Annotated in this window: 44 protein-coding genes and 3 tRNA genes (1 of these 47 running past the window's edge); 8 read left to right on the forward strand and 39 right to left on the reverse strand. The window is 71.4% G+C overall.

Annotated elements, in window-relative coordinates:
* From BXA03_RS20855 to BXA03_RS20870, 4 genes are all read right to left on the reverse strand, one after another.
* Positions 1-122: GTP-binding protein (locus BXA03_RS20855; RefSeq protein WP_229827326.1), on the reverse strand; the 122-nt coding region annotated here is incomplete at its 3' end.
* A 78-nt stretch (positions 123-200) separates the two neighbouring features.
* Positions 201-275: transfer RNA gene (locus BXA03_RS20860), tRNA-Thr, on the reverse strand.
* Positions 276-312: 37 nt separating this feature from the next.
* Positions 313-386 (reverse strand) — tRNA-Gly (locus BXA03_RS20865).
* 74 nt (positions 387-460) lie between these two features.
* Positions 461-546 (reverse strand) — tRNA-Tyr (locus BXA03_RS20870).
* A 140-nt stretch (positions 547-686) separates the two neighbouring features.
* Between BXA03_RS20870 and BXA03_RS20875 the strand changes: the two genes are divergently transcribed.
* The gene (locus BXA03_RS20875) at positions 687-1805 is read left to right on the forward strand and encodes a patatin-like phospholipase family protein (RefSeq protein WP_083716221.1); all 1119 of its coding nucleotides are present in this window, start codon (positions 687-689) and stop codon (positions 1803-1805) included.
* A gap of 21 nt (positions 1806-1826) precedes the next feature.
* On the opposite strand, the gene BXA03_RS20880 is transcribed toward BXA03_RS20875, so the two are convergent.
* The 9 genes from BXA03_RS20880 to BXA03_RS20920 all read right to left on the reverse strand — a co-directional run bounded on the left by BXA03_RS20880 (position 1827) and on the right by BXA03_RS20920 (position 9982).
* Positions 1827-2570, reverse strand: a complete 744-nt coding sequence (locus BXA03_RS20880; protein WP_369822458.1) for a uracil-DNA glycosylase — start codon at positions 2568-2570, stop codon at positions 1827-1829.
* On the reverse strand, positions 2567-3373 hold the full coding sequence (gene trpC / locus BXA03_RS20885) for an indole-3-glycerol phosphate synthase TrpC (protein ID WP_076511131.1): 807 nt from the start codon (positions 3371-3373) through the stop codon (positions 2567-2569). The genes BXA03_RS20880 and trpC overlap by 4 nt, the downstream gene beginning before the upstream one ends.
* Before the next feature lie 26 nt (positions 3374-3399).
* Positions 3400-4434 (reverse strand): anthranilate phosphoribosyltransferase, encoded by a 1035-nt coding sequence (trpD, locus tag BXA03_RS20890; RefSeq protein ID WP_076511132.1) that lies wholly within the window; start codon positions 4432-4434, stop codon positions 3400-3402.
* Positions 4435-4487: 53 nt separating this feature from the next.
* Positions 4488-5135 (reverse strand): LysE family translocator, encoded by a 648-nt coding sequence (locus tag BXA03_RS20895; protein WP_076511133.1) that lies wholly within the window; start codon positions 5133-5135, stop codon positions 4488-4490.
* Positions 5128-6180 (reverse strand): low-specificity L-threonine aldolase, encoded by a 1053-nt coding sequence (gene ltaE / locus BXA03_RS20900; RefSeq protein ID WP_076511134.1) that lies wholly within the window; start codon positions 6178-6180, stop codon positions 5128-5130. Before ltaE ends, BXA03_RS20895 begins: the two co-directional genes overlap by 8 nt.
* Positions 6180-6770: an anthranilate synthase component II gene (locus tag BXA03_RS20905; RefSeq protein ID WP_017760478.1), complete on the reverse strand. Its 591-nt coding sequence runs from the start codon at positions 6768-6770 to the stop codon at positions 6180-6182. Before BXA03_RS20905 ends, ltaE begins: the two co-directional genes overlap by 1 nt.
* A gap of 5 nt (positions 6771-6775) precedes the next feature.
* Complete coding sequence (locus tag BXA03_RS20910; RefSeq protein ID WP_017760477.1) at positions 6776-8287, reverse strand: anthranilate synthase component I family protein; 1512 nt, start codon at positions 8285-8287, stop codon at positions 6776-6778.
* Positions 8288-8549: 262 nt separating this feature from the next.
* Entirely contained in the window at positions 8550-9245 is a 696-nt protein-coding gene (gene gph, locus BXA03_RS20915; protein WP_076511135.1) for a phosphoglycolate phosphatase, read from the reverse strand.
* 62 nt (positions 9246-9307) lie between these two features.
* Positions 9308-9982 (reverse strand): LuxR C-terminal-related transcriptional regulator, encoded by a 675-nt coding sequence (locus tag BXA03_RS20920; protein ID WP_076511241.1) that lies wholly within the window; start codon positions 9980-9982, stop codon positions 9308-9310.
* A gap of 244 nt (positions 9983-10226) precedes the next feature.
* Here BXA03_RS20920 and BXA03_RS20925 point away from each other — a divergent pair, with 244 nt between their 5' ends.
* Both BXA03_RS20925 and BXA03_RS20930 read left to right on the forward strand, forming a co-directional pair.
* Positions 10227-10847 (forward strand): DotU family type IV/VI secretion system protein, encoded by a 621-nt coding sequence (locus BXA03_RS20925; RefSeq protein WP_076511136.1) that lies wholly within the window; start codon positions 10227-10229, stop codon positions 10845-10847.
* A 2-nt stretch (positions 10848-10849) separates the two neighbouring features.
* On the forward strand, positions 10850-11845 hold the full coding sequence (locus tag BXA03_RS20930; RefSeq protein ID WP_076511137.1) for a type VI secretion system protein: 996 nt from the start codon (positions 10850-10852) through the stop codon (positions 11843-11845).
* A gap of 30 nt (positions 11846-11875) precedes the next feature.
* On the opposite strand, the gene tssJ is transcribed toward BXA03_RS20930, so the two are convergent.
* Positions 11876-12409, reverse strand: coding sequence for a type VI secretion system lipoprotein TssJ (gene tssJ / locus BXA03_RS20935; protein ID WP_076511138.1), 534 nt, complete (start codon positions 12407-12409; stop codon positions 11876-11878).
* 71 nt (positions 12410-12480) lie between these two features.
* On the opposite strand from tssJ, the gene tssA reads away from it, so the two are divergent.
* The 4 genes from tssA (at position 12481) to BXA03_RS20955 (ending at position 16225) form a co-directional block, all read left to right on the forward strand.
* A complete protein-coding gene (gene tssA / locus BXA03_RS20940) occupies positions 12481-13530 on the forward strand; it encodes a type VI secretion system protein TssA (protein ID WP_076511242.1) in 1050 nt (349 codons plus the stop codon).
* Positions 13531-13579: 49 nt separating this feature from the next.
* The gene (gene tssB / locus BXA03_RS20945; RefSeq protein ID WP_076511139.1) at positions 13580-14092 is read left to right on the forward strand and encodes a type VI secretion system contractile sheath small subunit; all 513 of its coding nucleotides are present in this window, start codon (positions 13580-13582) and stop codon (positions 14090-14092) included.
* A 32-nt stretch (positions 14093-14124) separates the two neighbouring features.
* Positions 14125-15615 carry a type VI secretion system contractile sheath large subunit gene (gene tssC / locus BXA03_RS20950; protein ID WP_076511140.1) on the forward strand — a complete coding sequence of 497 codons (1491 nt, stop codon included), beginning with the start codon at positions 14125-14127 and terminating at the stop codon, positions 15613-15615.
* 118 nt (positions 15616-15733) lie between these two features.
* Positions 15734-16225 (forward strand): Hcp family type VI secretion system effector, encoded by a 492-nt coding sequence (locus BXA03_RS20955; protein WP_076511141.1) that lies wholly within the window; start codon positions 15734-15736, stop codon positions 16223-16225.
* Positions 16226-16330: 105 nt separating this feature from the next.
* On the opposite strand, the gene BXA03_RS20960 is transcribed toward BXA03_RS20955, so the two are convergent.
* On the reverse strand, positions 16331-17110 hold the full coding sequence (locus tag BXA03_RS20960) for a PP2C family protein-serine/threonine phosphatase (protein ID WP_076511142.1): 780 nt from the start codon (positions 17108-17110) through the stop codon (positions 16331-16333).
* A 40-nt stretch (positions 17111-17150) separates the two neighbouring features.
* A complete protein-coding gene (tagH, locus tag BXA03_RS20965; RefSeq protein ID WP_076511143.1) occupies positions 17151-19106 on the reverse strand; it encodes a type VI secretion system-associated FHA domain protein TagH in 1956 nt (651 codons plus the stop codon).
* Between the two features lie 194 nt (positions 19107-19300).
* Here tagH and BXA03_RS20970 point away from each other — a divergent pair, with 194 nt between their 5' ends.
* Positions 19301-19867 (forward strand): hypothetical protein, encoded by a 567-nt coding sequence (locus BXA03_RS20970; protein WP_076511144.1) that lies wholly within the window; start codon positions 19301-19303, stop codon positions 19865-19867.
* A gap of 25 nt (positions 19868-19892) precedes the next feature.
* Here the strand turns inward: BXA03_RS20970 and BXA03_RS20975 are convergent, their stop codons facing one another.
* From BXA03_RS20975 to BXA03_RS21085, 23 genes are all read right to left on the reverse strand, one after another.
* A complete protein-coding gene (locus BXA03_RS20975; RefSeq protein ID WP_076511145.1) occupies positions 19893-20288 on the reverse strand; it encodes a DUF4150 domain-containing protein in 396 nt (131 codons plus the stop codon).
* A 27-nt stretch (positions 20289-20315) separates the two neighbouring features.
* Positions 20316-20987, reverse strand: coding sequence for a DUF3540 domain-containing protein (locus BXA03_RS20980; RefSeq protein ID WP_076511146.1), 672 nt, complete (start codon positions 20985-20987; stop codon positions 20316-20318).
* A gap of 52 nt (positions 20988-21039) precedes the next feature.
* Positions 21040-22116, reverse strand: coding sequence for a pentapeptide repeat-containing protein (locus tag BXA03_RS20985; protein ID WP_234983783.1), 1077 nt, complete (start codon positions 22114-22116; stop codon positions 21040-21042).
* Positions 22113-24713, reverse strand: coding sequence for a DUF2169 family type VI secretion system accessory protein (locus BXA03_RS20990; protein ID WP_076511147.1), 2601 nt, complete (start codon positions 24711-24713; stop codon positions 22113-22115). The genes BXA03_RS20985 and BXA03_RS20990 overlap by 4 nt, the downstream gene beginning before the upstream one ends.
* Before the next feature lie 6 nt (positions 24714-24719).
* Positions 24720-27599 carry a type VI secretion system Vgr family protein gene (locus BXA03_RS27520; protein WP_076511148.1) on the reverse strand — a complete coding sequence of 960 codons (2880 nt, stop codon included), beginning with the start codon at positions 27597-27599 and terminating at the stop codon, positions 24720-24722.
* A 19-nt stretch (positions 27600-27618) separates the two neighbouring features.
* Positions 27619-29034 carry a tetratricopeptide repeat protein gene (locus tag BXA03_RS21000; protein WP_083716223.1) on the reverse strand — a complete coding sequence of 472 codons (1416 nt, stop codon included), beginning with the start codon at positions 29032-29034 and terminating at the stop codon, positions 27619-27621.
* An 88-nt stretch (positions 29035-29122) separates the two neighbouring features.
* Positions 29123-30184: a PI-PLC domain-containing protein gene (locus tag BXA03_RS21005; protein ID WP_076511149.1), complete on the reverse strand. Its 1062-nt coding sequence runs from the start codon at positions 30182-30184 to the stop codon at positions 29123-29125.
* 33 nt (positions 30185-30217) lie between these two features.
* Positions 30218-32929 carry a type VI secretion system ATPase TssH gene (tssH, locus tag BXA03_RS21010; protein ID WP_076511150.1) on the reverse strand — a complete coding sequence of 904 codons (2712 nt, stop codon included), beginning with the start codon at positions 32927-32929 and terminating at the stop codon, positions 30218-30220.
* Between the two features lie 42 nt (positions 32930-32971).
* The gene (gene tssG / locus BXA03_RS21015) at positions 32972-34102 is read right to left on the reverse strand and encodes a type VI secretion system baseplate subunit TssG (protein ID WP_234983784.1); all 1131 of its coding nucleotides are present in this window, start codon (positions 34100-34102) and stop codon (positions 32972-32974) included.
* Positions 34099-35997 (reverse strand): type VI secretion system baseplate subunit TssF, encoded by a 1899-nt coding sequence (tssF, locus tag BXA03_RS21020; protein ID WP_076511151.1) that lies wholly within the window; start codon positions 35995-35997, stop codon positions 34099-34101. The genes tssG and tssF overlap by 4 nt, the downstream gene beginning before the upstream one ends.
* 9 nt (positions 35998-36006) lie before the next feature.
* A complete protein-coding gene (gene tssE / locus BXA03_RS21025; protein WP_234983785.1) occupies positions 36007-36531 on the reverse strand; it encodes a type VI secretion system baseplate subunit TssE in 525 nt (174 codons plus the stop codon).
* Positions 36524-37390: a type VI secretion system accessory protein TagJ gene (locus tag BXA03_RS21030; protein WP_076511152.1), complete on the reverse strand. Its 867-nt coding sequence runs from the start codon at positions 37388-37390 to the stop codon at positions 36524-36526. The genes tssE and BXA03_RS21030 overlap by 8 nt, the downstream gene beginning before the upstream one ends.
* A 239-nt stretch (positions 37391-37629) precedes the next feature.
* Entirely contained in the window at positions 37630-38184 is a 555-nt protein-coding gene (locus tag BXA03_RS21035) for a type VI secretion system tube protein Hcp (RefSeq protein ID WP_076511153.1), read from the reverse strand.
* 35 nt (positions 38185-38219) lie between these two features.
* Positions 38220-40187, reverse strand: a complete 1968-nt coding sequence (locus BXA03_RS21040) for a caspase family protein (protein ID WP_076511154.1) — start codon at positions 40185-40187, stop codon at positions 38220-38222.
* Positions 40188-40205: 18 nt separating this feature from the next.
* Entirely contained in the window at positions 40206-41384 is a 1179-nt protein-coding gene (locus tag BXA03_RS21045) for a hypothetical protein (protein WP_076511155.1), read from the reverse strand.
* A 26-nt stretch (positions 41385-41410) separates the two neighbouring features.
* The gene (locus BXA03_RS21050; RefSeq protein WP_076511156.1) at positions 41411-42187 is read right to left on the reverse strand and encodes a hypothetical protein; all 777 of its coding nucleotides are present in this window, start codon (positions 42185-42187) and stop codon (positions 41411-41413) included.
* 3 nt (positions 42188-42190) lie between these two features.
* Positions 42191-43849 carry a murein transglycosylase A gene (locus tag BXA03_RS21055; protein WP_083716224.1) on the reverse strand — a complete coding sequence of 553 codons (1659 nt, stop codon included), beginning with the start codon at positions 43847-43849 and terminating at the stop codon, positions 42191-42193.
* A gap of 44 nt (positions 43850-43893) precedes the next feature.
* Positions 43894-45861 (reverse strand): serine/threonine protein kinase, encoded by a 1968-nt coding sequence (locus BXA03_RS21060; RefSeq protein ID WP_083716225.1) that lies wholly within the window; start codon positions 45859-45861, stop codon positions 43894-43896.
* The gene (tagF, locus tag BXA03_RS21065) at positions 45858-46508 is read right to left on the reverse strand and encodes a type VI secretion system-associated protein TagF (protein WP_076511157.1); all 651 of its coding nucleotides are present in this window, start codon (positions 46506-46508) and stop codon (positions 45858-45860) included. Before tagF ends, BXA03_RS21060 begins: the two co-directional genes overlap by 4 nt.
* On the reverse strand, positions 46508-50116 hold the full coding sequence (gene tssM / locus BXA03_RS21070; RefSeq protein ID WP_076511158.1) for a type VI secretion system membrane subunit TssM: 3609 nt from the start codon (positions 50114-50116) through the stop codon (positions 46508-46510). Before tssM ends, tagF begins: the two co-directional genes overlap by 1 nt.
* Before the next feature lie 189 nt (positions 50117-50305).
* Positions 50306-51628, reverse strand: a complete 1323-nt coding sequence (locus BXA03_RS21075; RefSeq protein ID WP_076511159.1) for a DotU family type VI secretion system protein — start codon at positions 51626-51628, stop codon at positions 50306-50308.
* Between the two features lie 54 nt (positions 51629-51682).
* A complete protein-coding gene (gene tssK / locus BXA03_RS21080) occupies positions 51683-53017 on the reverse strand; it encodes a type VI secretion system baseplate subunit TssK (RefSeq protein WP_076511160.1) in 1335 nt (444 codons plus the stop codon).
* Between the two features lie 655 nt (positions 53018-53672).
* On the reverse strand, positions 53673-57671 hold the 3' portion of the coding sequence (locus BXA03_RS21085) for a two-partner secretion domain-containing protein (RefSeq protein ID WP_076511161.1). 1626 nt of this gene lie beyond the right edge of the window; 3999 of the gene's 5625 nt are visible here — the last part of the coding sequence; its start codon lies off the right edge, out of view; the stop codon is at positions 53673-53675.

Raw genomic sequence — 57671 nt, forward strand, 5'->3', positions numbered from 1 at the left:
CCAAACTTGGCCGACAGCACCGTGGCGATGGCCGCCGTCAGGGTCGTCTTGCCATGGTCCACGTGACCGATGGTGCCCACGTTCACGTGCGGCTTGGTGCGTTCAAACTTGCCTTTTGCCATTGTCTGGACTCCGAATACAACTTAGACCACATGTACATGGGCTTGTGCAGCCGGCTGCCGCACCATCCCTGCAATCGATGGTGCCCTTGGCGGGAATCGGACCCGCGACCTCTCCCTTACCAAGGGAGTGCTCTACCACTGAGCCACAAGGGCAACTTGAAAACCGTCGCTAACGTTTGATGAAGCCGCGTGGAGCGGGAGACGGGAATCGAACCCGCGTCATCAGCTTGGAAGGCTGGGGTTCTACCATTGAACTACTCCCGCATCGTGACACTTGGCACCACCACTTGGCGGCACCGGCCTCGCACGAAAATCGCTCGGCAACGTTCATCATTCGCTGGTGGAGAGGGCTGGATTCGAACCAGCGTAGGTATAAACCGGCAGATTTACAGTCTGCTGCCATTAACCACTCGGCCACCTCTCCGGCGAACCACAGACTATAGCACCATCCATCGCAGGTGGCGAGTTCGTGCGAAAAAAATTTCGGTGGTACAGCGTCTCGGACGACAGCGCACCCCGCCAGATTCGCTCAGCAGGGTTTTTGCTGCACTGCACAATGACTTCATGACTGCAGCCGCCCTTTCCCTTCCTTCCCGTCGCCCCAGGGTCAACCTTGCCTTGCAGGGCGGAGGCTCGCACGGGGCCTTCACCTGGGGCGTTCTGGACGCGCTGCTCGAGGACGGCCGGCTCGGTCTGGAAGGTATCAGCGGGGCGAGCGCCGGCGCCGTCAATGCCGTTGCACTGGCGCACGGCTTCGCAACAGCGGACGACGCCGCGGATCCGACGCGGGCCGCCGCTCGGCAGGCGGCCCGTGAGACGCTGGAGCGGGTCTGGCGGCGCGTATCGAGCGCCGGCGCACCGGGTGCGCTGGCCTCGCAGTTCATGCGCATGCTGTTCGGGCAGACACCGGCGTTTCCCCCGCTGACGACCGATCCGTGGGCGTCGCCCTACCAGTTCAACCCGCTTGGCATCAATCCGCTGCGCACCCTGCTCGACCAGGAAATCGACTTCGACGCAGTGGCCGCCCTGGACACTCCACGCGTGTTCGTCTCGGCCACCCAGGTACGCACGGGGCGCGCCCAGATCTTCCACGGCGCGCAGCTCACGCTGTCGGCCGTGATGGCGTCGGCCTGCCTGCCGACCATGTTCCAGGCGGTGGAGATCGACGGCGAGCCCTATTGGGACGGCGGCTACTCGGCCAATCCGGCCCTGTTGCCGCTCATCGAGAACTGCGAGAGCGCCGACATCGTCCTCGTGCAGCTCAACCCGTTGCGCCGGGCCGAGACCCCGCGCACGCCGCACGAGATCGCCCAGCGCGTGGACGAACTGGCCTTCAACGCCAGCCTGATCTCGCAGATGCGCAGCATCGACTTCATGCAGCAGCTGCTGGCCGATGGCCGACTGCAGGAAGGCCGGCAGTTCCGCCAGTTGCGTCTGCACCGCATCGACATCGACAGCGCGCTGGAAGATCCCCTGCCCTCCTCGACCAAGCTGTCCACCGACATCGCCATGATCGAGCTGCTTTTCGAGCGGGGCCGACGCGCAGCGCTCGATTGGCTCGACCGTCACCTCGACGACGTCGGCCGCCGCACCACCATCGACATCCAGGCCGACTACGTGGCCGGTGCGCCCCTGCCCACCGAGCCAGTGGCCGATACGCTGCCGCAGTTGCGCAGCGCCTGAGCGCCGGCTACCGCAAAGCGCTCAGTCGCCCGCGGGCGGCGCCGCATGCTGCGTGTCGCGCCATGCCCGCGCCTGACCGAAATGCCCGCAGCCGATGAAAGGCACAGGCGGCCGCAGCGCGGAAAGCGGCGAGGGATGGTTGGCCATCAACAGCTTGTGCCGCTTGGCGTCGATGAAGCTGCGTTTGCTCTGGGCATGCGACCCCCACAGCATGAACACCACCGGCCGCTCGCCGTCGGCGACGTGGCGGATCACCGCATCGGTCAGCACCTCCCAGCCGCGGCCGGCATGGCTGGCGGGCTGGCCTTCCTCCACCGTGAGGCAGGTGTTGAGCAGCAGCACGCCCTGCTGCGCCCAGCGCACCAGGCTGCCGCCGGGATTCGGAAACTTTGGCGGCGGCGTGCCCAGATCGCGCTGAAGCTCCTGGAAGATGTTGCGCAGCGAAGGCGGCAGACGCACGCCCGGTGCGACGGAGAAGGCCAGGCCCTCGGCCTGCCCGCGGCCGTGGTACGGGTCCTGGCCCAGGATGACCACGCGAACCGCCTCGGGCGGCGTGAGCTCCAGCGCCCGCAAGGGCTGCGGCGGGAAGATCACCGCGCCGGCATCCAGCCGCTGCTGCAGAAAGCCAAGCAGGCCCTGCCCCTTGTCGCTGGCGAAGAACCGTTCGACCAGTGGCCGCCAGCCCCCGGCCACGGGCCAATCGGCCGGATCGGCGGACTGCAGTTGCGTGGCCGCGCCGGGCTGAGCCATGCCGTCCCGGATCATGCGGCGAACAGCTCGGCCAGCGCCTCGCCCGGCTCCGGCGCGCGCATGAAGCGCTCGCCGACGAGGAAGGCGTTCACGCCGCCTTCGCGCAGTTGCTGCACGTCCTCGCGCGTCGCGATGCCCGATTCGGTGACCAGCAGGCGCTCTGCCGGCACCATGGCCTTCAGGTCCAGCGTGGTCTGGATCGACACCTCGAAGCTGCGCAGGTTGCGGTTGTTGACGCCCACCAGCGGCGTGCGCAGCTTCAGCGCCCGCTCCATCTCGGCGGCGTCGTGCACCTCGACCAGCACCGCCATGTCCAGACCCAGGGCGATGGCCTCGAAGTCGCGCATCTGCGCGTCGTCCAGGCAGGCGGCGATAAGCAGGATGCAGTCGGCGCCCATCGCGCGCGACTCGTAGATCTGCCAGGCATCGACCATGAAGTCCTTGCGCAGCACCGGCAGGTCGCAGGAGGCACGGGCCTGGCGCAGGTAGTCGGAGCTGCCCTGGAAGAACTGGCGGTCGGTCAGCACCGACAGGCAGGCCGCGGCCATCTCGCCGTCGCCCAGGGCATAGCTCTGGGCCAGGTCGGCGGGAATGAACTCGCCCTCGCGGATCACGCCCTTGCTGGGGCTGGCCTTCTTGATCTCGGCGATCACGCCCGCCTGGCCGGCGGCGATGCGGCGGCGCAGTGCGCCCACGAAGTCGCGCGTCAGCACGCGGCTCTCGGCGTCGGCGCGGATGGCCTCCAGCGGCACGCGCTTGCGGGCGGCCGCCACTTCCTCGTGCTTGACGGCCACGATCTTGTTGAGGATGTCGGACATGGGTGCGGGCTCTCTTGGATTCGGTTTCAGGCCGTGGCGGCGGCCGTGGTGAACTGGACCATCTGCGCCAGGCGCGCCTTGGCTGCGCCGTTGTCGATGGCCTCGCGCGCGCGCTCGATGCCCGCGCCGATGGATTCACAGACATCGGCCGCATAGAGCGCCGCGCCTGCGTTGAGCAGCACGATGTCGCGCGCCGCACCGTGCACGCCTTCGAGCACGCCCATCAGCACCGATTTCGATTCCTCGGGCGTCTGCACACGCAGGGAGCGAAGACTCGCCATGCGCAGGCCGAAGTCCTCGGGATGCACCTCGTACTCGCGGATCTCGCCGTTGCGGAGTTCGCCCACCATGGTGGCGGCACCGAGCGATATCTCGTCCAGCCCGTCGCGGCCGTAGACCACCAGCGCGTGCTCCGCGCCCAGGCGCTGCAGCGCCCGCACCTGGATGCCTACGAGGTCCGGGTGGAAAACGCCCATCAGGATGTTGGTGGCGCCCGCCGGGTTGGTCAGCGGGCCGAGGATGTTGAAGATGGTCTTGATGCCCAGCTCGCGACGCACCGGCGCCACGTTCTTCATCGCGGGGTGGTGGTTGGGCGCGAACATGAAACCGATGCCCACCGTCTCGATGCTGCGCGCGATCTGCTCGGGGCCCAGGTTGATGTGCACGCCCAGCGACTCCAACACATCGGCGCTGCCGGACTTGCTGCTCACGCTGCGCCCGCCATGCTTGCTCACCTTGGCGCCCGCTGCCGCGGCCACGAACATGGAACAGGTCGAGATGTTGAAGGTGTGCGCGCCGTCGCCGCCGGTGCCCACGATGTCGACGAGGTGGGTGCGGTTCTTCACCGGCACATGCAGCGCCACCTCGCGCATCACCTGCGCGGCGGCGGTGATCTCGCCGATGGTTTCCTTCTTGACGCGCAGGCCGGTGATGAGCGCCGCCGTCATCACGGGCGAGGCCTCGCCGCGCATGATCATGCGCATGATGTGGAGCATCTCGTCGTGGAAGATCTCCCGATGCTCGATGGTGCGCTGCACGGCTTCCTGGAGCGTGATGGGCATGGCGGTGTCTGCTTTCTCGAAGTCGGAAGGAAGAAGAAGGAAAAGGTGAAGGTTCAGCGCGAAGGCGCGTCGCTGAAGGCAAGCCTGAGCCCGAAGCCCAGCACCATGAGGCCGGCGGCGCGCTCGGCCCAGCGCAGCATGGCACCGGCGCGCTCCAGGCGACGCGCCAGCCAGGCCGCGAGCGCCGCCCAGCCGATGCACACCCACAGCGCATTGAAGTTGAAGAGCAGGCCCAGCAGCAGGAACACCCCGCCCGGATGCGCCGCCGCCGGATCGACGAACTGCGGCACGAAGGCTAGGAAGAAGAGCGCCACCTTCGGGTTGAGCACGTTGTTCAGGAAGCCGCCGCGGAAGATGCGCGCCAGCGGCTCGGCCTGCGGGCTTTGCTGCGCGGCCAGTCCGGCCTGCAGGGCGCCCGGCCGGCGCAACATCTGCACGCCGATCCACACGAGGTAGGCCGCGCCCACCCACTTGAGCACCGTGAAGGCGGTGGCCGAGGTCGCCACGATGGCGCTCACGCCCACGGCCGCGGCGACGATGTGCACGCAGCACCCGGCCGTGATGCCCAGCGCCGCCACCACACCCGCGCGCCAGCCCTGCCGCAGCGCATGGCCCACGATGTAGAACACGTCCACGCCCGGCGTGAGGTTCAGCAGCAGGCCGGCCAGCACGAAGGCCAGCAGGTGCGGCAGGTCAGGCATGGAAGTAGTCCTTCATGGCCGCGACGGCCTGGTCCACGCCCTCGGCATACACGTCCAGGTGGGTGGCGAAGCGCAGCCGGTAGAGGCCCGTCGCCAGCACGCCGCGCGACTTGAGGAAGTCCATCAGTCCCGCGCCGCGCTCGCGTGCCGGCCCTTCGAGGTCGACGAACACCAGGTTGGTGTGCGGCGCCTCGACCTTCAGGCCGGCAATGCCGGCGAGGCCGTTGGCGAAGCGCTTTGCGAGCGCATGGTCGTCGGCCAGGCGCTCGATGTGGTGGTCCAGCGCATGCAGGGCTGCCGCGGCCAGCATGCCGGCCTGGCGCATGCCGCCGCCGGCCATCTTGCGCACGCGATGGGCGCGGGCGATGAACTCGCGCGAGCCGCACAGCGCCGAGCCCACCGGCGCGCCCAGGCCCTTGCTGAAGCACACCGAGACGCTGTCGAAGCACTGCGCGATGCGCCGCGCCTCGGTGCGTGCGTCGCCGCCCGTCGCCTGGGCCTGCGCGACGGCGGCGTTGAAGAGACGGGCACCGTCGAGGTGGCGCGACAGGCCGCGCGATTGCGCCAGTGCGGTGGCCTGCTGCACATAGTCGAAGGGCAGCAGCCGGCCGCCCAGCGTGTTCTCCAGCGCCAGCAGCCGGGTGCGCGCGAAGTGCGCATCGTCCGGCTTGATCGCTGCCTCGATGTCGGCCAGCGCCAGCGTGCCGTCGGGCTGGTGCTCCAGCGGCTGCGGCTGGATGCTGCCGAAAACCGCAGCGCCGCCGCCTTCCCAGCGGTAGCAATGCTGCATCTGGCCCACGATGTACTCGTCGCCGCGCTGGCAATGCGCCAGCAGCGCGCACAGGTTGCTCTGCGTGCCGGTGGGCACGAACAGCGCGGCCTCGAAGCCGAGCAGCTCCGCGATGCGGGCCTGCAGCGCGTTGACCGTCGGGTCGTCGGCGAAGACGTCGTCGCCCACGGGCGCCGCCACCATGGCCTGGCGCATCGCTGCCGTGGGTCGGGTGACGGTGTCGCTGCGCAGGTCGATGGGGGCGGTGCGGGTCATCAGGCAGGCTCCAGGAAGTTCTTCAGCATGGCATGGCCATGCTCGGTCAGGATCGACTCGGGATGGAACTGCACGCCCTCCATCCTCACCGCCTGCGGCAGTTCAGTGTGGCGCACGCCCATGATCTCGCCGTCGTCGGTGCGCGCCGTGACGGCCAGCACCGCCGGGCAGCTGTCGGCCTCGATGGCCAGCGAGTGGTAGCGGTTGACGGTGAAACGCTCGGGCAGGCCGGCAAACACGCCCTCGCGCGTGGTCGTGATCTCGCTGACCTTGCCGTGCATCAGCTGGCGCGCCCGCACGATCCTGCCGCCGAAGGCCGCACCGATGCTCTGGTGGCCCAGGCACACGCCCAGGATGGGCAGCTTGCCGGCAAAGGCCTGGATGGCCGGCACCGATACGCCCGCCTCGGCCGGCGAACAGGGCCCGGGCGAGATCACCAGCCTGCTCACACCGGCGGCGATGCGCTCGCCGATGCCTTCCAGCGTGATCTCGTCGTTGCGCACCGTCTCCACCTCGGCCCCCAGCTCGCCAAAGTACTGCACCAGGTTGTAGGTGAAGGAGTCGTAGTTGTCGATCATCAGCAGCTTCATGGTGCTCACTCCAGGCCTTCTTCCACCAGCTCCGCCGCACGCAGCAGCGCGCGGGCCTTGGCCTCGGTTTCCTTCCATTCCAGCTCGGGCACCGAATCGGCCACCACGCCGGCCGCGGCCTGCACGTGCAGCACCTGGTCCTTGATGACGCCGGTGCGGATGGCGATGGCCAGGTCCATGTCGCCGGCATAGCTGATGTAGCCGCAGGCGCCGCCGTACAGGCCGCGCTTGGTGGGCTCCAGCTGGTCGATCAGCTCCATGGCATGCACCTTGGGCGCGCCGGTCAGCGTGCCGGCCGGGAAGGTGGCCTTGAACACGTCGATGGCGCCCATGCCATCCAGCAGCGTGCCCTCGACATTGCTCACGATGTGCATCACGTGGCTGTAGCGCTCGACCGCGAAGGCCTCGGTCACCTTGACACTGCCGGTCTTGGCGATGCGGCCGATGTCGTTGCGCGCCAGGTCGATCAGCATGACGTGCTCCGCGCGTTCCTTGGGATCGTTGACCAGCTCGACCTCGGCCGCCTTGTCCAGTTCCAGCGAGGCGCCGCGCGGCCGGGTGCCGGCCAGGGGGCGGATGGTGATCTTCTGTTCTCCCTCGCCCCCGTGCTCCTGGCGCACCAGGATCTCCGGCGAGGCCCCCACGACATGGAAGTCGCCGAAGTCGTAGAAGTACATGTAGGGACTGGGGTTGAGCGAACGCAGCGCGCGGTACAGCGAGAGTGGCGACTCGGTGTAGCGCTTGCTGATGCGCTGGCCCACCTGCACCTGCATGAAGTCGCCGGCGGCGATCAGTTCCTTGGCGCGCTCCACCGCCGCCAGGTAATCGGCCTTGGCGAAGGGCCGCTCGGCCGGATGCGCCTGCGTGGGCTTGACCTGCGGCGCGGCCACCGAATAGCGCAGCAACTCCTTGAGCTCGCGCAGCCGGCGCTTGCCGCGGGCATAGGCCTCGGGCTGCGACGGGTCGGCGTAGACGATCAGGTAGAGCTTGCCCGACAGGTTGTCGATGACGGCCAGCTCCTCGCACTGCAGCAGGAGGATGTCGGGGCAGCCGATGGTGTCCGGCGGGCAGGTCTTCTCGAGCTTCTTCTCGATGTAGCGCACCGCGTCGTAGCCGAAGTAGCCGGCCAGGCCGCCGCAGAAGCGCGGCAGACCGGGCCGCAGCGCCACCTTGAAGCGCTTCTGGTAGGCCGCGATGAAGTCCAGCGGGTTGCCGCTGGCGGTCTCCACCACCTGGCCGTCGGTGACGACCTCGGTGCGGGCTTCGTCGCCGAAGCCACTGGCGCGCAGCAGCGTGCGCGCGGGCAGGCCGATGAAGCTGTAGCGGCCGAAGCGCTCGCCGCCGACGACGGATTCGAGCAGGAAGCTGTGGCGCCCGCCGCCGGCGGCGCCATGGCCATGGGCCAGCTTGAGGTAGAGGGAGAGCGGGGTTTCGAGGTCCGCGAAGGCCTCGGTCATCAGCGGGATGCGGTTGAAGCCCTGGCTGCTGAGGCTCTTGAACTCAAGTTCGGTGATCACGGGGTTTCTCCTGGCCGGCGGGCGCTCCTGTGGCCCACGCGGCGGTTCATTCGATCTGGAAGTGCCCGCCGATGAAAGCATCGGCCGGGCCAGGCGTGCGCAGCCGCGAGGGCCGCGCGATCAGGCGGTCAACGTCTTTGGCTTGCGCCAGGGCCAGGCTCCCCGGCAGCCTTGCCCCGTCTGGATGACGTGATGAATGAACATGAGAGGGCGCGAGTGTAGCCGAGGGCCTGCGGACAGCGACCGTTGGCGGATGCGCCTGTCAGTGGGCTGCGGCGCCGGTGCCGAAGCGCAGGTCCGCCAGCGAATCCAGATACGCATCGGCCGGCACATCGCGCACGGGTCGGCCGTGGTTGTAGCCATAGCTCACCAGCACCACGCGGCAGCCGGCCGCGCGGGCGGCCTGCGCGTCGTTGCTGGAATCGCCGATGGCCAGCGTGCGGCCCGGCGCGCTGCCCAGGGCCTCGCAGGTGCCCAACAGCGGCAGCGGGTCGGGCTTCTTGCGCGCGAAGCTGTCACCGCCGAAGACATGGTCGAAGAAGCCATCCAGCCCCTTGGCCGCCAGCAGCGGGCGCGCAAAGGCCAGCGGCTTGTTGGTGAGGCAGGCCAGGCGAAGGCCCTGCGCGCGCAGCGCCGCCAGGCCCTCGATCACACCGGGGTAGACCGTCGAATGCTGGCCGTTGATGGCGAGGTAATGGTGCTGGTAGCGCGCCCAGGCATGGTCGTACAGCGCCTCGGGCGACGGCGCACCCACCTGCTGCAACACGGCGCGGATCAGGTGCTCGGAGCCCTTGCCCACCAGCGTGCCGATGACGCTCGCGTCGATGTTCGGCAGCGACAGGTCCTGCAGCATGCCGCCCAGCGCGGCGGCGAAGTCGCCCAGGGTGTCCACCATCGTGCCGTCGAGGTCCACGATGGCGGCGTCGAGGGAGGTGCGGTCGAAGAAGGCGGCAGTCACGGCGGCAGGCGGGGTCGGTGTCGGGGCTGCGACTGTAGCGCCCGGCCCGGCCGCCCCGGCCCTCACGCTTCGGTGAGGGACTGCGCCGCCACCACCGCCTCGGTGCGGTTGCGCACGTTCAGCGCGCGGAAGATGGCCGCCAGGTGGATCTTCACGGTGCCTTCGCTGATGCCCAGGCTGCGGCCGATGAGCTTGTTGGGCTTGCCCTGCGACAGCAGTTGCAACACCTCGACCTGCCGCTCGGTCAGCACGTTGCGCAGATGCTCGAGCGTCGGCGCCGACGAGGGCGCCTGCGCCGCGCGCGCCAGCGGCTCGGTGCCCGCATGCGGGGCCAGGCCGCCAGGCAGGGCCGACAGCATCATGGGCGGCACGTACACACCACCGGCCAGCACCAGGCGCACCGCGGACAGCATCACATCGGGCGAATAGGCCTTGGGAATGAAGCCCAGCGCGCCCCGGTCGAGCACGGCGCGCATCATGGCCGGGTCCTCGTAGCCCGACACCACGATCACCGGCACCGCGGGATGGCGCCGCCGCAGGGTGTCGATGTGGGCGTACTGCTCGGCACCGGGAATGTTCAGGTCGATCAGCGCCAGGTCGATGTCGTCGCTGGACAGCGAGTACAGCTCGGCCGCCGTCGTGGCCACCACGAAGGCGACGCCTTCTTGCAGTTCGGCCAGCTTGGCCTTCATGGCCTCGATGACCAGTCGGTGGTCTTCGGCGATCAGGATTCTCATGGCGTGCTCGATGGAGATGTGCGCGCGCGCCGCATTCGCCAAGGCCTGCGCCCACGATGCACTGCGCCGCCGCTGCCCGCCCTCGCAGGCGCGAAAAGAAAGAGCGTAGCGCCTAAGCACCCCGCCAGCAAGGCGCCGCCCCTGCCCGAAAGGCATAGCTCCGTCGCCCTATGGTCGCGCGGCGGGCACCTCGCCAAGATGGTCCGCACATGCGATCCGGACCACGGGTTGTGCAAGAAGGCCCATGCCGCGCCTGTTCGACTTCTATGCGCCGCTCTTCTCGCTCGGGCTCGCCCTGCAGGCGCAGGACGCGGCCGCGCCCGCCCCTGCGCAGGCCGCCCGCCTGGCCCAGCAGCAGCTGATGCACGCCCGTACGCAGGCGCTGGAGGCCGGCCACCTGCTGGCGCATGTCGAATCGGCCGCCTTCGCAGTCGTCGCCTGGCTCGACGAGGTGCTGGCGGGGCTTCCGGATGCGCCGGGCGATCCGTTGCAGCTGATGCTCTTCAACTCCACCACGGCGGCCACCGAGTTCTTCCATCACCTGTCGGCCCTCGGCCCGCACGAGTCGCAGGTGCGCGAGGTCTACTGGTACGCGCTGGCGATGGGCTTCCACGGCCAGTACCACTTCGAGCGCGACCACGACGCGGGCATGCTGGCACGGCTGAAGGCCCTGCATGCGGCCCAGTTGCCGCTGGCCCCCATCCGGCCCTCCGCATGGGGCGCCTGGGCCACGGTGCCGGGCACGCCCGCCGTTGCGCCACGTCGATCCCGGGAACCGCGACCCTGGCGCTTCGCAGTCTTCGCGGCAGCCATGGCGGCGCTGGCCCTGGCATGCGCCGTGATGCGTCCCGGCATGGACGGCTGACCATGCCGGCCTGCCTGGGCTTCGGGGTGCTGGCGCTGTGCGCGCTGCTGCTGTTGGCGCCATGGTGGCGGCGCGAGGGGCGCCATCAATGGCAGCGCAGCCGAAGGCTGGCGCACTGGATCCGCCACCTGCCCGCCCGCGAGCAACCGGGCCGCGACGAGGTACGCGCCCTCCAACTCGCCCTGCCCGGTCGCCGCGCCGCAAGCCCGCTGCTGGGCATCGGCGATGCGCACGCGGCGCCCCGCGCACTGGCGGCCCTCCCGCCGGACGGGGACGCTTCGGCCGCCGCATTCTGGGAAGCACGGCAGGTCGGCGGCCTCGTCCTGCTCAGTCTCACGCTGCCTCCGATCGACGGCCTCGACGGCGGTGCGCGACGCCTGGGCCTGTGGCCCCATGCCCTGCGGGCCCTGGCGCGCCACCATCCTTCGCAGCCGCTGCAAGGGCTGGTGCTGTGCATCGCCGCCGCCGATCTGCTGCGCGACACCGCGGGTCGCACCATCCAGCTGGGCCGCCTCACCCGCCTGGCCCATCAGGCCTGCGGCGGCCTGGGCACCGCGTTGCCGGTGCACCTGGTCGTCACCCAACTGCAGACGCTGCGGGGCTATGCCAGCTTCGAGGCGATGCTGCCGCCGGAGGCCTTCGGTCAGCCCTGGGGCATGCGCCATCCCGGTGGCAGCCGCGCGCTGCGTCCGGAGGACCTGCTGGCACCGGTGTTCGAGCCGCTGATGGAGCGGCTGCATGGACTGCGGCTGGGCATGCTGCTCGACGCGCCGCCCTTGCCGATGCGGCGTGACCTGCATGAGTTCGTCGAACAGGTGCGCGGCCTGCGCACTGGCCTGTGCCAGTGGCTCGACATGCTGGCCGACGGCCCGCCGCCATCGCCGCTGCCCCACTGGCAGGGCCTGTTCTTCACGGCGTCGCGGCCAGAGGCCGCATTCACCACCGGCCTGCTGGCGCGGATGGCCGGCCTGCCGCCATCGCCGCGGCCCGCGCCCTGAGCGTCTCGCGCGGCCCGCGCCCTTCTGGATTCAGGGCGCCGAGGGCTCGATGCGGATCTGGCGCGCGCCGAAGGTCACGTCGAGCTTCACCGGCTTGCCCGGCTCCACCGGCCGCACCTCGCGCCAGCGCGCGCGGTCCAGGTCGCGATAGGCGGCCATGAAGGCCAACGCCTTGGCATCGGCCGGCAGCGTCATCTCGATGCGGCGGCTGTCGCCGGGGCGCAGCAGCACTTCCTCCCTCTGCACCAGATCGGCCGCCATGATGGCCTGGTCCTTCTCGAACAGGGTGAAGAAGTCGGCCGCCTCGAAGGCCTGCGAATTCTTCAGCGCATACACGCGCACGGTGACCGGCGAGGCCCGGCCTCGTGCATCCGGATTGACGTCGGCCCCACCCTTGAGGCTCAGCACCACCGGGGTGACGATGGGCTTGGGAGGCGGCGGAGGCGGCGCCGCACAGCCCGCCAGCAGAAGCGGGCCGAGCCCCGCACCGAGAAGAAGACCGAGCCCCAGCGAGCGCCGCGCAAGACGGCCATAGGACGAACGGTGGGGGGATGGCGCCTGCATGCTATTTCCTTCGTTGCATTGACCCTGGGGTGGGCATCTTCGATTATCCCCAGCACTTTTTCACAGGCAACATGCTCACCTCGGACATCGTCGACGCACTGCTGGAGCCCATCGGCGAGGCATCGCCCTGCGGCGACGACCTGGAATACGACCCCGACTTCATCGCGCTGGAGACCTCGGCCCAGGGCAAACCCGAGCAGCAGTTCGGCGACACCGTCATCCCCGCCGTCGAGCCCGAATGGCCGCAGGTGGCCGAGGCGGCCCAGGCGCTGCTCAAGCGGACCAAGGACGTGCGCGTGGCGGTGCACCTGCTGCGCGCCAGCACCCGGCTGCAGGGGCTCGAGGGCTTCCTGTCGGGCATGCGGCTGCTCACCGGCCTGCTCGACACGCAGTGGCAGCACGTCCATCCGATGCTGGACGCGGACGACAACGACGACCCCACGATGCGGCTGAACGCGCTCGCGCCGCTGGCCGACGATGCGCTGGTGGTGCGCGACCTGTACGACGCCTGGGTGGGCACGGCGCGCAGCCTGGGACGCATCCGCGTGCGCGACATCGCCATCGCCCGCGGCGTGCTGGAGCCCGTGGGCGGCGACGCCGGCTATTCCGCGCCGCAGGTCCAGGGCGGCCTCGAGGAGATCGTGCAGGCGCAGCCCGAGGTGGCCGAGCGCATGGCTGGCGCCGCGCCCGCCATCAACGGACTGCGGCAGGTGCTCAACGACCGCAGCGGCCTGGGCGAGGCGGTGGACATGTCGCGCCTGCGCGCCATCGGCCACATGCTGGGCCAGACCGCGCAGAGCCTGGCCCCCGATGCCCCCGCAGTCGCCGACGGCGAGGCCACGGCCGAACGCAGCGACGCGGGCGATGGCGACGGCCGGGCCGCAGGCCCCGCTCCGATCCGCGGCGAGATCCAGTCGCGTGCCGATGCCGTGCTGATGCTCGACAAGGTCATCGCCTACCTGCAGCGCACCGAGCCGGGCAACCCCGCACCGCTGCTCATCGAACGCGCCAAGAAGCTCATCGGCGTGAGCTTCCTGGACATCATCGCCAACCTCGCCCCCGACGCCATCAGCACCATCGAGCACGTGACCGGCGCGCGCGCCGCCAGCGACGACGAATAAGCGCGCCACGGCTCCCACTCTTCACCCCTCTCCTTCAAGGAGCTTTCGCATGTCCTCCAAGAGCAGTCAGAAATTCATTGCCCGCAACCGCGCGCCGCGCGTGCAGATCGAGTACGACGTCGAGTTGTACGGCGCCGAGAAGAAGGTGCAGCTGCCCTTCGTGATGGGCGTGCTGGCCGACCTGTCGGGCAAGCCCGCCGACCCGCTGGCACCGGTGGGCGAGCGCAAGTTCCTGGAGTTCGACGTCGACAACTTCGACGCTCGCATGAAGGCCATGAAGCCGCGCACCGCCTTCGCGGTCGAGAACACGCTGACCGGCGAGGGCGAACTCAAGGTGGAGCTGACCTTCGAGAACATGGACGACTTCTCGCCCGGCGCCATCGCGCGCAAGGTCGACTCGCTCAACAAGCTGCTCGAAGCACGCAACCAGCTGTCCAACCTGGTCACCTACATGGACGGCAAGGGCGGCGCCGAGGATCTGCTCGCCAAGGTGCTGGAAGACCCCGCCCTGCTGCAGTCGCTGGCCTCTGCCAAGAAGCCGGCCGAAGACAGCGCCGCCTGACACCCCCACCGCCCCGGATCGAGGAGAACCCCATGGCAGATGCACTTCAGCAGAATGCGCTGAAAGAGGTCGAGTACGCAGGCAGCGATTTCGCGTCGCTGCTGCAGAAGGAATTCAAGCCCCGCAGCGACGAGGCCAAGAGCGCGGTCGAGACCGCCGTGCTCACGCTGGCGCAGCAGGCGCTGTCCAACACTGCGCTGATCGGCAAGGACGTCACGCAGTCGATCCAGGCCATGATCGCGGCCATCGACGCCAAGCTGACCGAGCAGATCAACAAGATCATCCACCACCCCGACTATCAGAAGCTCGAGAGTGCATGGCGCGGCCTGCACTACATGGTCAACAACACCGAGACCGACGAGAACCTGAAGATCCGGGTGATGGACGTCTCCAAGCAGGACCTGGCCAAGACGCTGAAGAAGTTCAAGGGCGCGGCCTGGGACCAGAGCCCGATGTTCAAGAAGGTCTACGAAGAAGAGTACGGCCAGTTCGGCGGCGAGCCCTTCGGCGCCATCGTGGGCGACTACCACTTCGACCACACGCCGCCCGACGTCGAGCTGCTGGGCGAGATGGCCAAGATCGCGGCCGCCGCCCATGCGCCCTTCATCACCGGCGCCAACCCCAGCCTGATGCAGATGGGCAGCTGGCAGGAGCTGGCCAACCCGCGCGACCTGACCAAGATCTTCAGCACGCCCGAGTACGCCGGCTGGCGCACGCTGCGCGAATCGGACGACTCGCGCTACCTGGGCCTGTGCATGCCGCGCTTCCTGGCGCGCACGCCCTACGGCGCCAACAGCAACCCGGTCGAGGAATTCGACTTCGAGGAAGACACGGCCGGCGCCGACCACAACAAGTACGCCTGGGCCAACGCGGCCTATGCGATGGCCACCAACATCAACCGCTCGTACAAGGAATACGGCTGGGGCTCGCGCATCCGCGGCATCGAGTCGGGCGGCGCGGTGGAGAACCTGCCGCTGCACACCTTCCCGAGCGACGACGGCGGCGTGGACCAGAAGTGCCCCACCGAGATCGCGATCAGCGACCGCCGCGAGGCCGAACTCTCGAAGGCCGGCCTGCTGTCGATGATCCACCGCAAGAACTCGGACTTCGCGGCCTTCATCGGCGCGCAGTCGCTGCACAAGCCGGCCGAGTACGACGACCCGGACGCCTCGGCCAATGCCAACCTGGCGGCCCGCCTGCCCTACCTCTTCGCCTGCAACCGCTTCGCGCACTACCTCAAGTGCATCGTGCGCGACAAGATCGGCGGCTTCCGCGAGAAGGACGACATGCAGCGCTGGCTGAACAACTGGATCACCAACTACGTGGACGGCGACCCGGCCAATTCCTCGGAGTCGACCAAGGCGCGCAAGCCGCTGGCCGCCGCCGAGGTGATCGTGGAAGAGGTCGAGGGCAACCCCGGCTACTACACCTCCAAGTTCTTCCTGCGTCCGCACTACCAGCTCGAAGGCCTGACCGTCTCGCTGCGGCTGGTGTCGAAGCTGCCGTCGGCCAAGGGGGCCTGACATCCACGCGCGCCAACTTCATTTTGAAAAGGCGCGCCTTCCCTCGTTCTCCAGACAGCCTTGCTCGTCCCGCAGAGAAGGCCCTCCCACTCCACTCACACACTGAAAGGCACGAATCATGGCAGTTGACATGTTCATCAAGATCAAGGGCATCGAAGGTGAATCGACCGACAAGAAGCACCCGAAGGAAATCGACGTCCTGGCCTGGAGCTGGGGCATGTCGCAATCCGGCACGACCCACATGGGCGGCGGCGGCGGCTCCGGCAAGGTCAGCGTCCAGGACCTGAGCTTCACCAAGTACGTCGATGCCTCCAGCCATGCGCTGATGGGTGCCTGCTGTGTCGGCAAGCACCACGACGACGCCATCCTGTACGTTCGCAAGGCGTCCGGGAAGGGCGGCGATCCCATCGAGTACATCAAGATCACCATGAACGAGGTGATGGTCACGAGCGTGTCGACCGGCGGCAGCGGCGGCGAGGACCGCCTGACCGAGAACATCACGCTGAACTTCGCCAAGGTGAAGTTCGAATACACGCCGCAGAAGGCCGACGGCACCAAGGACACCACCAAGGAAACGACCTGGGACATCGCGGCGAACGCGAACGACTGATCGCGCGGGTTCCGCGCCATCGACAACGCCGGCAGCTGCCGGCGTTTTTTTTGGAGGGGGGCGGCGGGGGTCTGGGCAGCCTGCGGCCCAAGGGGCCCGCGCTGCTCAGTCGGGAGCGGGCATCAGCCGCGTGGCGTCGTCATGCCCGTCGGGCATCACCCACAGCGCGATGGCCGTGTAGTTGTCCTGCCCCGGCTTGCCGCGGGCAATGATCTGGGCGTCGATCTGGTCGGCCCATTGGCGTGGCGTGCGCGAGGCCTGCAGGCCGGCCATGAGGCCTTCGTCGCCCAGCACCTCCCATACGCCGTCCGAACACAGCAGCAGCGCATCGCCCGGTTCGAGCCGCATGCGCTGCGACACGTCGACCTGCGGCGGCTCGGTGAGCGACCCCAGGGCCGACAGCAGCACGTTGCGCTGCGGATGCAGCCGGGCGCCCTCGTCGTCGAGCATGCCGCCGGCCACCATCTGCTGCACCAGGCTGTGGTCGGTGGTGCGCGCCACGACGGCGCCGCCGCGGAACAGGTAGGCCCGGCTGTCGCCGCTGTGGGCCCAGACCATGGCCTGCTCCTCCAGGTCGATGGCGGCCATCACCAGCGTCGTGCGCATGGCCGCGAGCTTGCCGCCTTCGGCCTGCCGTTCGACGATGGCTTCGTTGGCATGGGCCACCAGCTGACGCAGCACACCGGCATCGAGGCCGGGCTGCGTGGCGAAGCCCGCCAGAAGGCTGGCCCGTGCCGTGGCCGAGGCCACGTCGCCGCCGCCATGCCCACCGGCGCCGTCGGCCACCAGGCACAGCACATGGCGGTCGTCGTACCAGTGGCCATAGACGTCTTCGTTGTAGTCACGCCCGCCGGGCCGCGTCAGGGTGACGATCTCAATTTCCACGCGCGCTCCTCGTCGCAGTTGTCATCGGTCGCCGCGGCCCTCACGGCTGCGCGCCACCCTCGCCCGCCTGCTGCTTGAGCCGGGCCATCTGGGCCTCGTAGGCCTCCAGGAAGGCCTTGCCGAACAGGCTGTGGAAGTCGTCCTCGGCCTCGGCGGCGATGGCGCCGTACAGGGCCGTGAACTGGTCCCACAGCTTGGCCTTGCGGTTGGCCGCGAACAGGCTGTCCAGTGCCGAACGGGCGGCGATCTTCTTCTCCAGCTCCTCGGGGCCGAAGCGGGCGATGAGCGCGGCCAGCGCCGCGCGCAGGCCGACCATCACGCCGAACTGGTGGGCCCGCAGGTCGTCGTAGGCATCGCGCATGGCGGCATCGGCCGGCATGAAGCCGCGCAGCTGCGGGCCCAGCAGATGGCCCAGCGCCACCTCGACGGTGGGCGAGAACTTGAGCGGGTTGTTGGCCTGCGCCGCGATCATGGTGACCTCGGCCCGCACCTCGCGCTTGAGCTCCTGGCGGGTGAGCAGCAGCTGCAGCGTGCCCTCCGTGGCGCTGCGCAGCATGACGCCGATGCGCTCCATGAGCGCGGGCGTGAGCTGCGTGGGCGGCTGGTGCATGCCGCCCAGGCCGTGCAGGAAGGCGGCGAGCAGCTCGCCGGCATCGCCGCCTGCGGCCGCCATGGGCGTGGGCGCCATGGCGGGCGCGGCCGGATGGGACGCGAACGCGGCGGCGGGCGGCGCGGACCACGCCGATGCGGGCGCAGGGGCTGGGGCTGGGAACGGTGCCGGTGCGGGTAGCGGCACGGCCGCGGATGCCACGGCAGGTGCGGGCGCCGGCGCGAGCAGGTCGTCCAAGCCGCCGCCGGTGGCCGCGGCAGAACCGAAGGGCTCGTCGCCCAGCAGGTCCGCAAACGGATCAGGCACACCGGCTGCCCCAGCTGCGGGTGGGGTGGGCGCCATCGCAGGCGGCGGCGCGAAGGCCGCAACCGCGGGCGCGGCGTCGGGCGGCAGCGCCGGGCGCGGGGCCGTGGCGCGGCCGATGCGGATTGGCTCGCCCGCCGCGTCGGGAAAGGCCTGCCCCCCCGGGACCGGCGGTGTTGCCGGTGACGCCGGCATGGCAGGCGCCATGGCCGCGCGCGGCGGCGTGAAGCCGAACTGGCCGATGGGCGCATGGTCGCTGCGCGGCGCTTGGCTGGCCGGTGCCCCCTGCTGGAAGGCCGCCAGCGGATCGGCCGCACTGCCGGCGGTGTTGGGCTGCAGCAGCGGATCGGCCAGCGGCGACAGCGCCAGCGGATCACCGCCGGTGCTTGCCGGTCCCAGGCCGAACAGGTCGTCGATGCGCTGCGAATTGGCCGTGGGGTTGGACGCCGCGGGCAGGCCGAGGTCGGAGAAATCGTCCAGCGGCGCAGCGCCTGCAGGCGCCGCACCGAGCAGGCCGGCGAAGGGGTCGTCGGCCGATGGCGTGCCGGCGCGCGGCGACAGGCCCATGGGGTCGGCGAAGGCGGCAGGCAGGGCTGCGGCGGGCGCTGCCGGCGGTGTGGGAGCAGCCGGCCGCGCCGGCGGCGGCGAGGCCGGGCCCAGGCCGGCCAGCAGGTCGGCAAAAGGATCGTCGTCGGGAAGCGCCGGTGCGGCTGCAGGCGGCGCCCCGAAGCCGGTGGGCAGATCGGCCGTGGCGGCCAGCGGTGCGGCAGCCTGCAGGCGCTGCACGGCCAGCTCGAAGCTGCCGATCACCAGGCGCTCGCCTCCCTGCAGCGCGGCTTCGTTGCCGGCGCCCAGCGGCACGCCATTGCATTGCATGGGGTTGCTGCCGCGGTCCACGATGACGTACTGGCCATTGCGGCACAGCACCTGCGCATGCACGCGCGAGACGGTGCGGTCGGGGTCGTCCAGCACCAGGGTGTTGGTGTCCGAGCGGCCGATGGTGCCGCCCTGCGGGCCGAAGCGCGCCGCCAGGGGGCGGCCCATCGGGGCGCCTTGACGGCCGACGACGACGATTTCGATCATGAGGAGGCTCCCGCGGGGCGCGGCGCCGCCCTTGCGGGCCGTTCGCCGATGCTGGGAAAAGTATTCATGCCAGCGACGGTCGCCACAAGCTCACCGGAAGAGGTATGCCTTCGGCCCGCGCCGCCGCACCCCGGCCGCGGCCTCTTCGATCGTCTAATCGGCGCATGCCGCGCCCTCGTCTTCGGAGACCCGCCATGGCCCTGTTCGCCGCCTTGTCCGCCCTGATGGCCGCATGCACGGGCGGCACGCCCGAGACACCTGGCGACCAGCCCAATGCGGTGCTCGCCCAGGTGCTGCAGAAGGCGCTCGACGACGAGATCGCGCGGCTGGACCCGTCCTGGTCGCCGGGCCTGCTGCCGGCGGCACCCGCGCTTGCCCGCGAATGGCTCACCCAGATCGACGAGGTCGTCGCGCGCTGCCGCTACGGGCCGCGCAGCCAGTCCAAGCACAACCTGCTGGAGTTCGACCTGCGGCTGCACAGTGGCGAGACGATCGAAGCGCTCTACACCGGGCAGCGCTGCACCTACGGCATCGCGCCGCCGCTGATCATGCGGGTGCGCATGCGCGACGGTCGTGTGGCAGAGGCGCTGACCGACGGGCGCGAGCGCAGGCGTCCGGTCGATGCGGTGGCGCCCGAGGCCCACGCCTTCGCCACCGCAGTCATCACGGCCGACCTGCGCCGCCGGGCCGCGCGCTACTTCGTGCCCTCGGCCAGCCCGCAGGACATCCAGCGCCAGTGGGACGCCGGCGCCAGGCCCTGAACGTCCCGGCACGCCCACATCCGCATCAGGGCGCCAGCAGCAGCACCACGGTCTGGCTGGGAGCCACGCGCACGCCAGGACAGTTGGTGCTGTTCTGCAGCGAGACGCTGGTCAGGCGGCTGGCGGGCATGCCCTGCAGCAGCACGGTGAAGGCGCCGGTCAGGTGCCGGCTGGGGCCCATCACCGTGCCTGACGCCACACCGAGCAGCACGCCCGCGTTGTCGCCATTCGTCATGGGGATCGTCGTGCCCAGGTTGTGGGCCGGCGCGCACATGAAGAGGATCGTCGGGCAGTTGGGAATCGCCATGGGGCCCATGGCGATGTTGGGATAGGGCACCGGGATCGGCGACGGCACCGCGGGGGTGAGGCACACGTCGGGGAATCCCATGTCGGTGCCCATCAGCTGGCAATTGGCGAACATGCCCGGCTCCTTCTGCAGCGGTGAGCGTCAGCCGAAATGGATCTGGGCGCCGCGCGCCTTGACCAGCTTCTCGCCGTTGACCAGGGCATGCTCGCCCGACAGGCGCAGCAGCTGCTCGGCCTCGCAGTCCAGGTGCGTGGCATGGACGCGGTCCAGCCCTTCCGTGCGGCGCAGGTGGTGGCGGCTGAAGTGCTGGGCACGGTCCACCACCGTCGACAGCAGGCTGCCCACCAGCTTCATCACCCCGGCGCTCATGCGCCATTGGCGGGCCACGGCTTCGCCGCTGTCCACGGTCAGCCGCGCATCGTGCGCCTGCACACTGAGGCCCTGGTCGGCCCGAAGCGCCAGGTCGGTGGCCTGCAAGGAAAGTCGTCCACGCCCCACGGACAGCTCGGTGTCGCCGGGAAGGCTGAGCCGGTGCGGCCCGTCCGTCTCGTTAGCGGGCTCGCGCGTCAGCACGGCCATGACCCATCCCTCGCCGCCGGCCTCGGTGTGCAGGCAGGCCACCGTGTCGCCGGGGCGAGGCTCCAGCAGGCAGCCCACGGCGCGCTGCAGCTGAAGGGCCTGCGCCCCGCTGACCACGGCGAAGCGCTCGCCCTGCCGCGCGGTGACGACCCCCACGCACCAGTGGGCGGCCGGCGTGGCAGGCGGCGCGGCGCGGCGGCGCCGGGTGGCGGGGGCGGCGAGGGTGTCGTGCATGGGAAGTCCTTGGTGGTGAGGGCGGGCGGCTGCGGCGCAGGCGCACGGACGCTCAGGTGGGGCGCCAGCGCTCGGCCTCGGCCAGCGCGGGATCGGTTTCGAGGGCGCGCGCGCGATCGCTGAAGACCGCGTCGTCGGTCCGCGCACCGTGCAGCACGGTGCGCAGCAGCGTGGCGCCGTCCAGGCGCGCGCCGCCGAGGTCCGCATGCCGCAGGTCGGCATGGGTCAGCTGGGCGCCCTGGAAGTCGGCACCGGGAAGCTGGGCGCCGGCCATGTGGGCCTGGCGCAGGTCGGCCTGCGCGAAGCGGGCCTGGGGCAGGCGGGCCCGGGTGAACAGCGACTGTGGCAGCGACGCGCCAGCGAAGTCCACCGCCACGCCGGCCGCATCGCAGAACAGCGCATGCGCCCCGCGCGCCTGCGCGAAGCTGGCGCCATCGAGCCGGGACTGCTGGAAGTTGCACCGTTCGATGGCCGCGCCGCGAAAGCTGGCGCGGCGCAGGTCGGCCCCCAGGAACTGGCAGGCCTGCAGATCGAGCCCGCCGAAGTCACGGCCTGCCAGCGGCGTGGCCACGAAGACCGCACGCAGCATCTGCACGCCGGTCCAGCTCATCTGCTCGACGCGGCACTCGATGAAGGTGGTCTGGCGCCACAGGGCGCCATCGGCCGCGGCGTCCAGCAGCGAGCAGCCGCTGAAGGTGGTCGCGTCCAGGTTGGCCGACCGCAGTCCCGCGTGGTCGAGCTGGCAGCCGGTCAGTACCGCCATGGCCAGCCGGGCCTCGCCCAGCTGCAGATGCGGCGCCTGGCACTCGGTCACCAGGGCACCGTGCAGGTTGGCCGCGCGCAGGTCGGCATGGTCCATCACGCAGCGGTTGAACACCGCCTTGTTCAGGAAGGCGCCGCCCAGCAGGGCGCCGCGCAGGTCGCACTGGTCGAACACGCATTCGCGCAGGTCGGCCTCGCGCAGGTCGGCCTCGGCAAAGCGACAGCGTATGAAGGTGCCACCGGCCAGCGCGGCGCGCGCATACGCGCCGCGGCTGAACTCCACGCCTTCGAGCATCTCGCCCAGCGACGCGGCGAGCGCCAGCGTCGTGCGGCTCATGGGCGAAGGAGCAGCGGCCGTGCTGCTCATGCCTTTTCCTGCTCTTCGCGGCTGAGCCGCGGCCAGGTGCGCGCACGGGTCAGCAGCGCCTCCTCCAGGCGCACGTCGCCATCGAGGCGCACGCGCGACAGGTCGGCCGCGAACAGGTTGCTGCGCCTCAGATCGGCGCCACGCAGATCGGCATGCTGGAGCACGGCGTCCTTGAGCAGCACGCCCGCCAGGTTGGCCTGGCGCAGGCGCGTGCGGCGCATCAACGCGCCCTCGGCGCGGGCCAGTCGCAGGTCGGCCTGCTCCAGCACCGCCGAGGACAGCAGGGCGCCATCGAGGTTGGCCTGCATCAGCCGTGCACCCCGCAGGTCGCAGCCTGCCAGGTTGGCGCCGGCCAGGCGTGCCGAGCGCAGGTCCGCCTGCGCCAGGCTGCAGCCCTGCACGAAGGAGGCGCCGTCGAGCACTGCGCCCGCGAGCCGCACGCCGTCGAGCCGGCAGCCGACGAAGCTGGCCTGCGCCAGGGTCGCGCCTTGCAGGTCGACGCCCTGCAGTCCGCATTCGAAGAACACCGCCCGCGACAGGTCGGCCTCGGCCAGCACCATGCCCTCGAGCGCCACACGGTGGAACACCTGGCCCGGCGCCTGCACGCCGCTCCAGTCGGCCTCGCCCCAGCGGCTCTCGATCCACTGGGCGCGGGCCAGGCGGGCGCGGCGCAGCTGCGTCTTGCGGAAGTCGCTGTGCATCAGCATGGCGCCTTCCAGGCAGGCCTCGTCCAGCACCGCGCCGGCCAGACGGGCGCGGCCGAGGTTGGCCTGCGTGAAGTCGGTGCCCACGGCCATCGCGCCCTGCAGGTCGGCGTGGGCCAGCACGGCCCGCACGAAGCGGGCGCCCGACACGTTGGCGCCGGCCAGCGTCGCGCTCTCCAGCCAGGCCCCGCCGAAATCGCAGCCACGCAGATCCAGGCCCGACAGGTCGGCACCGGTGAGGTCCATCTCGGCGAAGCGGCGCAGGCCGGCGGCCACGGCCCGCTCGATCTCGCCGCGCAGTGCGCGCGCCGGTGCCGGTGCCATGCGGTCGGCCGGCATCTGCGCATGGGCTGACTGCAGGTAACCGTCGCGCTCCGCAGCCTCCTGGCGGATCAAGTGCGGGTACGGCCCCGACGGATCGAGCGGGCGCCCCAGCGCCGCCGCCTGGGCCGTCATCTCGTCCAACCTTGTCTCGGCGCTGAAGCGCGGCGGGCCGCGGTGCGTCGCGGCCTGCACCGCCTTGGCCCCATGGGTCTTGACCATCTCCAGCGCCTGCTCGACCTGCTTGAGCACGTCGTCCACCACCGCCCAGTGCTGGTGCTGCGCCAGCTCGTGCTGTTCGAGCAGATGTGCCGCCAGCGCGCCCGGCTCGCTTGGCGTGGCGGTCGCGGGCGGCAGGCGGATGCCGAGGGCGTCCGGGTCCTGGCCCAGGTCCCGCGCCTGCTGGCGCGCCATGGCCACTTCCCATTCGGCACGGTGGCGCTGCACTTCGGCCTGCTTGCCCGGGCTCGCAAAGGCCTCGCGGGCCACCTCCGCGGCCGGGTCGCGCGTGTCGAGCCCCTCGGGCAGCAGGTCCGCATCGTTGAGCGCATGGATGCCGCCCACGCGGGGGTCGGCCCGTCGCTCCAGTACCTCGGTGTAGTGCGCATCGGCCCGCGCCTGACCCACGCGCTCCACCGCGCCGAGCAGGCCGACGATGTCGCTGCCGTCGTCGGTGCCGATCTCGGCCAGGCCCTGGAAGATGAGCACACAGCGCATCGCATGCGGAAAGAACCAGGCCGTGGTCAGCCGCAGCGGGACTTCGCGCAGCACGGGCGGGCCTTCGGCCTGCGCATAGCTTGCAAAGCTGCGCGCCCGCAGACCCGGCAGGCGCCCCTGCACCTGCGCCTGCGCCGGGTGCATGTGGTCGAAGGCGAAGGGCTCGTCGCCGACCAGCGGCTGCGCGAACCACTGGTCGGGCGACGCGAGATTGAAGTAGCGCCAGTCGAGATCGGGGGCGAAGCCGGGTGCGTGCTCGCGCAGGTAGTCCTCGCCGTAGGTGCCGCGGTACTGCGCGCGCCATGGGTGCAGCGGCTCCAGCGCACCGAAGCCCGCAGGGTTGGCGGCCTGGTCCGGCCGCAGCAGCCGCTCCTGCGGCGCCTCGATGTTGGGCAGCCATTGGATGCCGTCGGCCGCCGCGCGCCCACGGCCGCCCGGGTTGAGCGCGAAGTCCGGCCCGCCATAGGCACGCGCCCAGTCCAGGGGCATGCCAGCGAAGGGTGCGGGCGCGGTCGGACGGTCGCCGTTCCAGCTGCGGTCGCCGAAGACCAGCAGCGTCTTCTCGGCCGGCCCCACGCGCGCGCGCACAGCGCAGGCGCCAGGCTGATGCGGCGGCGGCCAGGCCCGGCCATGCACCAGGAATTCGGCGGTGAGCTTGGCCACGCCTTCGTCGATGACCGGCACGGCCATCTCGGCCGCCAGGAAGTCCCACATCGACTGCTCGCCCCACAGCGTGCCGCCCTCGGCCTGCTCGAAGGGCACATGCAAACTGGCCGAGATGCACAGGCCGTAGCGGCGCCGGTACTCGATGGGGCGCGTCGACAGTCCCAGGCAGGACGGCTTGTGGATCTGCATCGCTTCTCAGTGCTGGCCCGGCGGGCGGTAGGGCGGCGGCATCTGGGGCATGGCCGGTACGGTGGGAGCCTCGGGCGCGGTGGCGGAGGCCGGCCGGCCGCGCCCGGCGGAATCCTGGCTTTCTTCGCCCAGCGTCTTGGAGGCCGACGAGGCATAGGTGCCGCCCGTGGCCTCGGCGCCGATCTCGCCCAGCAGCCAGATGGGCCCGCCCACCGCCAGGGCGGTGCCCTCGCGCCGGCGTCGGTTGACGAGCCGCGCCATGCGATCGAGCCGGCCGGCCAGATTGCTCAGCCCCATGCGGGCAGCCTCGATGGCGGCCTGGTCGAGGTCCTTCTCGGCCTGTTCGTACTGATTCAGCGTCTGATTCACGTCGTAGACGCCGAAGGCGGCCCCCACCACGCCCACGGCCACGCCGGCCAGCACGCCCGTGACGGACGACGGCGCCGCACCGGCACCGCCGCCCGCGCCGCCCGTGATCGTCTTCATGGTGGTCATGTCGAAGTCGACGCCGGCCTGGCTGATGTAGGCCGCCGCCACGTTGGACAGCCGGATCGCGGCCGTGTTCTCGATCTGCGCGCCGACGAAGTTGGAGATGTCCACCGCCAGGGCGTTGTTCATGCTCAGGCCCATGAACGTCGAGCGGGCGATGCCGAGGTTGGCCTCGCTGTTGACGCCGATGTAGCCGCTCGAATTGGAGCCCAGCACCGTGGTGTTGGAACCGATGGACGTGGCATTGATGTTGCCCACCGCCATCATCTCGATGGTGGCGTTGGCCACCATCTTGATCTGGTTGGACATGATGGCGTGCTTGGCCGTGGTGATGTCGTTGCGCTCGCCGGTCGTCTGGATCTTGGTGTTGGCCATGCCATTGATCGTGAGGTTGCCGCCCACCGTGGTGGTCTGCGCGCCGGTCACGCTGATCTTCTGCTCGCCACCCACGGCGGTCTTCTGCTCGCCCCCGACGGCCACGCTCTGCTTGGCCGTGACCACCAGCGTCTGATCGCCGACCACCGAGGTCTTTTGGCTGGCGTGGAAGACGTTCTCCTGGAAGCCCCCCACCTGCGTCAGCTGGCCGCCCGAACCGATGCTGTTGATCTGCCTGATGCCGACGGTGTTCTCCTGCTTCTCCGCCACCGTGTTCTTCTCGTTGCGCCCCACCGTCGTCGTGTGGTCGCGGCCCACGCCCTCGACCTGGTCCTGCCCCACGCTCAGCGAATCGTCCACCTCCACCGAGGTCGACATGTTGCGCTCGGCATGGATGCTCACCAGCTCGGCGCCCTTCTTGTCCTCGAACATCAGCTCGTTGTAGTTCGAGGGCCCGCCGCCGGGTGTGGAGCGCGTCTTGAAGCCGCTCTGCGTGGCGCTGGGATAGGGGATGGGCTGGTCGTCGTCGTAGACGCGGCCCATCACCAGGGGACGGTCGGGATCGCCGTTGAGGAAGTCGACCACCACCTCCTGGCCGATGCGCGGCGCGAAATAGCCGCCCCAGCCCTTGCCGGCCCAGGGCTGCGACACGCGGATCCAGCAGGTGGACTTCTCGTCGCTCTGGTCGTAGCGGTCCCAATGGAAGTGCACCTTGATGCGGCCGAAGGGGTCGACGTCGTGCTCCTTGCCGGCGGCGCCCACCACGATGGCCGACTGCGGACCGGGCATGCGCACGCGCGGCGTCAGGCGCGGCGGCTTGAAGGTGGTCGACGCTGGCAGGGCCGTCAGCAGGAACAGGCCCGCGCCGCGGCGGCCCGTGTGCAGCAGCGGCTCTTCCGCGATCAGGCGCGCCAGCGGGTCGAGCACCTGCGCGTTGACGGCGTCGTCCGCCAGCAGCGCCGCGAGCAGCCGACCGGCCGCGCCCTCGCGCGGCTCCATGTCCATGCCCTCGTAGCCGGGGTGCATCAGCACCATCGTGCAGCCGGCGATCAGGTAGGCGCCGTCGCGGGTGCCGTCGGGGTCGCCGCTGAAGTCGAAGCAGCGGCCCACCGCCACGTCGGGCCAGGCCGTCAGCGCCCAGTGCTGCCGGCGCTCGGACACCATCTGGTCGATGCGCGCGCCCAGCTTGAGGTTGAGCGCGCCGTTCTCGAAGTAGCCGCCCGGAAACTCGAACACCTCCAGGTCGCTCATCTCGTGCTCGCCCGAGGCATCGGCGTCGGACTTGAGCACGGTGCGGATCTTCTTGAAATCGCTGTCGCGCGAGGCATAGCGGCCGCTGGTCAGCGATCGCGCGTCGCACCAGCGCAGGATCTCGTCGAAACGCTCCTCGCCGCCGCCGGTGGCCATGGGCAACTCGGCCACCACGGGCAGCTTGTCGTGCGCATCGCCGGCGCCGTCGGCCAGCAGCATGGTGCCGGGCGCGTCGTGCGCGTCGAACCAGTAGTAGATGCCCTCGTCCTCCAGCAGGCGGGAGACGAAGGCGTAGTCGCTCTCCTCGAACTGCACGCAGTAGGTGCGCGGCTTGTGCTCGCCCACCACGCCGCTGGGCTTGGTCTTCTTGAAGCGCTTGATGGCGCTGTCCTCGAAGGTGGCGTCCATCACCTCCAGCACGCTCCTGTCCTGGTGGATGCGGGCGTTGATGCGCTTGGTCAGCAGCCAGAACCAGGAACGCAGGGTGATGCGGTACTCGAAGTAACGGCCGACGGCGCCCATGCGCGCGAAGCGCACCGCGTGGCCCTGGCAATGGCGCTCATGCAGGTTGCCGCCCGGGTCCACGAACTCGACCACCACGTCGAAGGCATGGCCCAGCACGTCGCCCGCATCCAGGTCGCTGGCCTTGGAGAGCACCGACAGCTCGTAGGCCGCAGGCCGGCTCAGGCCCTCGTGGCCGACGATGCCCCAGAACATCAGCTCGTCGTTGACGGGCGAGTCGCTTTGGATGCGGAATTCCTGTGTGGCCATGAGGGGAGACTCGAATGGGTCAATGGCGGCGCGCGGCGACGAGCCAGCCCAGCACCGGCCGGGCGTTCTCTTCGCGCAGGTGCACGGAGTCGAAGGTCACGGGCTCCAGGCCTGCCCCCTCCAGATCCCGGCGTACGGCGGCACCATCGTGGCTGTACCGCCCGTGGGGATTGAGGACGAAGCCCTCGGGCCCGGCACCCTGCGCATGCAGGGCCGGATCGACGGCCTCGAGCGTGAAGATCAGCCAGCCGCCCGGGCGGAGCGTGGCCTGTGCCGCCGCGAACACCGGTGCCAGCCGGCCGAAGTAGCACAGGGTGTCGGCCGAAACGATCAGGTCACGACTGGCCGGCTCGCTCTCCTGCAGGAAGGCGGTCAGCTCGGCCTTGACCAGCCGGTGATAGACCTGCCGCGGCTCGGCCTTGGCCAGCATGCCTGCCGACAGGTCCACACCCTCGAGATGACGCGCGTAGGGCGCGAGCAGGGGGCCGCACAGGCCGGTGCCGCAGCCGGCATCCAGGATGTCGAGTGCCGCGCGGGGCTCGCCCAGGCACGCGGCCACCTGGCCGGCCACCAGTTCGGGCGCACGGTAGTGCAGCAGGGCCAGCTTGGCGTCGAAGCTGTTGGCAAAGCCATCGAACACCTCTTCGACATAGCCGTCGGCCGCCCGCTCGGGTACCTCGGCGCCGCCGCAGGCCGCCAGGTGATGGCGCGCCTGCACGTTGCCCGGCTCGTCCTCGAGCCACTGTCGGTAGACGGCGGCGGCCTCCTCCAGCCGGCCCAGGTTGAACAGCGCCAGCCCCAGCAGGCGGCGGCTGCGCGAATGCCGCGGCGAATGCAGCAGGGCCTGCCAGAACATGCGCAGGCTGTCCTCCCCGCGGCCCAGGGCCTGGTAGAGCGAGGCGCAGTTCGAATAGGCATCCGAATAGTCGGGTGCCAGTTCCACCGCGCGCAGGTAGGCGCGTTCGGCTTCCTCCGGCCGGTTCTGCTCGCGCAGCAGCACCCCCAGGTTGTTGTGGAAGGCGGGATGGTCGGGGCGCAGTGCCAGCGCCTGCCGGTAGGCCGCGGCGGCCGCGTCCAGTTGCCCCGTCTCGAGCAGCACGTTGCCGATGTTGCTGTGCCAGTCGGCCACGGTCGGATCGAGCGCGAGGGAGTCGCGCATCAAGGCCAGCGCTTCGCGGGCACGTCCGCGCTGGTGTGTGAGCACACCCAGGAAATGCAGGACGTTGGCGTCCCGCAGACCATGGTCGAGCAGGTTGCGATAGATCGCTTCGGCCGCGTCCAGGCGCCCCTCCCGGTGCCAGGCCAGCGCGATGCCCATCGCCTGCGCGGGATCGGCTTCCACGCCGCCACCGGGGCGTCGGGTCACGATGCTGCTTGCGGCCGGCGTCATGCGCTGGCGGTGCACAGCGTGATCGCCACGGGCAGGTTTCATCATCGAAGGCTCCGCGGACCGGGTGGAAGGACGAAGTGGGAAGGCGTGTCGCGGCCAGCCCAGCGACACGAGGCGCCAGCCACTGTGGGCATCAGGCCCGACGCCGGATGTACTGGCGCGTGCCAGGATCGTTGATCAGCACGATCTCCTCGCTCGTCTTCGCGTTGATGAAGTCGTAGCTGATGACGTTCGGCAGGCACATGCGGTCTCCTCGCGTGGTGACCACGCTCTGCCACAGGGCCGGGTCCATGTCCTTGGGCCGGTACGCAGCGTTCAGGGCGGACTTCTGCTGCATCAGCTTGATCATGCCCGGCGTATTGGCATGGGTGCCGCCGGTGAGCTTGGGCTGCCCTTTGACGGTCTTGATGCCGATGCTTGCCTGCTTCGTGTTCGCCTCCACGTTGCCGTAGGTCTGCTGCCAGTACATGAAGAACAGGTGGTCGTCGGCATGGCAGGCGTGCTCTTCTGCGCCCTGGACCGCATTGCCCAGCACCTCGTTGATCGATGAGCTGCCCTTGAAGCATCCACAGACGCCCAGGCCGTCGTGATAGGTGGCGCCGGCGCTGTACTTGTGGAAGGCATGGATGCCGTTGGCCTGGCTGAGCTGGCTGGCCTTGTCCTTCATGAGCCTGTTCTTCTTGAAGCCGAACTTCTTGGCATCGAAGATGCAGATCGCCTTGCCGCGCAGATCGCCGATCCTCGCGTTGGCGACGTTGCCCGTGCCCTTGTAGAGCCGGTTGGCGATGCGGTGGTTGAGCACATGGTTGACGATGTCGGTGTCGCGTGAGGTGTGCGAGATACGCAGGATGACGAACTCGCTGGCACGCCCGCGCAGGAAGTCGTCGACATCGTCCAGGATCTTGTCTGCGCTCGCGCCCACACCCCCCTGCCCTGCCGTCTGGTGGTACCCGCGCACGACGCCGTCCGCAAGCTTCAGGCGCACGTCGAAGAAGCGCGAGCCCAGCTGGCACTGATGGGCGATGGAGCCGCTCTGCGTGATCGACTTGTTTCTCGACACCATGTACTTCGTGATGCCGGTCTTCGTGAAGTCGGCACCGTCGTAGATGGTGGCGTCATGGCTGCCCGGCATGGTGATCTGCTTGAGCAGCAGGTCGTTGTTCAGTACCGAAGACCAGAGTGACAGATCGATCATGTTGTTTCCTTGCAGTGGGTGACTGTCGCGCGCTCAGGCGAAGCTGTAGCTGAAGCCGCCGTCGGCCACGCCCACCGTCACGCCCTCGATCGGCTTGCCTTCCATCATCCGCGTGAGGAACTCGCGGCTGATGTCCGGCAGCATGGTGTTGGTGAGGATGGCGTCGATCATCCGGCCGCCCGATTCGCTCTCGGTGCAGCGGCTGACAACCAGCTTGACCACGTCGTCGCCCACCTCGAACGGAATCTTGTAGCGGGCCTCGACGCGCTTCTTGATACGGCCCAGCTGCAGCCGCACGATGCTGGCGAGCATCTCGTCCGACAGCGGGTAGTAGGGAATGGTCACCAGCCGACCCAGCAGCGCCGGCGGGAAGACCTTGAGCAGCGGCTCGCGCAGGGCCTTGGCCATCGACTCGGGGTCGGGCATCAGCTCGGGGTCCCGGCACATGCTGGCGATCAGGTCGGTGCCGGCGTTGGTGGTCAGCAGGATCAGCGTGTTCTTGAAGTCGATGGTGCGGCCTTCGCCGTCCTCCATGAAGCCCTTGTCGAAGACCTGGAAGAACAGCTCGTGCACGTCGCTGTGCGCCTTCTCCACCTCGTCGAGCAGCACCACGCTGTAGGGCTTGCGGCGCACGGCCTCGGTCAGCACGCCGCCTTCGCCGTAGCCCACGTAGCCGGGAGGCGCGCCCTTGAGCGAGCTGACGGTGTGCGCCTCCTGGTACTCGCTCATGTTGATGACGATCAGGTTCTGCTCGCCGCCGTACAGCGCCTCGGCCAGGGCCAGGGCGGTCTCGGTCTTGCCCACGCCCGAGGTGCCGGCCAGCATGAACACGCCGATGGGCTTGCTGGGGTTGTCCAGGCCCGCGCGGCTGGTCTGGATGCGCTTGGCGATCATCTCCATCGCATGGTCCTGGCCGATCACGCGCTGGCCCAGCAGCAGCGGCAGCTTGAGCACGGTGTCGATCTCGTTGCGCTGCATGCGGCCGACGGGGATGCCCGTCCAGTCGCCCACCACGGCGGCGACGGCCTGGTAGTCCACCGTGGGCAGGATCAGCGGCGACTCGCCCTGCAGCGTGGTGAGCTCGGCCTGCAGCGCGCGCAGGCGCACCAGCATGGCCTCGCGGTCGTCGCCGCCGCCCTCGGCGGAGGCCGGGGCGTTGGCGCCCTCCGCAGCGGGCGGCACGTCCACCGGCTGCCCGCCGCTGCGCAGCTTGGCGCGCAGGGCCAGCAGCTCGTCCACCAGCGCCTTCTCCTGCCCCCAGCGGCCTTCGAGATCGCCCAGGCGGTCGCGCTCGGCGGCCAGTTCGGCATTGACGGCCTGCTCGCGCTCGGCCACCTCGATGCCGATGGCCTTCTCGCGGCCGATGATCTGCAGCTCGGTCTCCAGCGACTCGATGCGCTTGCGGCTGTCGTCCACCTCGGCCGGCGTGGCATGCAGGCTCACGGCCACGCGGGCGCAGGCGGTGTCCAGCAGGCTCACGCTCTTGTCGGGCAGCTGGCGCGCCGGGATGTAGCGGTGGCTCAGCTTGACGGCGGCTTCCAGCGCCTCGTCCAGGATCTGCACCTGGTGGTGCTTCTCCATGGTGCTGGCCACGCCGCGCATCATCAGGATGGCCTTGCGCTCGTCGGGCTCGTCCACCTGCACGTTCTGGAAGCGGCGTGTGAGCGCCGGGTCCTTCTCGATGTACTTCTTGTACTCGGCCCAGGTGGTGGCACCCACCGTGCGCAGCGTGCCGCGCGCCAGCGCCGGCTTGAGCAGGTTGGCCGCATCGCCGGTGCCGGCCGCGCCGCCCGCGCCCACCAGCGTGTGGGTCTCGTCGACGAACAGGATGATGGGCTGCTCGCTGGCCTGCACCTCTTCGATGACCGAGCGCAGGCGCTGCTCGAACTCGCCCTTCATGCTGGCGCCGGCCTGCAGCAGGCCCACGTCCAGGGCCAGCAGCTTCACATCCTTGAGGGCCGGCGGCACATCGCCGCGGGCGATGCGCTGGGCAAAGCCCTCGACGACGGCCGTCTTGCCCACGCCGGCTTCGCCCACCAGGATGGGGTTGTTCTGGCGTCGGCGCATCAGGATGTCGACCACCTGGCGGATCTCGTCGTCGCGGCCGACGATGGGGTCCATCTTGCCGCCGCGGGCCTGCTCGGTGAGGTCGGTGGTGAACTTCTTGAGCGCGTCGCCCTTGCCCATGGCGGCGGGCGCGATGGCGCCGCTGTCCTCGCCCGGCGCGCCGCTTCCCATGCCGGTGCCGTCCTGCGCACGCATCCGGCCTTCGGCCGAGGCGTCGCAGATCTTGGCGAAGTTGGCGGCCAGGTCCTCGACCTTGATCTTCTCGAACTGCTTGGACAGTTGCAGCAGCGGGTTGCGCAGGCTCTGCGTCTTGAGCATGCCCACCACGATGTAGCCCGTGCGCACCTGCGCTTCGCCGAACTGCAGGGTGGCATAGGTCCACGCGCGCTCGATGGCGTTCTCGATGTGCGGCGAGAAGTCGCTGATGGCGGTGGCGCCGCGCGGCAGGCGGTCCAGCGCGGCCGTCACGTCCTTGGCCAGCAGCGAGATGTCCAGCCCGTAGTGCTGCACGATGCGGTGCAGGTCGCTCTCCTGGTTCTGCAGCAACTGGGCGAACCAGTGCTCCAGCTCCACATAGGGATTGCCGCGCATCTTGCAGAAGACCGTCGCGCCTTCGATGGCCTTGTAGGCCAGGGGATTCAGCTTGCCGAAAAGAGCGCTGCGGCTGATTTCACTCATGGGTTTCTCCAGTAGAGACAGAACGAACGGCGGCCGCTGTTTTCACAAGGCCATGTGGGCAGGGGCCGCCGCGGGCGCAGCGACGATGGAGGACAGGTGCGAAGGTCCGGCGATGCGCACGTCCACGGCATGGTTCGCACGCGGCCGGTTGCCGACCCAGCTGGTCCAGCCCAGGCGCGCGCCGCCGCCCAGCCTGGTGGGTGGCACTTCGGCGCGCTGCAGCAGCAGGCGCGCGTCCCAGTCCAGCTCGCCGCCCAGCAGTTGCTGCACCCAGCGCACCAGCGGGCCGCGCGCGCTGCCGTCGGGCAGGAAGCGGCGGTACTGATCCAGCGTGAGCGGGCCCAGGTGCAGGCAGACTTTGTGCTGCCGGTCCCACACGCGTCGGCCCAGCACGGCGCCCAGGCCCAGCGTGCGCGAGGCGGTGTTGGGGTTGCTCGCGCCCAGGCGCGTCAGCTCGTCCTCGGGCAGGGTCATCCAGTGGCCCACCCAGCGCTCAAGCTGCACGGGCACTTCGAAGAAGCCGGACAGGACCCGCTCCACGCTTTCGGCGCTGTGCACGCGCCGCGCGAGCCAGCCCGAGAAGTGCAGGCGCGCGTCGTCCGGCACGTCGTCGCGCTGCTGCCGCGCGGCACCGCCGATGCCCACCAGCGCGCCCACGCGGTGGCGGAAGGGGTCCTCGCCCGGCCGGTCCATGCCCGGTGCGGGCCGGGCCTGCGACCAGGCCCGGTAGAACTGCAGCGCGAAGCGATGCAGGAAGGTGTCGAGGAAGGCCAGCCAGGTGCGGTCGCCATGGTTGAGCGCCCGCTCGCGGATGAAGTCCGACAGGTGCACCGGCAGCGGGCCGTTGGGGCCCACGTAGGCGAAGAAGTGCTGGCGGATCAGCGGCGGCCGGCCGTCGCCCTGAGGCAGCTCGAAGCGGCTGAGCCCCGCGGGCGCGAAGGCCAGCGAGGGCTCCTGCCCCACGCGCACCGGCTCGGCCGAGGGCCGCAGCGCATGGCCCCAGCGCGGGGCCGAGAGGTCGGTCGCCTCCAGCCGGCGCATCAGCGCGAAGTAGTCGTAGGCCCAGGCCTGCTCGGCACGCTCGGCCAGCAGCCGCGCCGCGCCTGCACGCGCTGGCGCCGGTTCGGGCGTGGCCGCAGCGGGGGCTGCCGCGGGTGCGCCGCCCGTGCTCACAGGATCGCCCGGGTCCCGCACTGCGGCCTCCAGCGCATCAGCTCGCCGCGGCCGGCGGCGTGCAGCACGGTCTCGACGAAATGGTTGACCTCGACATGCCGCGCCAGCCAGCGCGACATGACGGCGCCGAACAGGAACACGCTGCCGCCATGGAAGGCCGTGGGCTCCACCTCCAGCGCCACCTCCAGGCCGCGCCCGAAGGCGATCGGCCCGGGCAGCGGCAGGCGGCGCACCAGCGCGCGCGTGCGCACCGACAGCAGCCCGCGCACCTGCGCCTGGCGCGACTCGTCGGCATGCGAGGCGTAGAGCTGCAGCATCTCGCGCAGCGCCGCCGCGCCCTGCTGGGGCGAGCTGTCGGCCAGCGACAGGTAGTTGAGCGCCAGATGGTCGATCACCTTCCAGCCCAGGCCCTCCTGCACCACCGGCGAGACCGGCCGCGACGGCGCCCGCAGCATGCGCACGCGCTGCACGGGGAAGGCATCGACGCATTCGAAGTCGTTGTCGCGACCCTGAGGCAGCAGCAGCGGCAGGTCGCGGTTGGTGACCAGCGCCGACACCGCCAGCTGCCGCAGCTGCGTCGGGAAGGGCGCCTCCTGCGGATCGACGATCTGCAGGTACACCTCCGAGCCGATGTGGCTGCTGCGGTGGCCTTCGCTGCGCTGGCGCGCCGACAGCAGGCGCGGCTCGCGCGTGGTGGTGTAGTAGGCCGGGTGCACGTGGCGGCTGCCATGGAAGGCCGCATAGAAGGGCAGGAAGCGCTGCTCCTGCACGCCCTCGCCCTGCACCGTGCCGCTGTGGCCGATCACCTCGGTCACCGAATGCACCTCGAAGTCCTGCGGCCGGGTGCGGTCGGGCAGCAGGTGGAACTGGCTCACGCCCTCGCCCACCTGCACGCGGTCCAGCCGTTTGGGAAAGAGGTTGATGGCCGGCACGCAGTTCAGCCGCACGTTGTCGGGGCCGACCAGCTTCTCCAGCGCCGCATCGCCGCGCGAGAAGAGGATCACCACCTCCACCTCGCCGACCGGCATCGTGGCCAGCAGCGGCGCAAGGCTGGTGAGTCGCGCGAAGCGGAAGCGCTCGGGGCAGGCGAAGTACTCCTGCACCAGCCGGAAGCCCGAGAAGCCGGTGTTCGTCACCGGCAGCAGCGCCTCGTCGTCGGCGAAGCCGCTGTCCTGCACCGTGCTGCCGGGCAGCTCGCGCAGACCGGCCGTCGAGGCGCCGCCCGCGGCCGTGCCCAGCGGCCGCAGCCACACGGCCACCGGCCGGTTGAGCACGCATTCGTGCAACTGCCAGGCCACGTCGTCCGCGCCGCCGAAGTGCAGCAGCAAATCGTCCATGGGAATCTGGGCGAAGTTCAGGCCGGCCGTGGCCTGCAGCGTGAAGCGCAGGCCGCCGCGGATCTCGCGCGAGCGCGGATGCCGCGCCAGCGGCAGGTCGGGCGCATAGCTGAAGTACTGGGCCTGCGTGAGTGCCACTGGCCACACGCGCAGGTCCTGCCCCGTGCGGAACTCACAGTGCGTGTTCTGACCGCTGGCGACGCGCGCGCGCAGCCCGCTGCCACGCGGCAGCACCGGCCCCCGCACGAGGTTGGCGTCCTGCAGGTCCATGTCGAAGGCGCACACCGTCATGGCCGGCGTGGGCGCCAGGAAGTGCGGATGGACGATGTCCAGCAGGTGGCCGGTGAAGCGCGGGTAGTCGGCGTCGAGCTTGAGATTGACGCGCGCGGCCAGGAAGGCCGTGGCCTCGATCAGCCGCTCCACGTAGGGGTCGGCCACTTCCTGGCCTTCGAGGCCGAGGCGATGCGCGATCTTGGGGAAGGTGCGTGCGAACTCCGACGTGCTCTCGCGGAAGTAGCGCAGCTCCTGCTCGTACAGGTTCAGCAGCCGGGGGTCCATGGTGTGCCCTCAGCGCAGTGGCGTGGCCTGCTCGATGTCGACGCGCCCTTCTTCGAGGTCGATGCGGCTTCGCATCAGGAACTCCAGCGGCACCGGCTGCGCCCACAGCATGCCGCGGATCTGCAGACCGACGCGGTTGTGGGAGTCCAGGGCGGAGCCTTCCATGACGAGTTCAACTTCCAGGGTGCGGGGCAGGATGCGGGGCTCGAACTGCAGGATCGCGTTCTTGAGCGCCTGTTCCATGCTGACACGCTGGATCGACGAGGTGAACTGGCCGGACAGCATAGGCAATCCGTAGTTCAGCACCGAGCGGGCGGCATGCGGATGGCGCCGCTCGTCGAGGCCCCGCAGCTCGCCCGTGGCGTTGAAGAGCCACACCAGGTCACGCAGCACCGCGGCACGCAGCGCCTGCCGCGTGAGCGTGCGCTGGTCGTCGCCCTCGCGCTCGCGGCCGGGCTCCAGGTCCACCAGCCGGTCGAGCAGCGAGGGCTGCAGGCGCTCCTGCGCGCTCGCGATGTCGCGCGGCTCAGCCACCGGCGGCGCTGTCCTGGGCGAGGTCCACGGCGTCGTCCTGCCCGCTCTCGGCCGCGCCGTCGTCCAGCGCCACGTCGAACACGATCTCGCGCACGTCCATCAGCGCATGCTCGCCCGCGTCGCTGCTGAAGCTGCGCTGGCCGAGGCCCGTCCACACCTCGGGCGCGCGTTCCTGCCATTCGGTCTTGCGCGCCAGCTGCAGCGCGCCATCGCCGCTGGCCTGGCTGCCGTCGTAGCGCGTGGGGATCAGCGCCAGCTGTTCGCCGCCGTTGGCGAAGGTGAGGTGCGCGGGCATCCACACCGCGTCGCGCAGGTCCTCGGGCGCCTCGATCTTCACGGCCGCCAGGCGCGAGAAGGGCACCCAGTAGTAGCGCCCGTTGACGAAGGCCTCCAGCACCGGGCCCAGCCGCATGTCGCCATCGGCCAGCCATTCGAAGCGCTGGCCGTCGAGCGTGCCCGAAGTGGCGGGGGCCGCATCGAAGGCGCGCTCGCGCAGCTGCTCGCCGGCCGCGGCGTCGCCTGCGCCGATGCGCAGCAGCGACTCCACCAGCAGCGCCAGCCATTCGTCGGGCTGGCCGAAGATCATGGGCGTGCGCTTGCCGGCGAACACATCGGCACGCAGGCCTTCGCAGCGGATGGCCTCGCCATACATCTGCTTCATGGGGATGGCGGCGGCGTCCATCTCGGCGGCGACGCTGAGCTGGTTCAGTGCCCGCTCCCACTGGCCCAGCACGCACAGCAGCTGGGCCAGGAAGACGCGCAGCTTCATGTCGGCCGGCTTGGCACGGACCTGCGCAGTGAGGGCGGCCAGGGCGCCGGCCGGGTCGTTCGCGGCCAGCAGTTCTTCGGGGGTGCTCATGGGGGCTCCTTGGTGGACGGAAAGAGGTCGGGGATCGGCGCGGGCCATGTCAGTTGTCCATGGCGCTGACGCGCCACCTGCACGACATGAAACCGGCGCCATCCTCCTGATCGAAGGGCCGCGGAGCAGGCCATGCCAATGCACCCGCGGAACGGGCTTTGCCCGGCCGCCGGGTGCGCCCCTTGAGGGGGATGGGACTTCCACACGCAGTGAGGAAGTCCAAACGGGGTGGTTTCATTTCAGCCCAGCTCGGCGCCACGCACGGCGCCACGCCGGCCGTCCTTGAGCTGTGGCGCCGAGGCGATGACCATGCGGCGGTAGGCGAAGGCCAGGATCTCGCAGGGCACGCCCACGCTGCCGCCGGTCACCAGCGCGTAGTTGGACAGGCGCGCTTCCTCGAGCGCGATCTCCAGCGTCGACTCCTGGCCGGGCGACGAGTCGCCCGAGGCCTTGAAGCAGGACAGCAGCACGCTCACGTCGCTGGCCTGCGACTTGATCAGGTTGGCGATGGAGGCCGTGGCCGCGTCGCAGCGGCGCACGATCAGCATCGCGTTGAGCGTGAGCTTGGACTTGGTGCCGCCCGGCGCCGCATCGGCACGGACGGCCGCGAAGTAGCCCAGCACCGCCATGCGCTTCTTGCCGTCGGAGAAGGCCCGGGGGGATTCGCCTTCGATCTGGTTGCCCTTGCTCTCGATGCTCATCACCACGTCGATGTTGTCGGCACGGTTGAGCGAGAGTTCGAGCATGCGCAGCGCCTCGTCGGCATCGATCTGCTGGTCCTGGTTGAATGACATGGTGGTCCTCGTCTTGGGGATGGGGAGATGGGCGTTCAGGGCGCGCCGGCGGGGCCCCAGCGCACGGCCAGCGCCAGCACCTGGCGCTCGCGGTCGGGCCGGGCCTGGCCGCGCACCCGCAGGTCCGCCAGGGGCGCGGCCCCCGACAGGCCGAACAGCCGCGGTGCGCTCTGCGGCAGCGCCGGGCTGGCCACCACCAGCAGCCGCCCGGCGGTGCCCTCGGGCAGGTCGAAGCGCTTCATGGCGGGCGACTGCGGCTGGCCGCGCTCGAAGCGGTTGGCCTCGCCGGCCTCGCCGGGGTAGACGGACCACAGCCCGCCGCGCAGGTCCATGGCCAGCACGGCCAGGTCCAGCGAATGGCCGCTGGCATTGCGCACCAGCAGGCGCAGGCGCTGGCCAGGCAGGGGCGCGGCCACGCTGTCCGCGGGCAGCGCCCGGCTGGCGACCAGGCGCTCGCCCTCCCATGTCTCCACGGCCAGTTCCAGCCCGTCCACGCGGCGGCCCTCGGCCAGCTGCTGCAGCCGCTCGAACCACTTGAGCTGGGCCATCAGTTCCAGCTGCCGCCGCACGGCGGCGTCGCTGGTCAGCGGGGGCGGCGCAGGCACGGCGCCGCTCCATCGGGCCGCATCGGCCGACAGCGCCGACAGCCGTTGCCCCGCGCGGCCGGCCGGGGCCCACAGCAGGTCGGCCTCGCCATCGACCGGCTCGACGGCGGCGGGGTAGTCCAGGCTGATGCCGGCGGGCAGGGCCCGGTCGGTGCGCACGCGCAGCACCAGCGAGGGCGGCGGCTCCACCGGCGCCACGCTCCAGAGGGCGCCACCGGCGGCGTCCTGCAATGCCGCGGGCAGGGCCAGGCGCGACTGCGACAGCGTGGCCTCCTGCAGCCGCGCGGTGGCGCTACGGGCGCTGCCGTCGGGCAGCACGGCGCTCACCGTCACCGGCTGCTGCGCCTCCAGGCCGTCGAGCTGGCCCGCGTCCAGCGACAGGCTGGCACCGGCGCGCTGCGCCGGCCAGGCCGGCTGCGTGCTGCGCGGGCGGGTGCTGTTGTCGAAGAGGGGCAGGTCCAGGCTGCCCTCGGCCACCGGCGAGGGCAGCTCGCGCTGCGGAAAGCGCTGCTCCAGCTCGTCGATGACCGGCGGGTAGGCCGCCAGCGCATCGTTGAAGAGCGCGCGCCAGGTGGCGGGACGGCGCTGCAGACCCTGGGCCAGGGCCCAGGTGAGCAGTCCGTGCGGACGGGCCTGCCGATCGCCGCGCGGCAGGCGCAGCTCGGGCGTGACCTGGTGGCTCTCCGAAGCGAAGAAGGCCACGTATCGGGCACGCGGCACGGCGGCGGTAGCCGGCGCGGCGGGCAGAGGGGGGACCGCGGCGCCATCGCCACCGGTCAGCTGTTCGGGTCGCACGCCGCGCCAGCGCACCTCGTCGTCCGGCGGGCCGGGGTCGGGGGCGTCGATGGCACGGGTGCTGCGGGTCATGGAGGCGGCCGAACAGGTGTCGAACACCGCCCACACGAAGACGCCACGCGAGAGGAAGGCCTGGATCCAGCCGTCCACGTCGACGTCGCGCACGCCGCCGCTCAGAGCGCGGCCCCCGCCGATGGTTCCCCGCACGTCGCGCGCGAGGAAGTTCTCGGCCAGGCCGTCGGGCTCCTGGTAGCGCTTGGCCGTGTCGCGCAGCCGCGTGCCATGGCCCGAGAAGTACAGCAGCACGAAGTCGCCCTGGCCCGAGCGGGCCAGCAGCTGCTGCAGCGCCTGGCCGATGGCCCGGCTGTCGGGCGGCTGCGCGCCGGGCACGCCGTCGGCCAGCGTGGCGATGTCGGCCGGCGCGAAGCCCTGCTGCTGCAGCACCTCGCGCATCAGCAGCACGTCGTTGCGCGGCGCCTGCAGCCACAGGTTCTGCGGCTGGAAGGGCAGCTCCGAGACGCCCACCAGCAGCGCGCGCTGCACGGCGGCGGCCGGCAGGGCGGCCAGCGCGAACAGAAGCAGCAGCAGGAGGCGGCGGGGCATGGCGGGACTCGGTCGGGTTCAGGGCGTCTCGACCGACTGCACCAGCGGCGAGGAACGCAGCACGGCCAGCCCATCGCGCGGCTGCAGCAGCCGCAGCGACCAGCGGCCCTGCCCATCCGGTCCGGCGACGGCCTGGGCCCCGGCCGTCTGCAGCAGGCGCGTGGCCTCGGCGATGTCGGTGCCGGCCTTCCAGCGCACCAGCGCGTCGGCCTGCGGTGCGGCGGGCGTGGTGGGCGGCGCATCGCGCAGGCGCATGGCGTCGTCCTCGGCAGGGCCATGCAGCCCGGGCAGCAGGCCGGCGTTCTGCACCACGAGCACCAGCGCCAGCACGGCCAGGGCCGGCCCCCAGGTACCGCGGAAGCCGCCGCCGCCCCCGCCCAGCCGGCGCAGGAAACGTCCGAGCGGGCCGGCGTCGTCCTCGCGCCCGTTGCTGCGCATGCGGCCGGGCCCGGACGGCGCCGCGGACCGTGCCTGCGGGCGCCCGGCCAACGCAGCCGGCGCGGCCGACTGCGCGAGCCGCCGCGCGGCCTGCTGGTAGAGCCCCTGGTAGTCGGCGCGCGGATCGCCCTCGGCCGCCAGCGGCGTGCCGGTGAGCACCGTGAAGCAGCCGGCCACGCCGCGCAGGGCGATCTGCCCGGGCGCGGGCGGCGTCGCCTGCACCGTGCCGGCCGGCGCGCCCACGCGCTGCGCGGCCCACTCGTCGGCCACGGCGCGGATGGCCGCCAGCCGGGTGGCCGACAGCTCGCCCAGCACACGCGCGCACAGCGGCGGCGCAGGCACCAGCGTGACCGGGTTCCAGGCCTGCACCACGCCGAACAGCGGCTCGAATGGCTCGTCCTGCGGCTCCAGCAGCACGTCCCAGGCGCCGGCCCAGTCGGTCTCGCCCGCGGCCAGCCAGCCCTGCCAGCGGCCGTCGGGCAGCAGGCGGTCGAGCAGCACGCCCAGCATGCGGCCCTCGCACAGCACCGACAGCAGCCGCCCGGGCGCCCAGCGCGCGCCGAAGCCGCGCGCGGCCAGGGCCTCGCGGCGGCGGGCCAGCTCGGTCAGCGGCAGCAGCAGGTCGGCCGGGCCGCAGGCGTCGGCGGCAGCGCCGGCCTCGCCCTCGCGCGCCGGGCCCGCGGCGGGGCGGCGCGCCGGCGGGCCTTCGAGCGTGCTGCGGATGTGGGCCAGCGGGGGCCAGAGGTCGAGGGGGCGCATGGCATCCGTCCTGATGGTCTATGTCGTCAGGAGGAGGACGCCTCAGCACCCAGGATTTCGAAAACCGCGCCGATCGCGTCCATGTTGTCGGGCGCGATGGCGATGCCGAGCGTCTGCGCGATCCAGCCGCCCAGCAGCGTGCGGCCGTAGTCCTCGGGCAGCGATTCGCGCCGGTGCACCAGGCCCAGCCGGCCGGCACGGTAGTGGTAGGAGGCGATGGCATGGCGCGCGGCCACGCCCGACAGCGGCGCCTCGCGGCCGAAGCCTTCGCACAGCAGCAGGCGCTCGGGCTCGCCCAGGCCGGCGATGAAGCGGCGCGCGGCCTCGGCCACGCCGGCCATGCTCAGGCCATGTTCGGCCAGGCAACCGGCGGTGTCGCCTGCGGCGCCGCGGTGGCCGCGCAGGTGGGCGTCGAGCTGCTCGTCGCTCACCTCCTCGCCCAGCGAGAGCTTGCGGCGGAAGCTGGTGGCCCGGGTGCAGTCGATCAAGTAGCGGCGGAAGTACGCGCACAGGGCAAAGGCCGTCGAAGGGGCGCTGTGCGCGGCGCGGTCGGTAGCGCCGCTGCTTTCCTCGTCGCCCTCTTCCGGGTCGGCATCGAGCCGCAGCACCTTGAGGTAGATGAACTGCGCCACCAGCTCCTGGCGGCCCTCGCCCAGCGCCTTGAGCTCGGGCGGATGGCAGTCGCCCAGCGCGGTGCCGACGATGCCGTACATGCGCCCCATCTCGTGCGGCGCCAGCGTCTGCCGGCGGCGCCACAGGCGCACCAGCTCCGCGCTGTCCTCGGACGAGAGGGTGTTCTGCATGACCTACTGGTCGTCGGAGCAGGTGTCGTCGTCGGGGACGACGCAGTTCGCCAGCGAGGCGCCCCGCGTGCGCACCGAGCCGCCGCCCGTGGTGGCCGCGGCCACCGTCAGGCCGCGCGGCAGCAGCAGCCAGAGCTGGCCGCGCTCCTTCATGCGCCGGGCCTGGCTGGCGGCCTGGCGGCCGTTGCCGAAGAAGTAGTCGGCCCGCACCGCGCCGCGGATGGCGCCGCCGGTGTCCTGCGCGATGGTCAGGCGCTGCATGGGCGTGCCGCTGCCCGGCTCGCGCGTGGAGACGAAGACCGGAAAGCCCAGCGGCGCGCTGCGCGGATCGACCGCGATGGAGCGGCCCGGCTGCAGCGGCACGCCCAGCGCACCCACCGGGCCGTCGGCGCTGGTGGGCACTTCCTTGAAGAAGACGTAGCTCGGGTCCTGGATGCCGGTGCCGGTGGCGGCCGCCGCGGGCGTGCGCTGGCCCGGCACGGCCACCGGGCCGCTGCGCGCCGGCAGGGCCAGCGCGAAGCCGCGGGTGCGCACGGTGCTGGTGTCGGTCTCGTCGGCATCGTCGTCGTCCACCTCCAGCTCGATGGCCGAGCCGCGGGTGCGCACGGCCGTCTTGGCCTTGCCGTTGGACGCCTTGGCCAGCGTCGGGCGGAAGGGCTGGCCGTTCTGCTCGGCATAGCCCACGCGCACCGTCTGGCCGTCGGGCAGGCGGATGCGGCCCGAGCCCTGCACCTGCATCTCGTACAGCTCGGTGGCGCTGCGCACGAAGGCCAGCACCTTGGCATTGGGCACGCCCAGGCGCTCGATCTCGGCGCGCGTGTAGTAGGGCACCAGCTGCCGGCCTTCGACGCGCAGGCGGGCCTTGCGGTCCACCGTGTCGCGCACGATCTGCGACAGGTCCAGCGCATACAGGCCCGGCGCACCCATGTCGCGGGTGGACAGGCCCTGCTGTACCACCACGTTGCGCCCGTTCAGCCGCGCGGCCACGGTGCCGTTGCCGGAAGGCAGGCGGCGGGTGTCGAGGAAGAGCATGTCCTCCGGCTGGGCATAGACGGGATAGATGAAGGGCGGCGTGTAGGTGCGGCTGCCCTCGATCTCGGGCTCGAAGTAGCCGGTGACCACGCCGTCGGGCCGGCGGTCGTCGTCGCGGATCTGGTAGGCCGCGAACTCGCTTTCGTAGAAGCTGCGGATGGACGGGTTGCTGCGCCCGTCCACCTGGCGGGCACGCGCGCAGACCTGCTGCCACTGCTGGCCGCGGCGCACCAGCACCTTGCAGCTGTCGAGGAAGGCCGACCAGCTGTCGACGAAGTCGTCGCGCTGCCAGCCGGGCACCACGTCGAAGGGCGTGGCGGTGTAGGTGGCCAGCTGGGTCGAGAAGGTGCGCGCCTGGCCGGCCACGCTGCCGCCGGGGCGTGGCGCGGGTGCGACCGGCGCGGGCGCCGGCGCGGCCACGGGCGGCCCGATGACGATCGGCGCCTGCGGCGCGGCGGCCACCGGGGCGGGCGGCGGCGGTGGGGGCGGCGGCGTGGCGCAGCCGGCGACCAGCAGCGCCGCCAGCGTCACCGCAGTGGCGCCGACACGGGCGCTGCCTGCTGGCGCGGCAGGACGGCCACGGGGCGCGGGCGCCGCGGGGGACAAGGGATTCGGGACCAGGACCTGCATGGATCACTCCTTCGGTTCACGCGCGTGGAAGACCATGAAGACGATCACTTCTCGACGATCTTGAAGCTCCCCACGCCGTAGGCGTCGGCACAGCCGGCGCTCTGCGGACAGACGGGCCGGCCCAGCAGCACGGTGGCGGCGGGGCCGGGGTTGGCGGCTTCGAGCGCGACCAGGCCGGCGGCCGGGAATTGCGGGAAGACGCCTTCGTTCTTCATGCCGGCATCGCTGAAGTCGCGTTCGCGCTCGCTCACCACCACGGCGAAGTGGTTGGTGCCGGGCGGGCCGCCCGCCTCCATCGGCCAGGAGGCGCGCGGCAGGGCCAGCGTGCTGTTGGCCGTGATGCGGTTGTGGCGGTCCAGCAGGTTGGGAAAGAGCTGGAACAGCTCGCCCCCGCTGGCCAGCAGGAAGACGTAGACGAAGCCGTCGCGGTTGCTGCGCACGTCGAAGGCCAGCTTGTCGCGGCCGATGTTGACCTCGGCCTTGCGCGCGGTGGCCGTGACGTCGAAGCCCGGCGTGGCCCCCACCGCAAGGGCCTGCAGCGATTCGAGCGGCGTCTTCGGCGCGACGCGCGGCGGCGGGGCCGGCGGCGCGGGGGCCGGGCTGGGCGCGGCGGCGGGCGCATCGGCCACCGGGGCCTGGGCCACGGCCGCGGGCGGCGGGGCGGATGCGCCGTCGCCGCGGCCGCTCCACCACAGCGCCGCACCGGCCGCGACGGCCAGGGCGGCCACGCCGCCGATCACCGGCACGAGCCTGGAGCGGCCCGCCACGCCATCGGCCTGCGCCGGCGAAGGCGCGGGCCGGGGCGGCTGCGTACGGGCAGCAACCGGCGCACGGGCCACGGCCGGGGCCGCACCGCCCGCGGGCGCGCTGCGGGTGGCCGCGTGCGTGCCCGCCTCCTCCAGCCCCAGCCGTTCGCGGAACTCGGCCATGGACTGCGGCCGGCCCTCGGGCCGCACCGCCAGGCCGGCATCCACCGCGGCCAGCACGGCCGGGCTGTAGCGCTGCAGCAGTTGCTCGTTGCCGGCCAGCGGCACGTAGCTGTCGCTCATGATGCGGGCCACCGAAGGCGGCGGCGAACGGCCGCAGATGGCCACGTGCATCACGGCCGCCAGGGCATAGACGTCGGTCCACGGGCCCTGCTTCATGTCGGGCATCTCGGCGTACTGCTCCACGGGGGCATAGCCGGGCTTGAGGATGACGGTGATGGCCTGCGTCTTGTCGCTGATCACGCGGCGCGCGGCGCCGAAGTCCAGCACCACCGGCCGGCCCGAGCCTTCGAGCAGCAGGATGTTGTCGGGCGCGATGTCGCGGTGGAAGCAGTTGGCCGCGTGCATCACGGCCAGGGCCTGGCTCACGCCGTCCATCACGCGCAGCAGCCAGCCTTCGTCCACGCCGGCCGGGATGTCGGCCAGCGCCTGGCGCAGCGTGTCGCCGCGGTAGAAGGGCATCACCATGTAGGTGGTGCCGCGCTCCTGCCAGAAGCGGTAGACCTTCAGCAGCGAGGGATGGTCGAACTGCGCCAGCAGCCGGGCCTCGTTGATGAAGGAGCGCATGCCCAGGTCGAAGGTCTCGCGGTGGCGCTCCGACAGCGGCAGGATGGTGCCGTCGCCGGTGCGGGTGGCCAGCGAGGTGGGCAGGTATTCCTTGATGGCGACCACGCGTTCGAGCGTGTGGTCCCAGGCCTCGTAGACCACGCCGAAGCCGCCCTGGCCGATGAGCCGGGTGATCTCGAATTCGGCGATGGCGCTGCCCGGTGGCAGGGTGCCGGCGTCGCCGCCACCACCGGCCGGCGCGGTGCCGGCGCCCGTGCGGGGCTGGCTCGGCGGAAAGGTGCTGCCGGTGACGACGCGCGTGGCATCGCCGCCCAGGGCGCCGCCGCCGGTCACGACGCGGGTGGCATCGCCGGCCTTCGCGCCTGCCCCAGCGCCCGTGACCACGCGCGTGGCGTCGTCGGGGCCGGGCGCGCCGCCGCCGAAGACGCGGGTGGGCTCGTCGGGACGGTCCTCGCTCATCGCGCGACCTCCGGCAGGCTGCCTTCGATGCGGTCGTCGAAGCCGAAGAGCAGGTCGAACCGCGCGCCGCGCGGCAGCCCGGCGGCGGTGAGCGCGGGCCCACCGGCACCGCCCGCCTCCGGCTGCGTGAGCCACAGCGACTGGCCGTGCACCGGCCAGGCGGGGGCGCCGCCGGCGTCGGCCGCCGCCTCGGCATCGCCATACATGGCGGCCAGCAGCGCGTCGAAGGCGGCGGCGTCCAGGTCCTGCTCCAGGGCCTGCAGCGCGGCCTGCGCGGCGCACTGCCACCAGGCCAGCAGCGCGGGCCATTCGGCCGCGGCGGGCACCGTGCCCTGCAGCGGCGCGGCCACGGTGAAGGGGAAGTAGCGGCCCACGCCGTCCACCGAGGGCATCATCACGCCGGCCCAGGCCTGGCCGTCGGCCACGCCCGGCGCGAGCACGAAGAACCACAGCGGCCCTTCGAGGTAGCGCTCGCGCCATTCGCCTTCGTGCCGCAGGCGCAGCTGCATCAGCCCTTCCTGCAGCCAGCTGTCCCAGGCCTCGCGGAAGTCCGCCGGCAGGCGCCGGTGGGCGAAGTCGCCGATGCCCGGCAGCTTGCCGAACCAACCCGGCAGCGCCTCGGGCGAGGCCAGGAAGTGCGCCGCCATCACAGGCCCTCCGGACAGGAGAACTCGCGCAGCTCCTTCATCCGGATCGGATGCTGCACGCTGTTGGTCGTGACCTCGAAGCGGGCGCGCCGCGCGTCGAGCTGGAAGGTGATGAAGAACTTCTCGGGCCCGTCGCCGGCCGCGAGCTGGCCGCGGTCGAGCATCTTGAACAGCGCCCACGGCCCTTCGGTGACCTGGCCCGAGGTGCCGCCCGAGGTGGGCGGCGCGATGGTCAGCCGCACCTGGTTGGCGTTGCGCGGGCCGGGCCATTGAACGGTCATCGGCACGATGGGGCCGTGCGCGTACTTGACCACCTGGCCATCGACGTCGAGCGCGAAGCTGGTGATGCCCGCGTCCATCTCCACCGGCTTGAAGTCCAGCCGCATGCCCGGCGTGCGACCGCCGCCGCGGAAGAACACCTGCTTGATGACGTCCGCGCGCTCGAACTGCTGCAGCGCGGCCGGCGAGATGGCGCCCTGCTCCGCGATGGGCTTGTAGCGCCAGGGGCGGCGGCTGGTGTCCACCAACTGCGCCAGCTTCTTCTGGAAGAAGTCGTCCATCAGCCCGCCGGGGCCGAACATCTGGCCGAAGTCCTCGGGCAGCACGTCGCGGTTGCTGCTCTCCACGAAGGGATAGCGGCCGGCGATGGCGCGCTGGCAGAACTCGGTGACGGGGCGCAGGTCCTGGCTCAGGTTGCCGCGCTCGGCCACGCGGGCCTGGGCGGCGCCGGTGCTGCTGAGGTTCTCGATCATCGAGCGCACCGGGTCGGGCAGCCGGCCGGCGTCGGACTTGAGCTTGCCGGCCACGTCGCCGGGCGGCGGCGCGCTGCGGCTCTTGACGGCGGTGTCCACCGCCGTGAGGTAGACATAGACCTCGTTGAAGAGCTTGAGCGCGTCGTCGATGGGCGCGGGCTGGCCGGGCGCCGCGGGCGTCACCAGCCGGCGCAGGCTCTCGAAGCGGTCGTCCACGATGGACTCGATGCTCTTGCCCACCGGCACGGCGCGCTGGGCATCGCTGCCGCTGCCGCCGAACAGCTCCTCCAGCCCCTTGCGCGTGTTGCGCACCGTCTCGGCGGCCTTGCCCACGGCGGACTTGTCGTCCTTGGCCGGCGTGAGCGTGGTCTGCTTGACCACCGCGCGCAGGAAGTTGGCCAGCGGCGAATCCACGCCCGAGACGATGCGGGCGATGTCGATGTTCTTCTCCAGCCCGCCGGCGCGGATCAGGCGCACGTCGGCCAGCAGGGCCTGCCACAGCCGCGCGTATTCCTCCAGGTAGAGGCGCCGCACGCGGTCGGTGAGCTGGCCCAGGGCCGCGGCGTCGCGGGCGCGGTCGGCGGCGCTCTTCTCCTGGCCGAGCACCCACGGGTCTTCGGCCGCGAGCTGGCCGGTGACCAGCACCACCGCGTTCTGGAAGCGCTGGTGGTAGCCGTCGTAGGTGAACAGGCCCGGCACGCCCTCGGTCAGCGGCTTGCCGCTGGGCCGCTCGAACACCAGCGGCGCCGAGGGGCCGGCGGCCTGGGCCACGGTGAAGTCGGGCATGTCCTTGCCCAGGCGCTGGCGCTTGAGGCGGCTGAAGATGCGCTGCTCGGGCGGGTAGCTCGCCAGCAGGCCGCGGGTGCTGCGCACCAGGTTCTCGTCCATGGGCAGCGGCGAGCGCGGCGGCCCTTGCGCGATCAGCAGGTCGAGCTGGTCCTCCAGCATCCTGCGGCGCTCGGGCGGCACGCCGCGGTCCAGCGTGCGCTCCCAGTCCAGCGTGATCCAGGCCTTGAGCGCCTCGGGGTCGAAGTGCTCGGGCTGGTGGATCATGAGGTAGCTCTTGAGCGCCTCGTACAGGTATTCGAGGTTGTCGCGCGGGGCGCTGCGCAGCTGGTCCTCGATGCGGCGCGCGAGCTGCGGCAGGAAGGCCTCGTTGAGCGCGCGCTGGTGCGCGGCCAGGGCCGCGGCGTCCATCTTGTCGCCCTGGTAGAGGCCCAGCGTCATCAGGAAAGGCGTGTCGCCCTCGCGGTTGACCGGCGTTCGCCACACGTCGCGCAGGTTGCCCAGCACCGGCGCCATGTCGATGGGGCTGCTGGCCTGCGTCGGCAGCGTAGCCAGCGACTGGCGGGTGGGCTCCAGCTTGGCCTCGACCGACTTCAGGTACTCGGCATTGCGCCAGGCCGACCAGCCCCAGCCGGCCAGCAGCGCCAGCGTGACCAGGCCCATGGCCGAGACGCCGGCCAGGCGCAGCAGGTGGCGCTTGCGCTCCAGCTTGACGTCGGCGCCGGCCAGGCGCTGCTCGGGGAACACCACGTCCTTGAGCAGCGTGGTGAGGAAGTAGCTGCGGCCGCTGGACTTCTGCGGCGCCAGGATGGCGCGCTCGATGCCGAAGCTGCGCGCCAGGCTGCCCATCACGCGGTCGATGGGGCTGCCTTCCTGCGTGCCGCTGGTGAAGTACACGCCGCGCACCCACGGCGGCTGCGCGAAGCGCGAGCCGGTGAAGACCTGGTCCAGCAGGTCGGCCAGCAGCGGCCCCACGGTGGCGAACTGCGCCGGAAAGCCGAAGATGGCGCCGCGGCGCGTGCCGTCGGTCTCCTGCTGCATGCGCTCGACCAGGCCGTTGTTGACGCGGTCATGCAGCAGCGAGAACTCGCGCTGGAAGGGCTGCAGCAGGCCGTGCTCGGCCAGGTGGCTGCCTTCGTCGGGGCCCAGCGTGAAGCCGAAGACCTGCGCCCGCTGCTCCTTGCCCAGGTCGGCGAAATACTCGGTGAAGCCGTAGAGCAGGTCGCTCTTGGTCACCAGCACGTACACCGGCAGGCGGGTGGTCAGGCGCTCGTCCAGCTCCAGCAGGCGCGCGCGCATCGAGGCGGCGAGTGCGCTGCGCGCCTCCAGGCCCTGGCCCAGCAGGTCGGCCACGCTCACGGTGAGGAAGACGCCGTTGAGCGGCCGGCGCGGGCGGGCCTTCTTCAGCAGGTTGAGGAAGCCGTCCCAGGCGCTCTTGTCCTCGGCGGCGTGGCTGTCCTGCGTGGTGTAGCGGCCGGCGGTGTCGATCAGCACCGCCTCGTCGGTGAACCACCAGTCGCAGTTGCGGGTGCCGCCCACGCCGCGGATGGCGCCGGCGCCGAACTTCTCGGCCAGCGGGAACGAGAGTCCCGAATTGACCAGCGCCGTGGTCTTGCCCGAACCCGGCGCGCCGATGAAGACGTACCAGGGCAGGTCGTAGAGGTAGCTGCCGCCCGACAGCGACAGCCAGTCGCGCCAGCCGGGCTTCTTGCCGGCGGCCGTGAGGCGCATCTTCTTGAGCGTGGCGATGGCCTCGCCGAAGCGGTCGGCCAGCACCTGTTGCTCGCCGTTGCCGGGCGCGTCGGCCTTGGCGGCGGCGGGCGCCTTCATCAGGCCGTCGGTCAGCGCGCGGCTGGCACGGCGCACGCGCCAGCGGCGGATGGCCAGGCGCAGCAGCACCAGCAGGACGATCACGCCGATGAGGATGGCGCGGGCCAGTTCGCTTTCGAGCGGCACCAGCGTGCCGATCTTGATCAGCGGGCCGATCCACCAGATCAGCAGGCCCAGGATGGCCAGGGCCACCACGGTGAGCAGCACCGGGTGGAAGATGACGCGGAAGACGGCCTTCATTTCAGTTTTCCATGGCGCACCGCGCTACACGCATCACATGAAACCGGCGCAGCGATAGGGATCCGATGGCCGCGGAGCAGGCCAGACCAGGGCACCCGAGGAACTGGCTTTGCCAGGCCTCTGGGTGCGCCCCCCTCCAAGCCGAAGGCGCCAGGGAGGGGGGAGCCGCGAAGCGGCATGGGGGGTGTTTCATTTCGCCACTCCTTCGGGCGGAGCGAGCAGCACGATGTCCACGCGCCGGTTGCGCGCCCGGTTGGCGGGCGTGTCGTTGGGCGCCACGGGCTCGGCGTCGGCCTTGCCCTCGGCCTTCATGCGCGCCGGCTCGACCAGCGGCGCGAGCGCATTGCGCACGGCCTCGGCCCGCGCGGTGGACAGGTGCCAGTTGGAGGGATAGCGCAGCGAGCGGATCGGCTGGCTGTCGGAATGGCCGGTGATCAGCACCTCGCCCTTGACCTCGGCCAGGGCCTGGCCGATGCGCGTGAGCACCGGCATGGCCTGCGCCATGGGCTCGGCGCTGCCGGAGCCGAAGAAGGCGTCGCCGCGCAGCCGCACGGTGCTGCGGTCGGCCTCGTCGGTGACGGTCACCAGGCCCTGCTTGACCTCGGCCTCCAGGAAGCGCGCGAGCCGCGGCGACTTGGCCGGCACGGGCGCAGGCGGCGGCACGAGCTGGGTGTTGGGCAGGCGCAGGCCCGCCACGCGCGACCAGGTGGTGTCGGACAGGTTGCCCAGCCACAGCCGCAGGCCGAACCACACCAGCGCCAGCAGCAGCAGGAAGCCGGCACCCACCACCCACAGCGGCACCGATTCGCGCAGCCGCGCGCTGCCGCCACCGGCGCCCTGCCAGTGCGGCGACAGGGCCGGCTCCAGCGGCGGGCGGTCCTTGCGGATCAGGTCGGCCAGGCGCTGACGCACCGAGTCGAGCTGGGCGCGACCGTTGTCCACCACGCGGTAGCGGCCCTCGAAGCCGAGGGCCAGCACGCAGTAGATGAGTTCGAGCAGCTGGCGGTGCGTGGGCACGTCCTGCGCCAGGCGGGCCAGCAGCTGGAAGACCTTCTCGCCGCCCCAGGTCTCGTTGTGGAACTGCACCAGCAGGCTCTGCTTGTTCCAGCCGCCCGACACGCCCCAGGGCGTGTTGGCCACGGCTTCGTCCAGCGCGGTGCACAGCACGTAGCGGGCGGCCAGCACGGTCTCGTTGCTGGCACCCGCGCGGCGCGCGTCGGCATCGAACTGCTGCACCGCCTGCGCGGCCGAGGCGCGCAGCGCGCCCACGTCCGGCGGCTGCACCAGGTTGCGCAGCTTGCCCATCAGCACCAGCAGCCGGCCGGCGGCCGACACCAGCGGATTGAGCAGGCCCAGCTCGCCCAACTCGGTGGGCAGCGGCTCGGCACCGGGCGAGGACGGCGGCGGCATCACCGGCGGCGGCGCATTGCCGCCCGCACCGGGCGTGCGCGGCTTGGGCTTGATGACGGTGCGTTCGGACTCGAAGGCCGCGAAAGGATCAGGCGTGCTCACGAGGGCCTCCAGAGAGCATTCGGCTACGCGAAGCGAGCAGGAAACGAACGGGCGTCATCGGACCGCCCAGAAAGCGAGGTCCAACCCTGGGAAGTCGCCCGCGATGTGCATCGCCATGCCGCCCGAGGCCTCCAGCTGACGCCACAGGTCGCTGCCCTTGGTCTCCAGCTCGAAGTAGTTGGCGCCGGCATGGAAGGGGATCTGCCGCGGCGCGACAGGCAGCGGCGTGAGGACCACGCCCGGCAGCTGCAGGTTGACCAGGTCGCGGATGCGCTCGACCGGGCCGATCTTGACCTGCGTGGGAAAGCGCGCCCGCAGGGCATCGCCGGGCAGCTGCGACTGCACGGCCAGCACGAAGGTGGCATTGCGCTGCAGCTCCACGTCGGGGATCAGCGCCACGCGCACGCCGTGCTTGCGGTCGTGCAGCTCGATGCGGATGGCCGACTGCTCCAGCACCATCGACAGGCTGCGGCGCAGGTCGTCCATCAGCGGGCGGAAGCTGGCCTCCAGGTCGTCGTGCACGTAGGGCGGCAGGCGCAGTGCGCGGCGGCTGTCGCGGAAGGTGCCCAGGTCGCCGGCCAGCTCCAGCGCCTGTTCGTAGAAGCGCAGCGGATGCAGCAGCGGGCCGCGGGCGAAGTGCGCGAACACCGGCTCGTGGCGGTTGACGGTCTGCAGCAGCATGAAGTCGGCGATCTCGGCCACGCCGCCTGTGCCGCCCTGGGTCATGCGGCCGGCCAGGGCGTCGGCGCGCTGGCGCAGCAGGCCCAGCAGCTCGTCCACCCAGCCGCGGATGACGGCATGGGCCGCCACGTCCAGCAGGGGCGGCACCCAGCCGCGGTGCAGCGAGAGCTGGTTGTCGGTGCGGCGCTCGACGACGCGGGCGACGGAGAGCGTGGTCCAGGCGTCGGTGGCCTCGCCGGCGCGGATCAGGCGGGTGTGCAGGGCGCCCAGCTGCAGCAGGGCGGTGCGTTCGCCGGCGGTGTTGGCGTCGGGCACTTCGGACTCGAGCACGCGGTGCCGCACCAGCTCGTCCTCGTCGCCGCTTTCGGCATTGGATTCGCGCGCGCCGGCGCGGCGCACGGGCAGGGCCAGCACGATGGCCTCGTCGCGCATCGACGCCGGCACGTCGATGGGCTCGGGTAGGGGGTCGACGGCCGGCATGTCGAAGGGGGTGCCGTCGGCGAAGACGCCCACGGCGCGGGTGAGCGCGAGCTTGCCGAGCGAGAGCGCCGCGGCGTCGATGTCGAGCGCCGCAAAACCCCAGCCGCAGGGCGCCGTGCCGCGCAGCAGCAGGTGGCGCGCATGGTCTGCGTGGCGCTCGGCCTGTTGCAGGTGCTGCGGCTGCAGCAGCATGCCTTCGCTCCAGACCACTTTCGATCGCCAACTCATCGCGCGCACGCTCCTTCCAAACGACAGGGCTGCACCGCCCGGGCTTCTTTCTTCAGCCCGGGCCGGGACGCGGACGGGGGCGCTCGGAACCTGGATGCGGCAAGCGTCGTGCAGTGTCCCGGGGGCGCCGGGCGCGGCAAATCCATCGGACGGAATAGGCGGGGGGCGGGACTCGTCCGAAGGGCCTAGTACCCCGGGGCGCTTGTGGGGCGCTCGGAGCTCATCGGTCGGTTGGGTCGGTTTGGGCGTTTGGGCGTTTGGGCTTACGGGGCACTAACCCGGCAGAGGGCGTGAACCGCCGGATCGGGGCGGGTGCCTTGTATTTGCGCAGCGTCGCGCTGGACGGCCTCGGGACCGGGAGCCTTGGCTCCCACCTCCCCTCGCGGGAAAAGGAGTCCATGCACACGCGGCGTCACCACCTGGGGGTTCGCGCGCAGAGTCGAGGCGGAGGGTGCCGGTGTGCGTGCGGAGGTGCCATTCGCGGCGCCGTGCAGTGCCCAAAACACGTCGGTGGAGAGCGGGCACACATCTGGTGAGGCAAGCCGGTCAGCGCGAGCGTGCACCGGGAGCGCGCATGCCGGCACCCTCTGCCGGTTAGTACCCCAGAAGCCCGAACCGGCCGACGACCCCGAAAGCCGTTACCGACCCACGCCCCTCAGAAGTCCGAGCACCCGTTCTTGCGCTCCGTGTCCACGCAGCTCGTGAGCTGCGGCCGCGAACGCACCCGCGTCCATTCGCGGGCCAGCACGTCGTCGCCCTGCTGCGCCGTACGGCTCGCACCCAGCGGGCCGGTGGCGTAGCAGATCGGCGGGCCACCGATGTTGCGGTCGAAGGTGTAGGTGTTGACGTCCTCGCGGATCACGTCCGCGGGCGCCACCTGTGGCGGGGTGAAGACGGCCACGGCCACCGGGGCCGGTGCCGGCGGAGGTGGCGGCGGTGGTGGAGGCGGCGGCGAGGGGGGCGGCGGCGGGACCGGCGCCGGCGTCACCGTCAGCCGGCCCGGCAGCACGCTCAGCAGGTAGCCCTCGGCCGAGGCGAAGGTGCCGTTGATCGGGTACGTGCCCGCCGGACTGGTCGTGGCGGCGGTCGTCGCCAGCGTGCCGGTGATGCCGGCGCCGGTGTCGCCCAGGATCAGGCCCGACAGCACATAGCTGAAGGCCGGGTTGGGCTGCGCCTCCTGCCGCGTGGCATCGGCGATGGTGACCGTCGCCGTCGGCCGCGCGGTGTAGATGAAGCGGTTGCCCGAGGTCGGGAAGGCCGGCACGCAGGCACCGGCGAAGGTGCAGCCGTACAGGTTGGGCAGCGTCGGGCCGCCCACCAGGCCGCCGCGCGTCTCGCCCACCCAGGTCGCGGCCCAGATGCGCCACGGGCCCGTGATGGTGCGGTTGCCCACGTTCTGGAAGGTCGCGCCCGCCACCAGGTCGGTGCCGGCCGTGCTGACCACGGGCGTGTCCAGCAGCAGGTCGCCGGTGGTGGTGCGCACCAGCACCGAGGCCGCCGTCAGCGCGCCGCTGGTCACGGCCGCGGGCGCATTGGCCACGGCGTCGAAGCCGTTGGCGGTGACCGCGCCCACGCGCAGCGTGTTGGCGTCCACGTAGCGGAAGTTGCCCGCGGCACTGCCGCCCAGCGTGCTGGCCGCCACGTCGTTGACGGCCTGGTCGAGCAGCACGCTGCCCGCGGTCGAACGGGCCAGCAGCGTCGGCACCGTGATGCCGCCAGCCGCCGTCTGCGCGATGTCGCCCGTGGCCAGCAGGCCCAGCGTGCCGCTCACCGTGAGCGGCGCCTGCAGCGCGATGCTGCCGCCGCCGTCGGCCTGCAGCGTGAGGTTGCCGGTGGTCGTCAATGCGCCGGCCACGGTGATGGCACCGGACTGCACCGTGCTGCCCACCACCCGCGTCGGCGCGGCCAGGCGCGCCCATTCGTCGCCGGAGATGGCGAAGCCCGCGGCGCTGGTGCCGCCCAGGGCGATGGCGTCGCCACCGCGCTCGGCGCCGGTGGCGGCGTAGGTGTCGGGCGTGCCGGTCAGCGTGACGCTGCCGGGGCGCAGGTTGAGCGTGGTGCCCGCGCTCACCTGGCTACCGGTGCCCAGCACCAGCGCATCGGCCGTGCCCGTGGCACCCGCGCGCAGCACCACCTGGCCGGTGGACTGGATGCGCCCCGCCGGCGAGGGCACGCTGATGCCGCCGCTGTCGATGATGCGGATGCCGGCCCCACCGGCATTGCGCGATTCGCCGGTGACGGTGACGGCGCCACCCCCGGTGCTGGTGATCTGCGCCTGGTTGCCCAGCCACACGCCGTCGCCCCCCGTCGCCGCGCCGCCCCCCAGCCGCAGGCCGGTGACGGCGATGCTGCCGCTGCCGGTCTCCACCATCGGCAGCGAGGTGGCGCCGCCGAACTGCGCGCCGATGGCCACGCCATGGCCCGGCGCGTTGCCGCTGTTGGCCACGAAGCTGCCCACGCCGGTGATGCGCACCGCGCCACTGGTGGTGTGGATACCGGCCGCCGCCGTGTTGGCCGCGATCTGCACGCCGGTGCCCAGGTTGCTGGTGCCCACGATGTCCACGCTGCCGCTGGCGGTGGCGATGCGCGTGCTGTCGAGGTTGACGGCGGCGGTGATGAAGCTGCCGGTGGAGGTCGCATTGCTGCGGCCGGTGAGCTGCACGTTGCCGCCCGCGCCCGCGTCGCTGCCGCCGCTGTAGGCGCCGGGCGAGACCAGCGCATTGCCCTGGCGCGTGTCGATCACCGCGGTGTTGCCCAGGCTCACGCTGGTGCCGCCGTTGGAGTCGTTGGTCCAGGCGCCGTTCATGGCCACGGTGCCGCCGTTGGTGTAGATCTGCCCGTCGAAGCTCACCTGGCCGCCGCCCACGGCCGCGCTGCCGGCCGTGGCCGCCGCATTGAAGGCCACGTTGATCGACGAGCCCACGCCATAGGCTGCGACGCTGGCGCCCCCGTTGGAGCGCACGCTGCGGTTGGCATTGAGCGTGAGCGTGCGTGCCCCCGTGCCGTTGAAGACGATCTGCGCGGCGTTCAGGAAGATGTCGCCCTGGTCGGCCGCACCGCCGGTGCCCGTGCCGATGGTCACGTTGCCGCGCAGCAGGGCGTTGTTGATGTCGCCGTCCTGGATGGTCGAAGTGGCCACCGCGTCGTAGGGATTGGTGGGCAGCGTGCCCGCGGCATTGCCGTTGACGATGGTGATGTCGAAGGGGTCGATGGTCCAGGTGCCGACGGTGCCTGCATTGGCGCCGGTGTTCACGCGGACGCCCCGGACATCGAAGTTGGCACCCGAGGTCTCGATGGCGCCGCCGTTGCCGCCCGTGGCGCCGCCCTGGGCCGACAGCGAACCGTAGGCGCGCAGCGTGCGCCCGGCCAGCAGCTGGATCTGCCCGCCATTGCCGGTGGCCGAGTTCGCATCCGCCCGCAACTGCGCGTTGGCCGCCATAGCCACCGCGTTGGTGCCCTGCACCGTGATGCGGCCGCCCTGCCCCGCGCCGCTGGCGTCCATCAGCGCGCCGGTGCCCAGCGGGTTCTGCAGCAGCACGTTGTTGGCTGCGATGGCGATGCTGCCGCCTGTACGGGTGGTGCTGGACACATCCACCACCGCCGTCAGCGGCGTGCCGGTGGGCAGCGCGACGGTGGTGGTGTCGCTGCTCAGCCGCACGTCGCCGGTGCCACCCTGCAGGCTCACCGCGCCGCCCTCGGCCCGCAGGCCGCTGCCCACGGCACCGCCGATGTCGATGGCGCGTGCGGTGGCGCCGTCCTGGATCGTGACGGCGCCCGTCGTGGGATTGCGCACCGCCGTGAAGGCGCCGCTGCCCGCCGTGCCGGTGACGTCCAGGCGTGCGCCCGCGCCCGCCACCACCTGGCTCGACACCGTCTGCACGCCCTGCGAGGCCTGCGCGGTGCTCTGGAAGGCGGTGAAGTCGCCGCTGGCGCGCATGCTGTCGAAGTTGCCGCCGGTGCCTTGCAGGGCGACATTGCCCTGCGCCTGCACGCGCGCGCCGCTGAGCAGCACGCCGGCCGTGTTGCCGATGCCGCCGCCGGGCTGGCCGGCCGTGCTGCTGCTGGCCACGCCGGTGAGCGTGGCCGCGCCGCCCGAGGTCAGCGCCGAGCCGCCCTCCGCCCGCACGCCGCTCGCGCCCACGCCGCTGGTGCCGTTGACCGCCAGGCCACCGGTGCCGGCCTGCACGGTGCTGCCCGCCGTCACCAGCACGCCTTCGCTGGCCGTGTAGCTGCCGCTGCTGGCCCAGCTGCGGCCCTGGCCGGCCAGGCTGATCTGTCCGGTGCCGCTGGTCAGCACCTGGCTGTTGCCGATGTAGACGCCGGCGCGCCAGCGGTCGGCGGTCGAGGCGCCGTCCGAGTAGCTGCCGCCCACCGCCCGGCCGTTGGTGGCATCGCCCTGGCCGAAGAAGCGCACGTTGCCGCCGTTGGCGTCGATGCGCGCGCCGTCCAGGCGGATGGCCGCCGCCGAGTCGGTGCTGAAGCTGGGAAAGGGCGCCACCGTGGCGGCCGTGTTGCGCGCCGCGCCGGTGGCGTCGGCATTGAGGTCCACATTGAGCGCGCCGCCGGTCGAGGTGATGGCCGTGCCCGCGGGCAGGTCGATGCTGCCGGCCGAATCGATGCGCAGCGTGGTCGTGGGGCCGCCGCTCTTGACCAC

The organism is Pseudacidovorax sp. RU35E (genome assembly GCF_900156165.1).
Classification (GTDB): domain Bacteria; phylum Pseudomonadota; class Gammaproteobacteria; order Burkholderiales; family Burkholderiaceae_C; genus Xenophilus.

What these genes read in the sequence shown, in the direction of transcription:
- BXA03_RS20875 (WP_083716221.1), top strand. Translation starts at nt 687, where the DNA reads ATGACTGCAGCCGCCCTTTCCCTTCCTTCCCGTCGCCCCAGGGTCAAC.
- BXA03_RS20880 (WP_369822458.1), bottom strand. Translation starts at nt 2,570, where the DNA reads ATGATCCGGGACGGCATGGCTCAGCCCGGCGCGGCCACGCAACTGCAG.
- trpC (WP_076511131.1), bottom strand. Translation starts at nt 3,373, where the DNA reads ATGTCCGACATCCTCAACAAGATCGTGGCCGTCAAGCACGAGGAAGTG.
- trpD (WP_076511132.1), bottom strand. Translation starts at nt 4,434, where the DNA reads ATGCCCATCACGCTCCAGGAAGCCGTGCAGCGCACCATCGAGCATCGG.
- BXA03_RS20895 (WP_076511133.1), bottom strand. Translation starts at nt 5,135, where the DNA reads ATGCCTGACCTGCCGCACCTGCTGGCCTTCGTGCTGGCCGGCCTGCTG.
- ltaE (WP_076511134.1), bottom strand. Translation starts at nt 6,180, where the DNA reads ATGACCCGCACCGCCCCCATCGACCTGCGCAGCGACACCGTCACCCGA.
- BXA03_RS20905 (WP_017760478.1), bottom strand. Translation starts at nt 6,770, where the DNA reads ATGAAGCTGCTGATGATCGACAACTACGACTCCTTCACCTACAACCTG.
- BXA03_RS20920 (WP_076511241.1), bottom strand. Translation starts at nt 9,982, where the DNA reads ATGAGAATCCTGATCGCCGAAGACCACCGACTGGTCATCGAGGCCATG.
- BXA03_RS20925 (WP_076511136.1), top strand. Translation starts at nt 10,227, where the DNA reads ATGCCGCGCCTGTTCGACTTCTATGCGCCGCTCTTCTCGCTCGGGCTC.
- BXA03_RS20930 (WP_076511137.1), top strand. Translation starts at nt 10,850, where the DNA reads ATGCCGGCCTGCCTGGGCTTCGGGGTGCTGGCGCTGTGCGCGCTGCTG.
- tssJ (WP_076511138.1), bottom strand. Translation starts at nt 12,409, where the DNA reads ATGCAGGCGCCATCCCCCCACCGTTCGTCCTATGGCCGTCTTGCGCGG.
- tssA (WP_076511242.1), top strand. Translation starts at nt 12,481, where the DNA reads ATGCTCACCTCGGACATCGTCGACGCACTGCTGGAGCCCATCGGCGAG.
- tssB (WP_076511139.1), top strand. Translation starts at nt 13,580, where the DNA reads ATGTCCTCCAAGAGCAGTCAGAAATTCATTGCCCGCAACCGCGCGCCG.
- tssC (WP_076511140.1), top strand. Translation starts at nt 14,125, where the DNA reads ATGGCAGATGCACTTCAGCAGAATGCGCTGAAAGAGGTCGAGTACGCA.
- BXA03_RS20955 (WP_076511141.1), top strand. Translation starts at nt 15,734, where the DNA reads ATGGCAGTTGACATGTTCATCAAGATCAAGGGCATCGAAGGTGAATCG.
- tagH (WP_076511143.1), bottom strand. Translation starts at nt 19,106, where the DNA reads ATGATCGAAATCGTCGTCGTCGGCCGTCAAGGCGCCCCGATGGGCCGC.
- BXA03_RS20970 (WP_076511144.1), top strand. Translation starts at nt 19,301, where the DNA reads ATGGCCCTGTTCGCCGCCTTGTCCGCCCTGATGGCCGCATGCACGGGC.
- BXA03_RS20975 (WP_076511145.1), bottom strand. Translation starts at nt 20,288, where the DNA reads ATGTTCGCCAATTGCCAGCTGATGGGCACCGACATGGGATTCCCCGAC.
- BXA03_RS20980 (WP_076511146.1), bottom strand. Translation starts at nt 20,987, where the DNA reads ATGCACGACACCCTCGCCGCCCCCGCCACCCGGCGCCGCCGCGCCGCG.
- BXA03_RS20985 (WP_234983783.1), bottom strand. Translation starts at nt 22,116, where the DNA reads ATGAGCAGCACGGCCGCTGCTCCTTCGCCCATGAGCCGCACGACGCTG.
- BXA03_RS20990 (WP_076511147.1), bottom strand. Translation starts at nt 24,713, where the DNA reads ATGCAGATCCACAAGCCGTCCTGCCTGGGACTGTCGACGCGCCCCATC.
- BXA03_RS27520 (WP_076511148.1), bottom strand. Translation starts at nt 27,599, where the DNA reads ATGGCCACACAGGAATTCCGCATCCAAAGCGACTCGCCCGTCAACGAC.
- BXA03_RS21000 (WP_083716223.1), bottom strand. Translation starts at nt 29,034, where the DNA reads ATGATGAAACCTGCCCGTGGCGATCACGCTGTGCACCGCCAGCGCATG.
- BXA03_RS21005 (WP_076511149.1), bottom strand. Translation starts at nt 30,184, where the DNA reads ATGATCGATCTGTCACTCTGGTCTTCGGTACTGAACAACGACCTGCTG.
- tssH (WP_076511150.1), bottom strand. Translation starts at nt 32,929, where the DNA reads ATGAGTGAAATCAGCCGCAGCGCTCTTTTCGGCAAGCTGAATCCCCTG.
- tssF (WP_076511151.1), bottom strand. Translation starts at nt 35,997, where the DNA reads ATGGACCCCCGGCTGCTGAACCTGTACGAGCAGGAGCTGCGCTACTTC.
- BXA03_RS21030 (WP_076511152.1), bottom strand. Translation starts at nt 37,390, where the DNA reads ATGAGCACCCCCGAAGAACTGCTGGCCGCGAACGACCCGGCCGGCGCC.
- BXA03_RS21035 (WP_076511153.1), bottom strand. Translation starts at nt 38,184, where the DNA reads ATGTCATTCAACCAGGACCAGCAGATCGATGCCGACGAGGCGCTGCGC.
- BXA03_RS21040 (WP_076511154.1), bottom strand. Translation starts at nt 40,187, where the DNA reads ATGCCCCGCCGCCTCCTGCTGCTGCTTCTGTTCGCGCTGGCCGCCCTG.
- BXA03_RS21045 (WP_076511155.1), bottom strand. Translation starts at nt 41,384, where the DNA reads ATGCGCCCCCTCGACCTCTGGCCCCCGCTGGCCCACATCCGCAGCACG.
- BXA03_RS21050 (WP_076511156.1), bottom strand. Translation starts at nt 42,187, where the DNA reads ATGCAGAACACCCTCTCGTCCGAGGACAGCGCGGAGCTGGTGCGCCTG.
- BXA03_RS21055 (WP_083716224.1), bottom strand. Translation starts at nt 43,849, where the DNA reads ATGCAGGTCCTGGTCCCGAATCCCTTGTCCCCCGCGGCGCCCGCGCCC.
- BXA03_RS21060 (WP_083716225.1), bottom strand. Translation starts at nt 45,861, where the DNA reads ATGAGCGAGGACCGTCCCGACGAGCCCACCCGCGTCTTCGGCGGCGGC.
- tagF (WP_076511157.1), bottom strand. Translation starts at nt 46,508, where the DNA reads ATGGCGGCGCACTTCCTGGCCTCGCCCGAGGCGCTGCCGGGTTGGTTC.
- tssM (WP_076511158.1), bottom strand. Translation starts at nt 50,116, where the DNA reads ATGAAGGCCGTCTTCCGCGTCATCTTCCACCCGGTGCTGCTCACCGTG.
- tssK (WP_076511160.1), bottom strand. Translation starts at nt 53,017, where the DNA reads ATGAGTTGGCGATCGAAAGTGGTCTGGAGCGAAGGCATGCTGCTGCAG.